We start from the raw sequence: 56,915 nt of genomic DNA on the forward strand, positions 1-56,915 counted from the left end.
AGGCGCCCGGCGTGGTGCTGGACGTGATCGCCTACGACGAGCAGGTGCTGGTCAAGGGCAGGCTGGGCGAGGACTCCACCCTGTCCTTCCCGCGCCCGGCCCAGGATTTCTACGTGCTGTTCGATGCCGGCCCCGGCCACACGGTCGAGATCGAGCACAGCGCCATCAAATAGGGTTCTCCACCCCATGCATCACCAGATCGTCCGCCGTGCCGGCGCCGAGCGCGAGACCCTGTGGGTCCTGCTCGCCGCCGGCCTGATCCTCGCCACCGCCACGGTGGCGGTCGGGCTGCGGCCGGCACCGGACGCGGAGGCCGCCCTGGCCCCCCACCGGATCGATTCCCGCACCGCCCTGACCGCCGCCGAACAGGGGCTGCACGCCGACCTCAGGATGGCGGCCGCCGAGATCGCTGCCGAGATCGCCGCCCTGCGCAAGACCGACGGCACCTCCAATGGCCGGGCGCCGTCCCCGGCCGAACTGGCCGCCCAGGCCCTGCCGCCCTTCGCCGCCGACGCCAGCGCCGCGGCCCGCGGCGGCCATGCCTGGACCCTGGCGGAAGCCGGCGGGACGGTCGCCTATGCCGGCCTGTCCGCCGATCCCGGAACAGCGGGGTCACTGGTCCTGCTGCTGGACGGCGACGGCCATGGGGACGGCCACGGCCCCGCGATCTGGCTGAAGCGCGCCGCAGAAGCACCGCCCGCCCGCCTCGACGAGGCGTCGCTGGCCGCCGCCGGCTGGAAGCGGATCACCTCCACCTTCACCGCCGGCGTGACCCGATGAGTGTGCCCTTATGAGCCTTTCCCTGAACCGCCGCCGCTTCCTCGCCGCCACCCTGGCGACCGGCGTTCTTCCCGCCGGCGCTGCCGGTGCCGCCAACCGCAAGCGCTTCGGCATCACCCTGCACCCCTATTATTCCTACGTCGCCAACATCGTCGGCGACCGGGCCGAGGTGGTGCCGATCATCCCCGCCGGTTTCAACCCGCATGCCTACGAGCCGCGGCCGGAGGACATCCAGCGCATCGGCAGCCTCGACGCCATCGTGCTGAACGGCATCGGCCACGACGATTTCGCCGGACGGATGATCGCCGCCTCGTCCAAGCCCAAGCTGCCGGTGGTCGAGGCCAACGCCGACGTGCCGCTGCTGCCCGCTGCCGGATCGGCGACGCGGGCATCGGGCAAGGTGGTCAACCCGCACAGCTTCCTGTCGATCACCGGCTCGGTTCTTCAGGTCGCCACCATCGCCCGCGAACTGGGGCGGCTCGACCCGGCCAACGCCGAGGCCTACACCGCCAACGCCCGGACCTACTCCCGCCGGCTGCGCCAGCTGCGGGCCGACGCGCTGGGCAAGCTGGCGAGCGCCGGCGACACCCGCCTCAGGGTCGCCACCATCCACGGCGCCTACGATTACCTGCTGCGCGAGTTCGGGCTGGAGGTCTCCGCCGTCGTCGAGCCGGCCCACGGCATCGAGCCCAGCCCGGCCCAGCTTGCCGAGACCATCGCGACGATGCGCAGGCTCGACGTGCAGGTGATCTTCTCGGAGCTGAACTTCCCCAGCGCCTATGTCGAGACGATCCGCCGCGAGACCGGCATCCGGCTCTACAGCTTCTCCCACATCTCGCACGGCGACTACACCGCCGACCGGTTCGAGCGCGAGATGACCCGCAACATGGACACGCTGGTCCAGGCGATGCTGGAGGCCAAGCCGTGAGCGGCATGAGAAGAAACGGCCCCGCCATCCTGTTCGACCGCGTCGACCTGACGCTCGGCCGCACCGCCATCCTCGAACAGGTCTCGCTCGCCGTGGCTCCCGGCGCCGTCCATGCGGTGGTCGGCCCCAACGGCGGCGGCAAGTCGTCGCTGATCCGCGCCCTGCTGGGACAGGCGCCGCACCGCGGCACCATCCGGCTCGACTGGCCCGGCGATACGCCCGGCACCGTCGCCTACGTGCCGCAGGCGGTCGAGTTCGACCGCGGCCTGCCGCTGACGGTGGAGGATTTCCTGGCCGTGCTGTGCCAGCGCCGCCCCGCCTTCCTCGGACCGGACCGCCGGCTCGGCTACGGCGAGGCGCTGGCCCGCGTCGGCATGGCCGGTAAGGGCCGCCGCCGCTTCGGCGCCCTGTCGGGCGGCGAGCGCCAGCGCGTGCTGCTTGCCCAGGCGCTGATCCCGGCGCCCGACCTGATCGTCCTCGACGAGCCGATGACCGCGCTCGACGAGGCCGGCGTCGCCATCTTCGAAGCCCTGCTGGCCGAGCTGACCGCCGCCGGCACCACCATCCTGTGGGTCGAGCACGACCTCGCCCAGGTGCGGCGGCTGGCGACGCGGGTGTCGGGGCTGAACCGGCGCGTGCTGTTCGACGGCCCGCCGCCGGAGATGCTGTCGCCCGACCGGGTGCTCGGCCTGTTCTCCGCCGTCCCCCGCAGCATGGCCGGGACACCGGCGTCATGAGCTTCGAAACACTCCGCGCCCTGATCCAGGGCTGGGCCGCGGCCGGGTGGCTGCCCGCCGGCCTGACCCACGGCTTCCTCGTCAACGCGCTGCTCTCCGGTCTGGTCATCGGCCCGGTGCTGGGCGGGCTCGGCACGCTGGTGGTGACCAAGCGGCTGGCCTTCTTCTCCGAAGCGGTCGGCCACGCCGCGCTGACCGGGGTCGCCATCGGCATTCTGGTGGGGGAGCCCTACACCGGCCCCTATGCCAGCCTGTTCGGCTACTGCCTGCTGTTCGCCCTGCTGGTCAACTACACCCGCAACCGCAGCAACCTGACCTCCGACACGCTGATCGGCGTCTTCCTGTCGGTGTCGCTGGCGCTCGGCGCCAGCCTGCTGCTGGTCCTGGCCAGCCGGGTCAACATCCACATTCTGGAAAACGTGCTGTTCGGCTCGGTGCTGACGGTGGACGACCGCGACCTGACGGTGCTGCTGGCGGTGGCGCTCGGCGTCGCCCTGCCGATGCTGGCGCTGTTCAACCGGCTGCTGCTGGCCAGCTTCAACCCGGCGCTGGCGCGGGTGCGCGGCGTGCCGGTGAAGGGGCTCGACTATCTGTTCATCGTGCTGGTGACGGTGGTCACCGTCGCCTCGGTCAAGATCATCGGCGCCATTCTGGTCGGCGCCCTGCTGGTGATCCCGGCCGCCGCCGCCCGCGTCGTCGCCACGTCGCTGCGCGGCTTCTTCCTGCTGTCGGTCGCCTTCGCCAGCATCGCGGCGGTGGCCGGCATCCTGCTGCCGGTGCAGTTCGCCCTGCCGGTTCCGTCGGGCGGCGCCATCATCCTGGCAGCCGGGCTGCTGTTCCTCGGCGCGCTGCTGGCGCGTCTGGTCATGAGAGGGGACGAGGGATGAGACATGTCACGCTCGCGGCGCTCCTGCTGCTGGCGACCGCCCCGGTCGCGCAGACCGCCGGCGCCGAAACCGTGCTGGCCGGGCATCCGGTCACCGCCGGGCTGGCCCGGGCGCTGACCCGCGGCACGGCGGTGGAGGTCGAGGCGGCGGTGCCGCCCGCCATCCCGATGGGCCGCCAGCAGTCCTTCCTCAGCGGGCGCAGCGAGGCCAAATTCGCCGAGGCGGCGCGCAAGGCCGACGCGGTGCTGACCCTGCGCTCGGTCTGGGCGGAGGACCCGCTCTATCCGCTGGCGCGGCGCGCCAACATCCGGCTGGTCGAGATCGACGCCGCCCGGCCGGTGGACGGCGCCCTGCCCGGCATCGCGCTGCGCGACGGCGCCGCCTTCCCCTGGCTGGGCGTCGCCAACGCCGGACGGATGGCCGACATCCTGGCCGCCGATTTGCGGCGCCTCTACCCGGCCTCGGCAGCCGCCATCGACGCCAACCTCGCCACGGTGAAGCGCAGCCTGCTGGCGCTGTCCTCACGGACGGCGCAGAGCTTCGCCGCACTGCCCGACCCGTCGGTGGCGGCGCTGTCCGACCGCTTCGCCATGCTCGCCGCCGATTTCGGCCTCGACCTGCGCAAGGTCTGGACCCGCGACGACCGCGACTGGACGCCGGAGCGTCTGGCCGAACTGACCGCCTACCTCCGGGCCGAACGCATCCCGGCGGTGCTTCACCACCGCCGGCCCGCCCCGGAGATCGCCCAGGCCGTCGCCGACGGCGGCGCCCGCCTGATCGTGCTGGACAGCCTGGAAAGCGGCCCCCCCGCCGCCATCGACACCGCCCTGGCGAAGATCGCCGAACAGCTGGAGGCGGGGCTGCGCTGAACTGAACGCCCCCGCCCTGCCCTCTCCCCCGCCCTACTCGCTCGACAGCGCCGCCACCGGGTCGAGGCGGGCGGCGCGGCGGGCGGGGATCAGGCCGAAGACCAGCCCGGTCACCACCGCCGAAGTCACCGCCCCGGCGATGGCGGTCGCCGTGAACAGCACCGGCATCACGAACAGCCCGACCAGCGCCCCGCTCGCCAGCCCCAGCGCCACCCCGACCAGACCGCCCAGCCCGGCGACCAGCGCCGCCTCCATCAGGAACTGCCGCTCGATGTCGGCGGCCCGCGCCCCGGCGGCCATGCGGATGCCGATCTCGCGGGTCCGCTCGGTCACGCTGACCAGCATGATGTTCATCACTCCGATGCCGCCAACCAGCAGGGTCACCACCGCGGCGCTGCCGAGCAGCAGCGTCATGGTGTCCTGCGTCTCGGTCGCCGTCCTGATGCGCGCGGTCACGTCGCGGATCTGGAAATCCTCCTGCCCATGGCGTTTGGTCATCAGGGCCTTGATGGCGTCGCGGGTCTCGGCGATGCGCCCGACAGTGTGGACCGACACCAGAATCAGCTGGAGGTCGGGCTTGCCGACCAGCCGCTGCACCCCGGTGGACAGCGGCACGAACACCCAGTCGTCGGTGTCCTGGCTGCCGGTGAGGTCGCCCTTCTGCCCCATCACGCCGGTGACCTGAAAGGGGATGTTGTTGACCTGCACATGGCGGCCGAGCGGCGACTCCCCGTTCGGGAACAGCCGCTTGGCGACATTGTGGCCGAGCACGGCGACCGCCGCCCCGGCCCGCTCGTCGGCGGCGGTGAAGAAGGAGCCGAGCGCCACCGGCCAGCGGTGGGTCAGCGGCAGCGAGGCCGAGGTCGCCAGCCCGCTGGTGCGGTGATCGATGTTGCGGTAGCGCACCATCACCGGCATGTCGAGATAGGGCATGACGCTCTCGACGTTGGGAAGCCGCAGGATGGCCTCGCCGTCCGCCTCGGTCAGCGGCGTGGTCGGCAGGCGGGGATCGCCGCTGCCGGCCAGCACATAGACCAGGTTAACCCCCAGCGCGCCGACCCGCGCCATCACCGCCCGCTTGGCGCCCTCGCCGATGGCGAGCAGTGCTATCACCGACGCCACGCCGATGACGATGCCGAGCAGAGTGAGCGCCGTGCGGAAACCGTTCGCCCCCAGCGAGCGCAGCGCCGCCGTGAACGCCTCCCCGGCGCTGGTCCAGACGGAGGCCGGGGTATGGCGCTCCGCCGGGGCCGGAGCGGGAGCGGCGGTACTGGCCCGCCTGCCGCTATCAGAGACGATGCGGCCGTCCCGCATCTCCACCACCCGGTCGGCGGCTTCGGCCACCTTGCGGTCGTGGGTGATCAGGACGATGGTGCGGCCCTCGGCGGCCAGTTCGCGCAGCAGGGCCACCACCTCGGCGCCGCTGGCGCTGTCGAGCGCGCCGGTCGGCTCGTCGGCCAGGATCACCGGCGCGCCGTTCATCAGCGCCCGTGCGATCGACACGCGCTGCTGCTGGCCGCCCGACAGCTGGTTGGGCCGGTGGTGGCGGCGCTCCGCCAGCCCGAGCCGGCCGAGCAGTGCCGCGGCGCGGCTTTCCCGCACAGCGGCGGGCAGGCCGGCATAGCGGCCCGGCATCTCGACATTCTCCAGCGCCGAGGTGCCGGGGATCAGGTGATAGTGCTGGAAGACGAAGCCGAAGCCGTCGCGCCGCAGCGCCGCCCGCTCGTCGCCCTCCAGCTCCGACACGTCGCGCCCGTTGACCCGGTAGCTGCCGGAGGTCGGGCGGTCGAGCCCGCCGAGGATGTTCATCAGCGTCGATTTGCCCGAGCCGGAGCTGCCGACGATGGCGACGAACTCCCCCGCCCCGACGGTCAGCGAGACGCCGCGCAGCACCTCCACCGCGACGCCGCCGCCGGTGGCGTAGGTCTTGCGGATGTCCTCCAGGACGAGGAGGGGGGCGCTCACAGCCGGAACCCGATGCGGGGCGGCCGGCCGTCGTCGGTCCGCCAGCCCACCACGATCCGCTCGCCCTCGGCCAGTCCTTGCAGGATCTGGGCGTTGAAGCGGTCGCGCACGCCGATGCGCACCTCGCGCGTCACGACGGCGCCGCCCTCCCCGATCATCGCGACGCTGTGCCGCCCCGACTCCTCGTCCGTCGCGGTGAGCGCCGCGACCGGGACGGTCAGCGCGTCCTTCGCCTCGGCGGCGACGAAGAAGACCTGGGCGGTCATCTCGGGGCGCAGATCGCCGCGCTCGTTGGCGACCTCGAACAGGGCGGTGTAGAGCACCACGGTGCTGGCCCCCGTCCCGCCGCCCGAGGACGCGGCGCCGTTGGCGGAGCCGCTCGTCACCGGCTTCGGCGGCGCCGGCAGGATCTGCTGCAAGCGCGCCGTCCAGCGCCGGCCGGGATGGCCGAGCGTGGTGAAGTAGAGCGGCATGCCGTCGGTCAGGCGGGTGATGTCGGCCTCGGACACCTGGGTCCAGACGGTCATGGCCGACAGGTCGGCGATCCGCATCAGGACCGGCGCCTCGTAGGTCGAGTTGATGGTCTGGCCCTGGCGGGCGTCCACCGCGATCAGCGTGCCGCTCATCGGCGCATAGATGCGGGTGTAGCCGAGCTGCGCCTCGTCGGCCTGGAGGGTCGAGTCCGTCTGGCGGATCTGGGCGAGCGTGGCGTCGACCTGGGCGGCGGCGGTGCGCGCCTCCATCCGTGCCTGATCGTAGGACTCGCCGCGCCCGGCCTCGACCCGCCGCAGCGCGGTCTGGCGGGCAAGCTGGGCCTGGGCGAAGTCGGCGCGCGCCCGCAGCTCGTCCAGCAGGGCGGTCAGGCGGGCGCGCTCGGCGCGGCCGGCCTCGACCTTGGCCTGTTGCAGGGCGGGGTCGATCTCGGCCAGCAGGTCGCCCTCGCGCACCATCTGCCCGACCTTGACGTGCAACCGCATCAGCTGCCCCGACACCTGGGCGCCGACATCGACATAGGCGCGCGGCTGGATCTTGCCGAGTGCGGTCACCGTGTCCTCGACCGTACCGCGCCCGATGACCGCCAGTTCGGCGGAGGCGGCCGGGTCGCCGGGTCGCAGCAGGGCGGCGGTGGCGAAGCCGGCGACGACCACCCCGACGGCGAGAACGGCCCTGTACCGGCGGCGGGCGGGCGGGGGTGATCTGGTCATGGCGGCGGTCGCTGTCCCTGATGGAGATGAAATGCGCGAATGCGTGTCGTTCTCAACCATAGACGTTTACGGGCCCCTCGATCCTCACCCCTGAAGCGACGCCATCCACCGGACGGAAACGGGCGCACAGACCGCCTCTACGTCATGACGACCGCCGCCGCTCACCCCCTCACCCCCGTTTCGCAAAGTTTTTTGCAAAGGCCGATGTATTGATTGCGAATGATTCTCATTCATGGTTAGGACTGGATTTCCGATGGATCGCTGGAACGGGTGTCGCCGAGGTCATGGCTGAAAGAGACCGGTCTTCCCTGTTGGGTCTGCTGATCGTCCATTACGAGGAGATGACCGGCCATCTGGCCCGGCGCCTCGGATCGCTCTGCCTTGCCGAAGACGTCGTGCAGGACACCTACCTGCGCCTGCGCAGTCTGGCCGCCCTGCCGGAGATCGACAACCCGCGCTCCTACCTGTTCCGCATGGCCGACAACATCGCGCTCGACCGGCTGCGGGCGGAGACCCGGCGCGGACGCCGCTTCGCCCCGGCCGAGCTGGGGATGGAGCGCCCGCTGGAGGAGCCCGACGCGGAAACCGCCCTGGAGCACAAGCAGCGGCTGGAACGGCTGAGCCACGCGCTGGCCGAACTGCCACCGCGCTGCCGGGAGGTGTTTCTGCTTCACAAATTCGACGGATTGAGCCATGCCGACATCGCCGCGCGCCTGGGCATTTCGCGCAGCATGGTGGAGAAGCATGTGATGAAGGCCTTGGCCCATTGCCGCGACCGGCTGGCTCTGTGACCGGCCGCGACGGCAGACCGCCGGAGCCGTCCGGCGACCCGCGCGAGGCGGCGCTGGCATGGTTCGTCCGGCTGGAGTCCGGCGATGCCGACGCCGCCGACCGGGCGGCCTTCGCCGACTGGCTGGCGCGGGATCCGGCGCATCGGCAGGAGTTCGACCGGCTGTCCGGCGTCTGGGGCGATCTCGGCCGCCTGCCGGACCCGCGCCACGCCGTCCGCGCGCTGCCGACCCGGCGCCGGCTGCTGGCATTCGGGGTGGGCGGGGCCGCGGCCTGCGCCGCCGGGCTCGGGGGCACGGTGGTCCTGACCGGCTGGCCGGGCGAGATCCGCACCAGCACCGGCGAGCGCCGCGCTCTGGCGCTTGCGGACGGCTCGTCGGTCGAACTTGACGCCGGCAGCGCGCTCGCCGTGGAGTTTTCCGCCGCGGAGCGCCGGGTCCGCCTGATCGACGGCCGGGCGCGCTTCGTCGCCGCGCCCGATCCGGGGCGTCCCTTCGCGGTGGCCTGCGCCGACGGCAGCGTCACCATGGTTGACGCCACCGTCACCGTCCACCGCCGGCCGGACGATGTGGTGGTCGCGGTCGAAAAGGGCACGGCCACGCTGGCGGCGGGGAACCGGCCGCCGGTCCATCTCGCCGCCGGCCATTGCCGCAGCTACGGTCCCGACGGCCCCGGCCCCCTGCTGCGCGACGGGGTGGCGGCGGAGACCGCGTGGCGGCAGGGCCGGCTGGTCTTCCAGGCGCAGCCGCTCGATGCGGTGGTCGCCGACCTCAACCGCTACCATCCCGCCCGCATCCTGCTGTGGGACCGCCCGCTCGCCGCTCTGCGGGTCGATGGCAGCGTCGACATCGCCCGCCCGGACGCAGCGCTCAACGCCATCGTCCGCACCTTGCCCGTGCGCACGATGCGGCCTTTTCCCGGACTGGTCATCATCCGTTCCGTCTAGCCGGATCCGGAGAGTTTTTTTTGCGAAGGGGGGTGAGGGACCGCCCTTCGGCCAGCGTCCTGACTCACCGAATGGCAAATGCAACTCATTCGCATTTTTGGGGGTCGTAGCGATGGTTGGTACTGGGGCGCGCCCGACAGGACGGGCGGTCGGCAAACGGGCGGCCGGGAAACAGGTGGTCGGGGAACAGGCGGTCATGGAACGGGCAACTGGCCGGATCGGCTGGAAGCCGGTCCTGATGGGGATGCTGCTGGCGTCGACCGCGCTGCATGGCGCGCAGGCGGCGTCCACCGCCGCAACCGTTCCGCAGGTGGCGCAGCAGACCGGCACGCGCGCCTTCGCCATCGCCGGCGGCCCCCTGCCGGGCGTGCTCGCCGCCTACGGTCAGGCCGCCGGGCTTCAGATCCTCTACCCGACCGACATCGCGCAGGGCCTCTCCTCCCCCGGCGTGACCGGAACCATGGCCCCGCGCGAGGCGCTGGTGCGTCTGCTGGCGGGGACCGGACTGACCGCGCGCTTCGTCGATGCCGACACGGTGACGCTGGAAAAGCCGGTCAGCGGCAGCGACGGCGCAACGATGCTCGATACGATGACGGTGCAGGGCGTCGCCGCCAGCGACCGCGGCCGCAGCGAGGGCAGCGGCTCCTACGCCGCCGCCGGCCCGTCGACCAGCGCCACCAAGCTCGACCTGACCCTGCGCGAGACGCCGCAGTCGGTCAGCGTCATGACCCGCCAGCGCATGGACGACCAGGGGCTGAACGAGATCCGCGACGTTCTCAACCAGACCGTCGGCGTGACGCGGCAGCAGTCCGCGGCACTCGGCGCCGACGGCTCCGAGATTTATGCCCGCGGCTTCGCCGTCAGCAACTATCAGGTCGACGGCATCCCGCGCTCGACGGTGTACGGCTTCGGCGACAGCATCTCCGACATGGCGCTGTTCGACCGTGTCGAGGTGGTGCGCGGGGCGGCCGGCCTGCTGAACGGCGTCGGCGATCCCTCCGCGGCGGTCAATCTGGTCCGCAAGCGCCCGACCCCCACCGTCCAGGGCTATGTCCAGGGGCAGGGCGGTTCCTGGAACCGCTACCGCGGCGAAGCGGACCTGTCCGGCCCGCTGGTCGAGAATGGCCGCCTGCGCGGGCGCGTCGTCGGCGCCTATCAGGACGGCGACAGCTTCATCGACCGGCTGCACGAACGCAAGAAGGTGCTCTACGGCGTTCTGGAGGCCGACATCAGCGACGACACGCTGTGGACCGCCGGGATCGAATACCAGAAGCACAGGTCGGACGACGCCTCGCGCGCCGGCTTCCCGCTGTTCTTCGCCGACGGCGGCAGGACGGACTTTTCGCGCTCCTTCAACAGCGGCGCCGACTGGGCCTATTTCACGCACGACAACCTGACCGTCTTCAGCGACGTGAAGCACCGCTTCGGCAATGGCTGGACGGCGACGCTGAATGTCGAGCACAGCACGCGCGAATATGACGGCCTGCTCGGCTACGGCGTGCGCGGCACCCTCGACCACGACGGCACCGGCATGGGGATCTGGCCCGGCCGCTGGAATTCGACCCTGCAACAGACCTCCATCAACGCCGACGTGACCGGCCCCTTCGAGCTGTTCGGGCGGACCCACGACCTGATGGCCGGCGTCGGCGGCTATTACGCCAAGCGCAGCGGACTCGACTATCCGCTCTGGTACATCGACGGCTACGACACCTCGATTTCCAACTACTACACATGGAACGGCCGCATCGCCCAGCCGACGCTGAACCCGACAGGCTGGTCGCAGACCAACGAACGGCAGATGGCGGCCTATCTCGCCACGCGGCTGCGGCCGACCGACGCCCTGTCCGTCATCCTCGGCAGCCGCATCAGCCGCTGGGAGCAGAGCGAGGAGAGCCACCCGAACGACGCAGCCGGCACCGCGGACAAGCGGTCGGAGAACGGCGTGCTCACCCCTTATGCCGGCATCGTCTTCGACGTGACCGACATCTGGTCGGTCTATGGCAGCTACACCAGCATCTTCAAGCCGCAGGACTACAAGGACGTCGCCGGCAAGAGCCTCGACCCGATCGACGGCGACGCCTATGAGGCCGGCGTGAAGGCCGAGTTCTTCGGCGGCCGCCTGAACGCCAGCGCCGCCGTGTTCCTGATCCAGCAGGACAATCTGGCCGTCGCCGACAGCGGCCGCTTCACCCCCGACGGCGGGCAGGCCTACAAGGCGGCCAAGGGTGCCAAAAGCAAGGGCTTCGAGCTGGAGCTGACCGGCGAGATGCTGCCCGGCTGGCAGGTCGGCGGCGGCTTCGCCCACACCACCGTGAAGGACGCCAGCGGCCAGCGTCTGCTGACCTATGTGCCGCGCGACACGCTGAAGATGTTCACCACCTACCAGCTGCCGGGCTCCTGGGACCGCCTGACCGTCGGCGGCAATGTGAAATGGCAGGGCGACATCTACAACGGCACCGGCAGCCGGCGCGCCGAGCAGAGCAGCTACGCGGTGGTGGACCTGATGACCCGCTACCGGATCACCGAGAAGGTTTCGGCGACGCTGAACGTCAACAACCTGTTCGACAAGAAATACATGACCAGCATCCAGAGCTACGGCTATTACGGCGAGCCGCGCAACGCGATGCTGTCGCTGCGGGCGACCTGGTAAGCGGCGGGCGGACCCGCAACTCTCCGCATGGCTTCGCCGCCCCGCCGAAGCCGGACCGAAGCCCGATCATGACTCCGCCGGCCGGCCGAGCAGTTCCGTCAGTTTCAGGAACTGGCCGGCCAGCGGACTTGTCCGGCGCCAGACCATGCCGACGGTCCGGGAGGGCTGGGGATCCTTGAAACGGACGACGGAGACCGCACCCGAACCGGTCTCCACCCCCACGGCCATCTCCGGGATCAGCGTCACCCCCATGCCGGCCCTGACCATCTGGACCAGCGTGGAGAAGGAGTTCGCCTCCAGCGCCTTGCGCGGCGAGGTGGACGGCATGTTGCAGAAGGACAGGGCCTGATTGCGGAAGCAGTGCCCCTCCTCCAGCAGCAGCAGCCGCATCTCCCGCAGCATTTCCCCGGTGGGCACCGGTTTCCCCGCATCGCCGGCCGGACGGACCAGCAGGAAATCCTCGGTGAACAGCACGACCTCGGTCAGCGACGGCTCGAACACCGGCAGGGCGACGATCGCGGTGTCGAGCCGGCCGTCCGCAAGCTCTTCGATCAGTTTCGAGGTCATCGCCTCGCGCACCTCGATCTCGACATGCGGGTGCTCCCGCGTGATCGCGCCGATCACGGCCGGCAGCAGATAGGGGGCGATGGTGGGGATCATGCCGATGCGCAGCCGGCCGCTGATCCGGTTGCGCGAGACCTGGGCAAGCTCCCCCAGCTGATCGACCGACCGCAGGATGTCGCGGACGCGCAAGGCCGCCTCCTGCCCGAAGGCGGTCAGGCGGATGTTCCGGCCGCCCCGCTCGACCAGTGCCGCCCCCAGCGCCTCCTCCAGCTCCTTGATCTGCATCGACAGGGCGGGCTGCGAAACGGCGCAGGCCGCCGCCGCGCGTCCGAAATGGGCGTGCTGCGCCAGCGCATCGAAATAGCGAAGCTGCCGGAGGGTGACGGACCCGGGAATCATAAGCTTGCCTTATCGCAGCAATCACCAAAGACCATTTTACCTGATCGTGCGTTAACCATACAGTTTTATCTACGGATTATTCAGTGCCGCCACGCGAATCCGTAAGCGAAGCAGGAGGAACCGATGGACGCGAAGACCGACGAGAGCGCAGGCAAATGCCCGTTCAGCGGGGGAGGCGGGGGAAGCGCAGGTGATGGTGGCGGCGGGGGCCGGGGCCGCCGGAACCGCGACTGGTGGCCGAACGCGCTCGATCTCGAAATGCTGCACCGGAATTCGGCCCTGTCCGATCCGATGGGCAAGGATTTCGATTACGCCAGGGAGTTCCAGTCGCTCGACCTCGACGCGGTCATCAAGGATCTGCATGCCGTGATGACGGACTCGCAGGACTGGTGGCCTGCCGATTTCGGTCATTACGGCGGCCTGATGATCCGCATGGCATGGCACAGCGCCGGCACCTACCGCATCACCGACGGCCGCGGCGGCGCCGGCACCGGCCAGCAACGGTTCGCGCCGCTCAATTCCTGGCCGGACAACGCCAACCTCGACAAGGCGCGCCGCCTCCTGTGGCCGGTCAAGCAGAAATACGGCCGCAAGCTGTCCTGGGCCGACCTGATGGTTCTGGCCGGCAACGTCGCCCTGGAATCGATGGGCTTCAAGACCTTCGGCTTTGCCGGCGGCCGCGTGGACGCCTGGGAGCCGGAGGAGCTTTTCTGGGGGCCGGAGGGCAGCTGGCTCGGCGACGAGCGCTACAGCGGCGAACGCCAGCTCGCCGATCCGCTGGGCGCGGTGCAGATGGGCCTCATCTACGTCAATCCGGAGGGGCCGAACGGCAATCCCGACCCGGTGGCGGCGGCCCACGACATCCGCGAGACCTTCCGCCGCATGGCGATGAACGACGAGGAAACCGTCGCGCTGATCGCCGGCGGCCACACCTTCGGCAAGACGCATGGCGCAGGCGATCCGTCCTTCCTCGGCCCGGAACCCGAAGCCGGGGCGCTGGAGGACCAGGGTGTGGGCTGGAAGAGCAAGCACGGCACCGGGTTCGGCGCCGACGCCATCACCGGCGGCCCGGAAGTGATCTGGTCCCAGACCCCGACGAGGTGGAGCAACCACTTCTTCGACAACCTGTTCAAATTCGAATGGGAGCTGACCAAGAGCCCGGCCGGTGCCTGGCAATGGCAGGCGAAGGACGCCGAGCCGTCGATCCCCGGCCCGGCCGCGGACTCCGCGAAGCGCCTGCCCACCATGCTGACGACCGACCTGTCGCTGCGCTTCGACCCGGCCTATGAGAAAATCTCGCGGCGCTTCCACGAGAATCCGGACCAGTTCGCCGACGCCTTCGCCCGCGCGTGGTTCAAGCTGACCCACCGCGACATGGGGCCGGTCGTCCGCTATCTCGGCCCGCTCGTCCCGAAGGAGACGCTGATCTGGCAGGACCCGGTCCCGCCGCTCGATCATCCGCTGGTGGAGGAGGCCGACGTCGCCGCCCTCAAGACCCGCATTCTCTCGTCCGGCCTCTCCGTCCCGCAGCTGGTGTCGGCGGCCTGGGCGTCGGCGTCCACCTTCCGCGGCTCCGACAAGCGCGGCGGCGCCAACGGCGCGCGCATCCGCCTCGCCCCGCAGAAGGATTGGGAGGTCAACGAGCCGGCGCAGTTGCAGGCCGTGCTGCAAACGCTGGAAGCCATTCAAAAGGACTTCAACGCGGCGGCCGGCGGCGGCAGGAAAATCTCGCTCGCCGACCTGATCGTGCTTGCCGGCGGTGCGGCCATCGAAAAGGCGGCCCAGGATGCCGGCCTGACCGTGCAGGTGCCGTTCTCGCCCGGCCGCACGGACGCCTCGCAGGAAGAGACCGACGTCGACTCCTTCGCCCCGCTCGAACCGCGCGCCGACGGCTTCCGCAACTATGTCAGCGGCAGCAGGCAGCAGTTCATGATCCCGGAAGAGGCGCTGGTGGACCGGGCGGCATTGCTGCGGCTGACCGGCCCGGAGATGACGGTTCTCGTCGGGGGCCTGCGCGTTCTCGGCGCCAATGCCGGCGGCGCCGGACATGGCGTCTTCACCGACCGGCCGGGAACGCTGACCAACGACTTCTTCGTCAACCTGCTCGACATGGGCACGGAGTGGCAGCCGCCGAATGCGGACGGCATCTACGAAGGGCGGGACCGCAGGACGGGGCAGCCGAAATGGACGGCGACCCGCATCGACCTGATCTTCGGGGCGCATTCGCAGCTCCGTGCGGTCGCGGAGGTCTATGCCTGCCGTGACGCGCACGAGAAGTTCGCAAAGGACTTCGTCGCCGCCTGGACCAAGATCATGAACGCGGACCGCTTCGATCTGGCCAGACCGTCCCACTGACGCGGACGGACGTCACCGGGAGGCGCCCTGGCGGGGCGCCTCCACAGGTCAACTCCATGGGCGGACCGATGAGGGACATAGGAGGCTCGATCATGAGCGACCGCCAGACACAGACCGACCGCGAGTGGCTGATCTTCATCGAGAGGGACATCGATGCTCTCGACCGGCAGATCTACCACGCGCGATGGACGATCACCCAGTCGAAGACGGCCCTCGAACGGCTGTGCGCCGCCCGCGACTCCCTGTTCACCCAGGCGCAGGAGATCCTGGACCGCCTCGACGGCAAGCCATCTCCATAGCCGGCAGCGGCACTCCGCCACCGGCCCCGTGACAACGCCCGGTCCGGACAGGCAGGACAGCGTCCGATAATAAGAATGGTTCGCATTCTAAGCTCGCTGCGGCTATACCGATGCGACCGGCGTTCCGGGCGATGGCCCCAGGACTGCCGGCTCCCCTGCACCCGGCAATCCGCGCATCCGTGACCGACACCCTCCGCCCTCCCCTCCCCGCCGACACCCAGCCCCGGCGCGCCCGATGACAGGCACCGTCGGTACCTGGGCGCGCAAGATCGCGGAGCTGTTCGATGCGCATCGGCTGAGGGTGGAGCGTGCCATCGCGCGGCGGACCGGCGATCCGCAGACGGCGGGCGATCTGGCGCAGGATGCCTTCCTGCGGCTGGCCCGCCTGCCCGACGGCGAGGCGGTCCAGAATCCGGCGGGCCTGCTCTACGTGGTGGCCGACCGCATCGCGCTCGACCATTGCCGGGCCGCCCGGCGCCAGCGCCTGCGCGAGGCCGGGCCGCCCGACGACGATCTGCCGGCCGCAGGTCCCGCCGCCGACGCGCTGGTGGAGCGGACCCAGACCATGGTCCGGCTGCGCGGCGCCATCGATGCCCTGCCCCCCAAAACCCGCGAGGTGTTCCTGCTCTACCATGTCGAAGGGCTGCCCTACCGCGCCATCGGCGAGCGGCTGGGCATCTCGCCGCGCACGGTGGAGTACCATCTGCGCACGGCGCTGGAACAGTGCCGCGCCCACATGAGGCGGCGGCCGCTGCGCTGACCGGCGGGGTTCGCATCCCGGCGGGTCATTTTCTTTGAGGGATCGGCCTCCACGGGTCGTCTTCCACTACACGAGGCAAACAGGAGCTTGCGGCAAGACGTGACGGATCATCGGGACGACCAGCGCAGGGGACCGGCAGACAGGGAAACGGCGGATACCGGTTCCGACGGCATCGGTTCCGATGGGGACCGGCTGTTCTCCGAAGCCAATGCGTGGTTCTTCCGCCTGCAATCCGACGACCACACCCCGGCGGAGCGTGCCGCCTTCGCCGAATGGCTGGCCCGCAGCCCGGCCCATGCCGATGCCTGGACCGGCCTGCAGACCCTGTTGCACGACCTGAAGGAACCGGCCCGTGCCGCTTATGCCGGGTCCCGCAGCGCACCGTCCCGCCGCCCGGCAGTGGCCGGTGTCCGGCGCTTCGCCGCGGCGATGGCGGTCCTGCTGGTTGTCGGCGGGCTCGGCGTCTGGCGCGGACCGACGCTCTACCAGAATGCCGTCGCCGATCAGGTGACCCCGGCCGGACAGCGCCGGACCTTGACCCTGCCGGATGGCTCCACCGCCGAGATGAACGGCGGCACCGCGCTCGCTCTCGATTTCCGGGACGGCGAGAGGCGCGTCCGCATCCTGCGCGGCGAGGCGTGGTTCCACGTCACCCGCGACCCCGACCGTCCCTTCGTCGTCGATGGCGGGGCCGGCGCCGCCCGCGTGCTCGGCACCCAGTTCAGCGTCCGGCGCGAGGACGGGCGCACGACCGTCACCGTCGGCGAAGGGCTGGTGGAGGTCGCCGCCCATCCCGGCACCGACAGCCACGCCCCCTGGCCCGACAGCGTCCGCCTGCACGCGGGCGAAAGCGCCGAGGCCGGTCCGCTCGGCCTGAGCGGGCCGCGGGCGGCCGATCCCGCCGTCGCCTTCGCATGGCGCCAGGGGCAGATCGTCTTCCGCCAGCAGTCGCTGGCCTCCGTCATCGCCGCGCTGAACGGGCAATGGCCGGGCCGGGTGGTCCTGCTGAACGACGAGGCGGCGGAGCGCGTGGTCTCCGGCGTCTTCGCGCTCGACCGGCCGGATGCCGTGTTCGATGCGCTGGAACGCGGCCTCGGCGTCCACGCCACCCGCATCACCCCCTACCTGACCCTGCTCCGCTAGAAAATTCGGCAAGCCTGAAAAAAATCGGAAGGCCTGAAAAAACCTCCCAGGGATCTCCGCCATCCCATCGTCATGTCCGGGAAAGAAGAGAATGAGACGCAGTCGCAGAACGCGGCGCGGTCTCTCACCGGATATCAGAGGCGAGCGATGGCATTGGCGAAGTTTGGCGTGAAGGGTGAATGTCGGGGCAGCGTCCGCACCGGTTTGTTCGGGCGGCTGTTCCTTGGGCGGCTGCTGGCGACGACGGTGCTGATCGCACCGGGGCTGCTGCTGCCCGGCATTCCCGCAGCGATGGCGCAGACCAGCCCGGCCGCCGTCAGCTTCGCCATCGCGCCGCAGTCGGTCGACGGGGCGCTCGCCGCCTTCTCCGCCGCCACCCGCATCCAGGTGCTGACCCCCGGCGCCGTGACCCAGGGCGTCGCCTCCCCCGGCGTCAGCGGGGCGATGACCGCGCGCGAGGGGCTGAACCGCCTGCTGTCCGGCACCGGGCTGGTCGCCCGCTTCCTCAACACCGAAACCGTCACCGTCGAGCGCGTGGCCGCCGGCGGCGCCGTCCAGCTCGATCCGGTGCAGATCGAAGGCAACCGGACCGCCACCGGTCCCGGCGCCCTGCCCCCGGCCTTTGCCGGCGGACAGGTGGCGCGCGGCGGGCGGATCGGCGCGCTCGGCAACCAGGACGCGATGGACGTTCCGTTCTCCGTCACCGGTTACACCGCCGAGACCATCCGCAACCAGCAGGCGGAAACGATCGCCGACGTGCTGGCCAACGACCCGGCGGTGCGCAGCAGCCTCGGCTACGGCAATTTCGCGGAGAGCTTCGTCATCCGCGGCTTCCAGCTGGCGGGCGAGGATCTGTCGGTCGACGGCCTCTATGGCACGGCGCCGCGCCAGATCGTCGCCACCAACATGTTCGAGCGGGTGGAGGTCCTGAAGGGCGCCAACGCCTTCCTGAACGGGGCGGCCCCCAGCGGCTCCGGCATCGGCGGCGGCGTGAACCTCGTGCCCAAGCGGGCGGAGGACGAGCCGCTGACCCGCCTGACCGCCAGCTATGCGATGGACAGCCGGCTCGGCCTGTCCGCCGATGTCGGCCGCCGCTTCGGCGACGCCAACCAGTTCGGCGTGCGCGTCAACGCCGCGGTCCGCGGCGGCGACACCGCCGTCGACGACGAGAAGCGGACGCTGAAGCTCGGCTCCCTGGCGCTGGACTACCGCGGCGAGCGCGCCCGCGTGACGCTCGACGTCGGCACCCAGACCCAGCGGGTGGAGCAGGGCCGCCCGGTGGTCTATTTCGGCAGCTTCGTGCCCACCGTGCCGTCGGCCTCGCAGAACTACGCGCAGCCCTGGACCTATTCGCAGATGCGCGACACCTTCGGACAGGTCCGCGCCGAATACGACATCCTGCCCAACCTGACCGCCTACGGCGCCTTCGGCCTGCGCAGCATGCGCGAGGACGGCGACTACGGCTCCCCCACCGTCACGCGGCCCGACGGCACCGGCACGGTCAGGCGCCTGACCGTCCCGCGTGAGGATTTCACCAGCACCGGCCAGGCCGGCGTCCGGGCCGACCTGCACACCGGCCCGGTCCGCCACCAGTTGAACGCCGGCGCCTCCGCCCTGCGGACCACCAACAACAACGGCTTCGAATTCGGCACCACCACCGCCATCAACCTCTACCGCATGGTCGGGATGCCGCGCTCGGCCACGACCTCGGCCAGCGGCATGACGGGCGACCTGCCGAAGGTCAGCGAGTCGGTGCTGCGCAGCCTCTACGCCTCCGACACGCTGTCGATCCTGGACGACCGGGTGATGCTCACCGCCGGCCTGCGCCAGCAGAACATCCAGGTCCGCGGCTACAACCGGGCCAACGGCGCCCGCACCTCCGATTACGACCAGTCGGCGCTGACGCCGGTGGTCGGGCTGGTGGTGAAGCCGCTGAAGGAACTGTCGCTCTACGCCAACCGGATCGAGGGGCTGGCGCAGGGTCCGACCGCCCCGTCCACCGCGGCCAATGCCGGAGAGATCTTCGAGCCCTACCGCTCCGTCCAGTACGAGGTCGGCGGCAAGCTCGATTTCGGCAGCTTCGGCGGCTCGCTGTCGCTGTTCCAGACCACCCAGCCCAGCGGCGTCACCGACGCCTTCACCCGCCTCTACAGCGTGTCCGGCGAGCAGCGCAACCGCGGCATCGAGCTGATGCTGTATGGCGAGCCGGTGCAGGGCCTGCGCCTGCTGGGCGGCGCCACCGTCATCGATCCGGAACTGACGGACACCGGCAACGCCGCGACCGAAGGCAAGGACGCCGTCGGCGTGCCGCGCCACCAGTTCAACGCCAACGTCGAATGGGACCTGCCCTTCCTTCCCGCCTCCTTCCCCACCGTGACGCTGACCGGCCGCGTGATCCACACCGGGTCGCAGTATCTCAACACCGCCAACACGCTGAAGATCCCGAGCTGGACCCGCTTCGACGTCGGCGCGCGGATGATCGCCGACGTGCAGAACCGTCCGGTCACCATCCGCGCGGCGGTGGAGAACGTGACCGACAAGGCCTATTGGGCGTCGGCCTATGGCGGCTACCTGAGCCAGGGCGCCCCGCTGACGGCCAAGCTGTCCGTCTCGGTCGATTTCTGACCGGGGCCGATACAGTCCTGACGGCGGCATTCCCAGCGGCGGCATGAGGAGCTTGCGATGACCAACCGAACCATCCGGGTCTGGACGCTGATCCACAAATGGACCAGCCTGATCTGCACGGTCTTCATGCTGCTGCTGTGCCTGACCGGCCTGCCGCTGATCTTCCATGACGAGATCGAGGCGCTGACGGCGGAACACACCCTGCCGCCGATGCCGGCCGAAACGCCGCTGAAGTCACTGGACGAGGCGGTGGCCACGGCACTGGCGACCTACCCCGGCGAGCGTCCGCTGTTCCTCAGCTTCGACGAGGACCGACCGGTGGTGAACGTCACCACCGGTCCGGGGGCCCGCCCGCCGGTGTCGCAGATGCACATCTCCGCCATCGACCTGCGCAGCACGCGGATCCTGGCCGACCTGAACGACGACAAGGGCTTCATGCATGTGATGCTGCGCCTGCATGTCGACATGTTCGCCGGCCTGCCCGGCGAGCTTTTCCTGGGATTCATGGGCTTCCTGCTGTTCGTCGCCACTGTGTCGGGGGTGGTGGTCTACGCCCCCTTCATGCGCAAGCTGTCCTTCGGCACCGTGCGGGCCGGGCGCAGCAGGCGGCTGAAATGGCTCGACCTGCACAACATGCTGGGCATCGTCACGCTGATGTGGGTGGCGGTGGTCGGGCTGACCGGCGTCATCAACACCCTGTCGGTGCCGCTGGTCGCCTATTGGCGCTCCAATGAGTTGGCGGCGATGATCGCCCCCTACGCCGGCAAGCCGGTCCCGGAGCGCTTCGCCTCCGTCGATGCCGCCGTCCGCACCGCGATGGCGGCGGCCCCCGGCATGCGTCCGCAATTCATCGCCTTCCCCGGCGTGCGCTTTTCCAGCAACCACCATTACGCGGTCTGGCTGAAGGGTGCCACGCCGGCCACCAACCGCATCCTGACCCCCGCCCTGATCGATGCCGAGACAGGGGCCTTCACCGACATGCGCTCGATGCCCTGGTACATGCTGGCGCTGCGGCTGTCGCAGCCGCTGCATTTCGGCGATTATGGCGGGCTGCCGATGAAGATCCTGTGGGCGGTGCTGGACGTGCTGACCATCGTCATCCTCGGCAGCGGCCTCTATCTCTGGGTCGCCCGCCGCCGCACCGCACCGGACCACGCCGCCGCTCCCGCCCTGCGCAGCGCCGTCGGGGAGGCCGCGGAATGAAGCCGCGCGCCCCCCTCCCCCTGCCGGCGATCTTCGGCGTTCCCGCCGCAATCGCGCTCGTCACCGCCGCCGGGCTGGTCACCGCCTTGCTGGACGACGGGCTGGTGGACGCCCTGTCCTGGGCGGCGCTGTCGGTGCCCGTGCTGGCCGCCGCCCGGTCCTGGCGGAACCGCGAGCGCTGACGGCTCCTCCCGGCTTCGCCAGCATGCGGGGGCCTTGTCTTGCAAGGCCCCCGCACCCCGTTACGCCGGAACGGACTGTTGTACCTCCAGCCCCGCCCGCCGCTCCACATCCGCCAGCAGGGCGGCGAGGCGGTCGGCTTCGGCCTGGACCGCCGCCGCGTCGTACCAGTCGGGCAGATTGTCTTGGTCGGTGCGCGCCGTCGGAGCCTGCCCGGTCACCTGCACGAGGTTGGTTTCCTCGTTCGGATCCCGGTTCAGGTCGTACATCTCCCATTCCAGCAGGAGCGGGTTCGCCGGGTCGAAGTAGCGGGCCAGCTTGGCGCTGTCGGTGCGCACGCAGCGGATGTGGTTGGGCTGGCGCACCGGGCCGGGGGACAGCTCCGGCACCGGCGTGACCTTGAAGTCGCCGGCGCGCACCGCCTCGACGGTCCGGCAATACACCTCGTAGGCGCCATAATAGTCGGGCTCGGTGATCCGGCCGCCCTCGACCGGCTGGGTCACCTCGTCATCGGTCATGAACAGCACGCCTTCGCGCGGCTGGCCGTTGGGGTAGGTCACCGGCGTGCCGGGGGCCTTCAGCACCGGGGTCAGGTCGACGCCCGGCAGCGGCGCCATGGTGTGGCGCTTGGCCAGCTCGTCCGCCGCCTTGTCCAGGGCCTTGCGGCCGACGCCGGTCAGGCCCAGCACGGTGGGCACGAGGTCGGCATGGCTGGTCACGGCGTCCACATGCCGCAGCGAGGTCCCGTCGCCGCCCATCGAGGCTGGGAAGCGCACCACCATCGGCACATGCACGGCCTCCTCATAGGCGACGTGCCATTTCTCCAGCATCATGTTGTGGGCGGCCCCCAGCTCGCCATGGTCGGCCACGAAGATCACGATGGTGTTGTCGGCCTGGCCTGAATCCTCCAGCGCCTGGAGCACGCGGTTGATCTGCGGATCGACCTGGGAATGCAGCCAGGCATAGAATTGCAGCAGCTGGATGCTGTACCCCTCCGGATCCTCGGAGAGCTGGAACGGGATGGTGAATTTCAGCGCCAGCGCCGCCGCGGCTTCCCAGTCAGCGGACCCCGCCACGTCCCCGGCGGCGCTGACGGCGCCATGGCTCGCCTTGGCGGACAAGGCGAGGCCGATCTTGTAGGCGGCGTCGAACTGGCAGGACGGCTTGGTCGACAGATCCTCGTTCCAGGTCGGAATCCGACCAGCGCAATCCTGCGGGAAGCCCTGCGGGTTGAGCGGCATCGCCATGGTGCCCTCGGTCGGCGGGTACGACGACTGCCCCTGGAGGGGCACGTCGAGCGGGCCGAACACCGGCTGGGTCTTCGCCGTGCTTCCATCGGTCGGCGGCAGGGCCTGCGAAATCACCGTGGGATATGTCGCGATGTCGTGGGGGTTGGTGAAGGACACCACCGCGAACCACGGGCGCTCTGCCGCATCGGTGGCCGGGGTGTTGGAACCGGGCCGCGCCTCGTCCGCCGAAACCCCATAATTGTAGGGCAGCGCCAGCCCGCGGCGGCGCAGGAACAGGCAGGCGTTGTCGGCGAAGCCGGCATCGCGGTAGAGGCCCAGGTTGTTGATCGCCGCCCCATGGGGCTCGGGATAGGACAACTCCCAGTCGGAGAAGCCGTAACGGGTCAGCGAATGGCCGGCCGGGTTGCTGACATGCCATTTGCCGAAATAATGCGAGGAATAGCCGATGGCCTGCATCCAATGGCCCATGGTGGGATGGCCGTCGGCCTCCAGCCACGGGAAGCGCGCCGCGTTGCCGTCCTTGAACATGCCGTCGGTCTGGGTCACGCCGGTGCGGTTGCCGTACTGGCCGGTGAACATCACCGCACGGCTGGGGGTGCAGGCGCTCGACGCGATGGTGTGGTTGTGCAGCGCCACCGCGTTCCTGCGCAGCCGGGTCAGGCCGGGAAAGAAGCGCGCATATTCGTTCTCGCTCACGTCCGCCTCGCCCCGGAAGCCCAGGATCCGCTTCAGCGGTTCCGCCAGCCCGCCCTTGGGGCCATAGGAGAAGCGCGGGTAGCGGTACTGATCGACGGAGATCAGCAGGATGTTGGGCTGCGCGCCGTCGCGCTGCGGCCGGTTGGCGTTCTCGGTCATGGCATCATTATCCTTTGCGATCCATATCGGGGAAAAGCAACGTCAATGGGTAATCGGCCTTCGGAAAAGGAATGAATTTCCGTTGCGGAAGCTGGCCAGAGTCCAGTCTTATCCGTTTACCACTTAAGGGTAGTTTGATAATATTCAGGGCGTCAAACGGTATCGGTAGCAAACTTCACTTAAGCGCCGTAAATTTTATTCATACCGATGCATGCAATTTCCTTAAAGATCATCTCCTATCTTTTGACATCACTGCTGCAATGCAGGAAATCGGCTTTGCCATGGCACACCGCGCCCCTGTGGCGGCAGGCCTGCTCCCGGCAGGCCGCAGCGCCCCGTGGCAGCGTTCCTGCTGCATGGCCGTGGTTGCCGCGAAAGCCCGACAGGTATAGGGTTATCGTTATATCTTTCCGAATATAGCTGTATGAGGCTGCCGAGGCATGCTCCCACTCTCCCGCAGGATCGCCGCGCTGCTGCTCGGTTCCATTCTCATGTTCGGCTCCGGAGCGGGCTGGGCGGTGGAGGACCGGGTGGTCGTGATGACCAGCTACCCGGACGAACTGGTCCAACGCTACGAGCAGGCGTTCGAGCGCGCCAATCCCGGCACCGACCTGCAAGTGGTCTGGAAACCGTCGCGCGACGCCGCGGTGGAACTGGCCAAGCCCGACCAGGGCGGCGTCGATGTCTACTGGACGCCCTCGCTCAGCAGCTTTCCGCGGCTGCGCGACGCAGGGGCCTTCCGGTCGCTGGCGGTGGACCGCGCCGTCCTGCCGGGCGTGGTCGACGGGCAGTTCGTCTCCGACCGCCGGGGCTTCTTCGAGGCGTTCGAGGTCGCCGGCTACGGGCTGATCGTCAACCCGGCGGCTCTCGCCCGCGACCGCCTGCCGCAGCCGGCGACATGGCGCGATCTGGCGGCGACGCGCTGGACGGGACAGCTGGCCCTGCCCATCGCCGGGCAGGTCGGCTTCTCCGGAGCGCTCTACGACATCCTGTTGCAGGCGGAGGGCTGGGAGGCCGGCTGGGCCCTGCTCGGCGAGGCGGCGGCCGACGCGACGCTGGTCGGCAGCGGCGGGCAGGTCAGCGAAAGCGTGGTCAACGGCGAGGCCGACGTCGCCGTGACGGTGGATTTCTTCGCCCGCAGCGCCATCGCCAACGGTCATCCGGTGGCGCTGGTCTACCCGCCGCGCACCGCCTTCCTGCCGGCCCAGGTGGCGATCACCAGGGCCGCGCCGCACCCGGACGCGGCGCGCGCCTTCGTCGATTTCGTGCTGTCGGCGCCGGGGCAGGCGCTGCTGTTCCACCCCGACATCCGCCGCTATCCGGTGCGCCCCGACGTCTATGCCCAGGCGCCGGCCGGCACCGTCAATCCCTTTCAGAGGGTCGGGGCCGAACCCTACGCCTACGACATGGAGACGGGGCTGAACCGCCACGGCCTGATCGCGGCGCTGTTCGACACCCTGATCGCCGGGCGGCAGGACCGGCTGAAGACCCTGTGGGGCGCCATCCACGCCGCCGAAGCCGCCCTGCCCAATAATGCCGAGCCAACCAACAAGCCCGACCCGGAGCGCGCCGCCCTGGTGAGCAGGGCGCGCACGCTGGCCGGCTTCGTTCCGGTTGCCGGCGCCGACGCCGACCGCCTCGCGCCAATCTTCCAGGACCGCCGGTCCAATCGCAATCCGGAGGAGCAGGCGGCCGTACGGAAAGACTGGTCCGCCCGCATCGACGCCGCCCATGCCGAGGCGCTGGACCTCGCCCGCCGGGCGCTGCCGACGCCATGAGACGGGTTCTCCCTCTCGCCGCCGCCCTGCTGGTCGCCGCGACGCCCTTGCGGGCCGACGAGGCGGTGACGGTGCCCGTGCAGGGCCGCGACGCCTTCTCCAGGCCGCTGCCGGCTCTCGACCCCGCTCACCGTGCCGCCTTCCATGCTGGCCGCTCGCTGTTCCAGCAGGTGTGGACCGTCGGCCCGTCGGAGGTGCGGCCCGATCTCGACGGGCTCGGCCCGCTGTTCAACCGGCAATCCTGCATCGCCTGCCACGCCAAGAACGGCCGCGGCGAACCGCCGGAGGGCGAGAACGACAGCATGCGCTCCACCCTGGTCCGGCTGTCGGTGCCCGGCGGCAGGGCGGGCGCCGCGCCGCAGCCGCATCCGGTCTATGGCGACCAGTTCAACCCCGACGGCATCCCCGGCGTGCCGGGCGAGGGCCGGGCGACGCTGGTCTGGTCGGAGCGCATCGACCGTCTGGCCGACGGCACCCCGGTCGCCCTGCGGCGGCCGGACCTGCGGCTGGGCAATCTCGGCTACGGGCCGTTGGGGCCGGAGGTGATGATTTCGGTGCGGATGGCGCCGCCGATCGTCGGGCTCGGCCTGCTGGAGGCGGTGCCGGAGGCCGACCTGCTGGCGCTCGCCGATCCGGACGACCGCGACGGCGACGGGGTGCGCGGGCGGGTCAATCTGGTGTGGGATGCGGCGCGCGGCGCCTTCGCAATCGGCCGCTTCGGGTTGAAGGCCAACCAGCCGAGCCTGCGCCAGCAGAATGCCGGCGCCTTCGACGGCGACCTCGGCCTGACCTCCACGCTGTTTCCGCAGCATGGCTGCACGGCGGCGCAGACCGCCTGCCGCGCGGCAGCGGGAGAGGATACGGGGAATGTCGGACCGGAGCTGAGCGACGAACAGCTCGATCTGGTGACGCTCTACACCCGCGCACTCGCGGTGCCGGCACGGCGCAACGCCGACGATCCCCTGGTGCGGGTGGGAGAAGACCTGTTCGCCGCCATCGGCTGCGCCGCCTGCCACACCCCGACCCTGCGCACCGGCGCGTCGCCGGCCCTGCCGGAACTCGCCGGCCGGACCATCCACCCCTTTACCGACCTGCTGCTGCACGACCTGGGCGAGGGGCTGGCGGACGGGCGGCCGGATTTCCAGGCGACCGGCCGGCAGTGGCGAACGCCGCCGCTGTGGGGGCTCGGCCTGACCGCGGCGGTCACCGACCGCCCGACCTACCTGCATGACGGCCGTGCCCGCACCCCGCTGGAGGCCATTCTCTGGCACGGCGGCGAGGCTGAACCGGCGCGCGAGGCGGTCCGCCGCATGCCTTCGCTGAACCGCAAGGCACTGCTCGCCTTCCTCGACTCCCTGTAACGCCACATCCCACAGCGCTTCTATATTCTTCCGAATATAGCGAAACCGCCAGCGGGCGCTTGAAGGGTCCGGTTTAAGCGCCCGGCCGGGATCAGAAGCTGTAGCGCGCGGTGACGAACATCGTCCGGCCCGGCTCCGGGAAACCGTCGGCCAGCGAATAGTTGGCGTCGAACAGGTTGCGCACCCCGGCCGACAGTTGGGCGTTGGCGGTCAGGTCGTAGCTGGCCTGGAGATTGGCCAGGACATAACCGCCGTTGCCGAGGAACACGGTGCCCGCGGTGCTCTGGCTGTAGCGGCCGCTCGCCGCCTCGACGCTCGGGACGATGCCGAGCTGTTCGGTCGGCCGCCAGTCGGCATGCAGGAACAGCTTGTGGTTCGGCGTGCCGACCGCCTTCAGGTTGGGGATGTTGGGGTCGGACAGCGTCCGGATGGTCAGCGTGTAGTTGCCGCCGACCTCCAGCGTCGGGGTCAGTCTGGTGGTGACGGCGACCTCGAAACCGCGATAGAGGCCGGAGGCCATGTTGCGGCTCTGCGTCGTCGACTGGCCGTTGATGACGATTGGCGCGTTGGCGATCACGTCGCGCAGGCGGCTGAGGAAGACGGCGCCCTCGACACGGGTGGACCCGAAGCGCTCCGACGCGCCAATCTCGTAGTTGATCGCCTTTTCCGGCTTCAGGTCGGGATTGGAGGCGGCGCCGTTGAACCGGGTGCTGAAGCGCTCGAAGATGCTGGGGAAGCGGCTGCGGGCGGAGATGCTGGCATGCGCCTCGCCGGTCCTGGAGAAGCGGTAGACCACGGCGCCCTGGGCATTGGTGGCGTCGCTGTCGGCGCGCTTGTAGTCGATCATCGAGCCGGTGGCGGTGCCGTTCCAGTCCTGCGCCTCATGCAGGCGGCGCCAGTCGTGGCTGGCGCCGATCACGATGTCCAGCGCGTCCGTGGCGTGGAAACTGTTCTCCAGCGCGACCGACCAGGTGTCCTCCAGATCCCGCTGCTTGGGCTCCAGGAAATTGCCGGGGTAGAGGCGCTGCCATTCCTTGTGGTCGTCGCGGCGGAAATGCAGGGCGCCCTTCAGCGTGTTCATCGGGATCAGGTCGGTGCCCAGTTCGGCGCTGCCGCCATAGGCCTTGTCGTCATAATAGCTGCGGAAGGAACGTGACGTCGCCTGCCGCGTCAGGCCGGCATCGTCGAAGGAGTAAAGCCCGTTCTGGAAGGTGTTGTAGTAGAGCTTGGTCTTTGCGTAGGACGCGCTGCCGATCCTGGTGTTCGACAGCCAATAGACGCTCTGCAAATCCCAGTAGGGCCAGCTCCAGTAGCGCTGGTTGGCGACGGTGTCGTTCACGTTCAGCGGAGCACCCTTCCTGCCCGACTGCTTCTGGACATTGATCGAGTATTCGTCGGTGTCGTTGGGCGTGAAGCCGGCCTTCAGGTTGACCGACCAGTCCCTGGTCTGCGACTGGTTGCGGTTGCCGCCATTCTCCGACGCCACCGGCTTGAAGCTCTCCGGCAGGCGGCTGTGGGTGGTCTCGGTTTTGGTGCCGCTGGCTTGCAGGTAGAAGCGTTCCTGCCGGGTGCCGGCCATGCCGTAGGTGGTGTAGCCGCCCAGGGCCGCCCGGTTGTCGAAGGACAGCCCCTGGCGCAGCTCCGCTTCGAAGGCGCGGGTCGGCTTGCGGGTGACGAGGTTGATGGCGCCGCCCATGGCGCCCGGTCCGTCCAGCACCGAGGCGTAGCCCTTCGACACCTGGATTTCCGACAGGTCGGGGGTCAGCAGGCGGCCGAAATCGAGCCGGTTGTCGGCGGGAAGATAGATCCGCACGCCATCCATCATCACCGGAATCTGGTAGCGGTCGAAGCCGCGGATATAGACCAGCCGTTCGTTGCGCTGCCCGCCGGTCGTCGACGAGGTGACGCCGGGAATGATGTCCATCGCCTGATCGAGCGACTGCTTGTTGAAGGTCTGCATCTCGTCCGCCGACAGGCTGGACCCGCCGATCGGCTGCCCGGCCGCCTGGGCCGACACGTTGATCTGGCCGAGCGTGAAGACGCCGGCCCCGGCATTGGCGGCCGGATCGCTGGCGGCATCGGCCGCGACCGCCCCACCGGCGCCCAGCACCCCAATCGTAAACGTAATATACAGACAGGAATTACGCATCTCGCCCCCAATGGTAAGCCGTTTCCCTCTCACCGATGCGGAAGCCCCCTGCGGACCCCACCTGCTCGCCGCAATCGATGTATCTGTACGGATATATCGATTGCGGCCACTCTGTCAAAAGGCTCTCTGCCTTGGGAGCAGGACGATGCGTCACTCAAGGCATGGCGTGCGGCCTCGCCGGGACGATGTCGCCATAGCAGTCGGAGTGATGGGCGCAGGCATCACAGACGGTGGGCCGGTCGGCGGGCCGGCCTTCGGCGAGGAGCCGCTCGTAGAAGAAGCGTTTCCAGCGCAGCTTGCGGGTGTTGGCGGACGCCAGCGGATGGAAATGGCGCCGCAGCAGGTCCGCCAGGGAGTTGCGCCCCGCCAGCCCGAGGGAGCGCCAGAGATGGTCGTTTTCGACGCAAGCGCGCGCGATGATGACGGCGAAGGCCGCGGCAACCGGCTGGTCCGTGCTGCGGTTGCGCAGCAGCAGGCCGAGGAAGTCCTCCTCCTCGCGCTTCAACCGAATGATCTCCGGCCGGACGATCTCCGGCGCGGCGATGTCCAGGGAGACGGGACAGCCGTGGCGATGCTCCGCTTCCGCGTCGGCCAGACGATGGACGTGCCGGGAAAAGCAGTGCCCCGGCGTCCAGCCGGCGGCGGCCTCCGGGAAGACGGCCCCGACCAGGGCGGCCAGCCTGTCCGGGGGCAGCCCCAACGCGCATGGGTAGGGTGCCGCCGCATCGCTGCAACGGCGCAGCAGCATGCGCCCGAGATCCTGCGTATCGGCAAGGCCGCCGGATGCCGAGTACGCCATCAGGCGATGGTAAGCCGCCGAGTCCGTCACGCCCGCCTCTCATCGATCATGGTCATCCGTATCTGATGTTTAGTACGGCAACGGGAAACGCGCCACGAGCTGGCGCACGCGGCCATTGGTCTCAGGGCCGCAGGCGTTGAGCGTTCCGCTACGGACGGCCTTAAGCGTATCGAGCATGAACCCGGCGATCCCGCGATGGTCGTCGACGCGGAAACCACGCGACGTACCGGCGGCGCTTCTACGGTTTGACCACCGCCAGAAAGGCGTTCGCCAGCTTCTTGACGGCATTCTCGATCTCGGCCGGCGTGTAAGCGGCAAAGCCCATCAGGAAACCGCCCTTGGCGTCGCTCGTTGCGTAAAGTGCCGTCAATCCCAGAAGCTCGACCCCGACACGCCGCCCGGCGTCGATCGCCATACGCTCCGACAGATCGCCAATGAGCAGACACGGCATTTGCAGTCCGCCGATTGGAACGCGCGGCTCGACGAAATCGGACAGATGCTTTTGAACGAGGTCGACGAGCACATCGAGACGTTCGGCATAGATGGCGCGCATGGTGCGCACATAGGCGCCGAAATGCCCTCCCTCCATGAAACGGGCAAGCGTCAGTTGCGGCATCGGAGCCGAATGCCCATCAAGCAGGGTGCGCGCCACCGTCATCGGCTTTACGAGCTGGGGCGGCAGCACGACGTAGCCGATCCGCAAACCCGGAAACAGCGACTTGGTGAAGGTGCCGATGTAGATGGTCCGGTCATGGACATCGAGCCCCTGCAAACAGGCGGTCGGCTTGCCCGCATAGTGGAACTCGCTGTCGTAATCGTCCTCAATGATCCAGGCCTGATGCCGCGAGGCCCATTCGATGAGCGCAAGGCGGCGATCCAGCGCCAGTGTGGCTCCGGTTGGAAACTGGTGGGAAGGCGTCAGGGAAACGGCTTTCGCCTTGCGGGGCTCGGCAATTATCTGATCGACGACGATGCCCTGCCGATCCACACGAACCGGCACGCATTCCAACCCCGCCGCATCGAATGCTTTGCGTGCGCCGTAATAGGCGGGATCTTCGATGAAGATGCGGTCGCCGGGATCGAGCAGCATGTTGGCGCAAAGCGACATGGCCTGCTGCGAACTGGTGAGGATGAGCACCCGGTCGGCCGTGGCGCGGGCTCCCCGTTCAAGATTCACATAGTCGGCGATGGCGCGGCGCAGCGGTTCGGTCCCCTGCGGATCGCCATGAAACAGCGTCTGCCCGCTGGCCTCTTTGCGCACCTGTCGCTCCAGCCTTTCCCAGAGCCGAAGCGGAAAAGTACGGGTTTCCGGCACGCCATGCGCGAAGGGTCGCGGAATCATCATCTCGCGCACCCCGCCGCTGCGGGACATTGCGGCCCCGCGTCTGCTGAGGTTCGGGGCCTGATTGCGCGCGAGCGCGTCACGCCGGGATAGCCGGAGCCCCGGCGTGAACTCCGTCATCTCGGCGACGAAGCTGCCGCTGCCGACCCGGCGGTCGATGAAGCCCTCGGCATGAAGCTGGGCGTAGGCGGCTTCAACCGTGTCGCGCGACACACCGAGCGATTTGGCGAGCGGGCGTGAGGCTGGCAACGGCTTCCCACGCCCGAGCGCGCCATCGACGATCAGCTGCCGGATTGCCCGTTGAATCCGCGCATGGAGCGGCATCGCGGAATGGGCGGGATGGGCAATCCATGCCTTCACGGATTCCAGTTGGGAATGCTTGAACAAATGGTCTGAATCTCTCGAACGAAGTGGATGGGCAATTCAGGCCATTGGCCGGCTATTTGTCAATGCAGCGGTTTTGGCCTGTGCGCCCCGAACTTCAGGAGACCCATCAGGATCATGTCCTTACATGCTTCACCTTCGTCGATCCGCTTGAACGACCTGACCCATCCCATCGTGGCGGGGCTGATCTCCGTGATCGTCAACTATGGCGGCACCTTCATCCTGGTGTTTCAGGCGGCGAAGGTCGCTGGGTTAAGCCCCGAACTCACGGCCTCATGGGTCTGGTCGGTTTCCGTAGGCGTCGGACTGACGGGACTGTTCCTGAGCTGGCGCTTTCGCGAGCCGATCATCACCGCCTGGTCCACGCCGGCGGCGGCGTTTCTCGTCACCGCGCTGGCGACGACACCCTATGCGGAAGCGGTCGGCGCTTACATGATCTCGGCAGTGGCCTTCGTCGCGCTCGGTCTTTCGGGCTATTTCGAGAAGGTCATCCGGCTGATCCCGCCGGGGATCGCCTCCGGGCTGCTGGCCGGCATCCTGCTGCAATTCGGCGTCGGTGCCTTCGGTGGTGCGAGCGTCGATCCACTGCTCGTCGGACTGCTGATTGTCGCCTATGTCGTGCTGAAGCGCTTTTCCGCCCGTTATGCCGTGGTCGGCATCCTCGTTCTCGGGCTGGTGTTCCTGCTGACGCAGAGCCGGGTGGATCTGTCGGGGCTGAAGCTTGAATTCGCCGCGCCCGTCTTCACGATACCGGCGTTTTCGCTGAATGCGCTGCTGTCTGTCGCGTTGCCGCTGTTTCTCATCACGCTGACCGGCCAGTACATGCCGGGGATGCTGGTGCTGCGGAACGACGGCTTCAAGACCAGCGCCAATCCCATCGTCACTGTGACCGGCCTTGGCTCGCTCATCATGGCCCCATTCGGCTCGCACGCCTTCAACATCGCGGCTATCACGGCGGCGATCGCCACCGGCAGGGAAGCGCATGAAGACCCGCGAAAGCGCTGGATCGCAGGCATCGCGGCCGGCTGCTTCTATGTGCTGGTCGGCGTGTTCGGGGTGACGCTCGCCGCCGTCTTCATGGCCTTCCCGGCCACCTTCATCACCACGCTTGCCGGTCTGGCATTGCTTGGCACCATCGGCGGCAGCCTTGCCGGAGCGATGGCCGATCCGACATCGCGTGAAGCGGCGCTCATCACCTTCCTGGCATCCGCGGCGAACATCAAGCTGCTCGGCGTCGGCGGGGCCTTCTGGGGGTTGGTGATCGGTCTTGTCGCCTACCTCGTCCTGAACGGCCGCCTGCCGCGCCGCGAGCAGGCCGGCCTCACCATGACCGAAAGGACCGCGAAGTGACAACGATGACCATTTCCGTCATCTCGATCCAGACCCAGGTCGCGCATGTGCTGAATGTTGCGGCGGTTCTGATGACCTTGCTGTCTGACGAAGATGGTGTGGCGGGGATCGCGGCTACTTGTCGCGCTCGCACGCCGTCGGAGGACGTCCGCCCGGCGGTGCCCGCCACAGCGACACCCACCAGCGGTCCAGCGCGGCACGGTCGCAGGGCAGCCTGACGGTCAGCCCGTCGGCAAGGTCGAGCCAGTGGGGGAAGAGCGCCTCGGGCACCGCGATGACCGCCGGCACCTCGCGCAGCATCGCGAGATGCAGGACATCGAGCAGGCCGGAGCCGTTGAGTTCCTGCCAGCCGAAGCGGTTCAGCACGACGATGTCAGGCCGCCCTTCGACCAGAACGGCCAGCCTCCGTCCAATCCCGGCGAGGCTTTCGCCGCCGGGATCCTCATCGGGAGAGGGGCTGCCCTGGCCGGAAAGCAGGCGGAAGCCATGCGCCGCCCGCCCCTCCACCGGTGCCTCCCGGCGGACCTGCACGATCCCCACCGCGTCGAAACCCTGCGTCTGGAGGTCGAGCAGGAAACCGGAGAGCAGCCTGTCGGGGTCGTCCGTGCCGCCATAGACGACCGCCGCGACGTCCGAGCGGTCGTCGAACGGGGGTCGGACCGGCGGCATGCGGGCGAGGGACGGATGTTCGGGGCGGGGGCGGGGCACGGTCAGCGCTCCCCGCCCGACGGCAGGCCGACCGGGTCGAAACCGAAGCGCGCCAGCGTCGCCTGCCCCTCCGGCGACAGGATCGCCAGCATCAGCCCGACGGCGGCCGGCTTCTGGAGACTGGCGATCGCCAGGCCATATTCGGGACCGGTGGCGTAGGGCGGCGGAACCGGCACCACCTGGAGATCGGGCGTGGCCTGGCGCCGCTGCTCGGCGCCGCTGCAATAGGCGATCATGACGGTGATGTCGCCGCGCGCGAAGGCCGACGCGATCGGGTCGGGATCGGACGGATCGGCGGCGGTGCTGCCGCCGACGATCTTCTTCGCCTTGGCGTCGAGCGCGGCGAAGGCGCCGGGATGCTGCTGCCCGATCCGCTGGAACATCTCCCAGGTGTAGTCGCCGCCGGGGTCGGCCTTGGGCGTCGAGGTGCCGACCCGCACCGACGGGTCGAGCAGCCGCTCGGCGAAGGACGCCGGCTCCAGCTTTGCCTCGGGTTTGGCGAAGGCGCACAGCCGGTTGCGGGTGAACATCGCCACGGCGGCGGCCCGCCCGTCCTTGCGCAGGGTCAGCGCATGTCCCATGTCGGCCGAGGTGAAGAGATCGACCGCCTCGCCCGCCTCGATCCGGTCGCGCATCAGGCCGGACGGTCCGAAGACGGTGCGCACGCTGTTGCCGGTCGCCTTGGCATAATCGGCGGCGATGGCGGTCATCGCGGCGCGCAGGCTGCCCGCCCCATAGAGGACCAGCTCCTCGGCGCGCGCCGTGGACACGGGCATGGCGGACAAGGAGACGGCGGCGGTGGCGGCCAGCAGCGTCAGGGTGGCAAGACGGCGGAACGGTATCATGGAACCTCGACCTCGATCGGTGGGGCGGCGATGGCCGCGATGAAGGTGGCGATGCTGGCGCTGCGCAGCGGGATGAAGGGTTTGCCGGCCTGACGGCACAGCGTCTTGATGCGCCCGGCGGCGGCATGGCTGACGCAGTCCACCGGGAAGAAGGCGATGTCGGCCTGGCTGATCAGGCCGGGCAGCAGGGCCGTGCTGTCCTCGATCCCGCCGTCGTGGGCGAGCATCGTGCCGCCCCGCCGCGCGGTCACCGTCCGCAGGGCGCCGATCAGGCCGGGCCGTCCGCCGACATAGAGCAACCGCCGGCCGGCGAGATCGCCTGGATTGGCATCCTCGCCGCATCCCCGTCCGCAGGCGCCGTCATCCGCCAGCTCCGCTTCGAAGGCGGCAAGTTCGGCCTGGAGCGTCTTCTCCCGTGCTTCCAGGGCGGCGATGCAGTGTCCCGCGCTCCGCAGCGCCTCCTCCGCCTCCGCCAGACGCGCGGCCAGGACGCCAGCGTGCGCTTTCTCGTCGTTCAGCTTGCGCCGCAGCGTGTCGGCGTCTTCGGCCGGGAACGGGGCCGGGAGCGGCGCCATGGACCGTTCACGTCTCGCCCGCGCGGCCAGACCTTCCAGGGTCTCCAGCCGGCGCAACAGTGCGTCCCGCTCCTCGGCCGCCCTCTTCAGCCGCGCCTGCTGGCGGGAAATGGTGTCGTCGCGCTCGGCCAGACCCTGTTCCGCCCGGCGCAGCCGCGCGATGTCGAGCCGGTTGGAGGAGCCGACCATGTGCGACAGCATGTGGACCTCGCCGAACACCTCCTGTGCCAGCACGACATCGGTGGCTGGATGGGTCAGCACGGCCCAATAGGCGCCGGGGATGTCGCCCTGCTCGAAGGACTGGAGCCAGAGCCGGCGGACCTCCCCAGCCGTACCGGCCTTGGCGAAGCGGCGGACCGCCGTATCGTGGCGCCGATCCAGCGTCTTGTGCAGCAGCTTGCCGGTCGTGCCGCGTTGTCCGGCCAACTGGACAGCACGGCCATGAAGGAGGTGATCGCTCGCGGTGCGGGCGTCGGCGTCACCCAGCTTGACGAAGAACTGGCGCAGTTCGCCGGTGCTCAGACAGGTGCCGATGACGGAGCAATGCAGGTTCGGCGCGATGTCCCAGATGCGGGCTCGGCGCGTGCCGGCGGGCGTCGGAGCCGGATCGGGAAAGGCGGCGGCCCATTCGTCATGAAGCAGCGCGCCGACCGCGCCGGCGGCGGACCTGCGAAGAACCGGGAGATGGACCATCGGGATGCCCGCACCTCTATATTCGACTGAATATAACGTAGCAGGCCCGGCGAGGATCGGGCAATCATCCTGTTGCGCGACTGTGGACGCGGAAGCCGGGTTGGGCGATGCGCGGCCATATGGCATGCCTTTCCTTGACCATTGTAGCGTCTACCCCTACCCTCCGGCCCGGTTCATGCTGGGGAGGGGATGGTGAAGGGCGACGAGTTGCGGACCCATCGGGAAACGAAAGGGCTGTCGCAGTCCGAGTTCGCCGTCTGGCTGAACGAACGGCTGCAGCGCCGCTACGACAAGCAGAAGATCAGCCGCTGGGAAAATGACGCGGAGCGCATCCCGGCGGCAGTCGATGCACTGATGACGCGCGAAATCAACGGGCCGGAGCCGGAAAGGCTGGGCGGCCCGGCGCTGGTCGTCGTCGTGGCGAACCAGAAGGGCGGCTGCGCCAAAACGGTGTCGGCGGTGAACATCGCCTCGGCGCTGGCGATCAAGGGCTACGCCACCATGCTGATCGACTGCGATCCGCAGGCCAACGCCACCCAGCATCTCGGCATCGACTCCTACACCATGGAGACGGAGGGCAAGACCCTCTACTACGTCATGCATGGCGATCTGGAGCTGGACGACATCCTGGTCACCGTGCCGGAAAGCGGCCTGCGCGTCGCCCCCTCCTCCATCCGCCTCGCCGAGACCGAGGTGGAGCTGGGCAAGGAGGCCGGCGGCGACTTCATCATGAAGGAGAAGATCGCCGCGGCGAAGCGCAGCTTCGACTTCATCGTCATCGACACGCCCCCCAACATCGGCGAGCTGACCAAGAACGCCATGGTCGCCGCCCACACCGCGGTCATCCCCTGCCAGACCGAGAAGTTCAGCCTGCTCGGCATGGCCTTCCTGCTGGAAAACGTCACCAAGATCCGCCGCCGGATGAACACCGGCCTGTCGGTGCTCGGCATCGTGCCGACCATCTTCAAGCAGCGCGAACGCAACGACCGCGAGGTTCTGGAACAGATCCACGAGGAATACGGCCCGCATCTGCGGGTTTTCGATCCGGTGCCGAAGGCGTCGGTCTATGCCCAGGCGACCTCGGTCGGCCGTGCGGCGGTGGAAGCGATGCCGGACGTGGCCGGCGCCGCCGTCTACCGCGATGTCGCATCCGCCCTGGCCGAGGAACGCACCGCCCGCATCAAGGAGGTCGACCGTGTCGCGTAGTCTTCTCGGCAAGGCAACCAAGCCGGCGCAGAGCGCCACCGCAGCCGCCCGGATGAAGGACGCGCTGTTCGGCCTCAGCCGCCATGCGCCGCATCTGGTGGAGGTGTCGGTCGACCGCATCGCCCCCAACCCGAACCAGCCGCGCCGCGAGTTCGACGAGGAGGAATTGCGCGGCCTCGCGTCCTCCATCGAGCGCCACGGGCTGCAACAGCCCATCGGCGTGCGCCAGACCGCCGACGACCGGTGGCAGCTGGTCTATGGCGAGCGGCGGCTGCGGGCGATGCGGATGCTGGGGCGGGAGACCATCTTCGGCATCCTGTTCACCGGCGACGACGACGAGGAGATCGCCATCGTCGAGAACCTTCAGCGCAGCGACCTGAACCCGCTGGAGGAATCCGACGCGCTGGCCCGGCTGGCCGAGCGGCACGGCTACTCCCACCGCCAGCTCGCCGAAGCGCTTGGCCGCAAGAAGACCTACGTCACCATGATGCTGTCCTTCCAGCGTCTGGCCCCGGCGATCCGCGAGGACTATCCCCTGCTGCGCCCGACCAAGGCGAAGCTGGAGGCGCTCGCCGCCATCGACGACCGGGACGAGCAGCTCCGCGCCTGGGAGAAGCTGAAGCGCGCCGAGATGGGCTCCCTGCCCTCCTCCCCGGCGGCACCCGCCGCCGCTCCGTCCAGGCGCGAGCCGGTCAGCGCGCCTGCCGGCATCGCCTCCAGCGCCCTGCCCGCCCGGACCGCCAAGCCGGTGTTCCAGGCCCGTGACGTGCTGCGGGAACTCCAGGCCAAGCCGCAGTCGCTGTCCGACACCGACCGTCAGGCGCTGGCCGACATGCGCAACGCCATCGACGCGATCCTGGCCGCGGCCGGACAGTAAGCCCGGTCGGAATCCGACCACCCGTCTTGCCGTGGTCGGATTCCGACCGGGTTCCTGAACTCTCCAAAAATTGCCCTCTCCCGCCCCGGGAGAGGGAGGGGACCCACGAAGTGGGGAGGGTGAGGGGTGATCCAAGAATCCCGAACCGCATGGCTTCCTGCCTGCCCCCTCACCCTTCCCACCGCTTCGCGGCGGGCCCCTTCCCTCTCCCGGGACGGGAGAGGGAATCTCACCGCCCCTCCCCTCTCCCATCCGCCAGCCAATGCCCGATGGGCGTCCGCGGGGTGTCGGACACCTCGCTCCAGCCCGGTGGGACGCCATGCATATCGGGCAGGCGGTGGGCGATGCCCTTGTGGCAGTCGATGCAGGTGCGCTCCCCGGTGAACAGATACTGTTCGTGGATGCGCGCCGCCCGCGACCCCTGCTTGGTGATGTCCATCGAGTCCGCGCTGTGGCAGTTGCGGCATTCCAGCGAGTTGTTGGCCTTCAGCCGCGCCCATTCATGCTCGGCCAGTTCGCGGCGTTTCGCGACGAACTTGTCGCGGGTGTCGATGGTGCCGAAGATCTTGCCCCACACCTCCTTCGACGCCTGCATCTTGCGGGCGATCTTGTCGGTCCACTGGTGCGGCACATGGCAGTCGGGACAGGTCGCCCGCACGCCGGACCGGTTGGTGAAGTGGATGGTCTGCTTCAGCTCCTCATAGGGGTTGGCCTGCATCTCGTGGCAGCCGATGCAGAAGGCCTCCCGGTTGGTCGCCTCCAGCGCGGTGTTGAAGCCGCCCCAGAACACCACGCCGGCGATGAAGCCGCCCAGCGTCAGGAAGCCCAGGCTGAAGGTCCGGCTGGGGCTGGAGAAGGTCCGCCACGCCGTCTTCAGCGACACCGGGATGCGCGGCTTCATGGACGGTCCCCCCGGTCGGACGGCCGGCTGACCAGGGTGTCCAGATCCTTGAAGCTGTTGGGAACGATGGGCTGCGCCGTGGTCTGCGGCACATGGCACTGCATGCAGAAATACCGCCGCGGCGACACCGCGCCCAGCGTCTGGCCCTCGCGGTCGACGTAATGGGTGATGCTGACCATCGGCGCCTGCACCGCCTCGGTGAAGCGGCGGCTGTGGCAGGTCAGGCACTGGTTGTTGTTCAGCGTGATCTGATAGTCGCGGACATTGTGCGGGATGACCGGCGGCTGTTCGGGATAGTTGCGGGCGACGCGGCGGTCATCGGTGACGTCCGGCGGGATCGGCGGGGCAGGGTTCTGCTCGACGAAATTCACCGGCGGGCGGAAGGGCGAGTCCAGACGGCGCGGTTCCGTATTCTGTGCCGAGAGCACCGCCGGCACGAGGAAGGGCAGGGCCGCCAGCGCGGCAAGGTGATGGGGACGCATGGCTCAACTCCTCCCTCACACGGCCACGATCTTGGCGGCGCATTTCTTGAAGTCGGTCTGCTTGCTGATCGGGTCGGTGGCGTCCAGCGTGCATTTGTTGATCAGACGGGCGGAGTCGAACCAGGGCACGAACACCACCCCGCGCGGCGGCTTGTTGCGCCCGCGCGTCTCGACCCGCGTGATCATCTCGCCGCGGCGGGAGACCACCTTCACCTCCGATCCGCGGCGCAGGCCCCGCGCCTTGGCGTCGTCGGGGTGCATGAAGACCAGCGCCATCGGCATCGCCTTGTACAGCTCCGGCACCCGCATGGTCATCGACCCGCTGTGCCAGTGTTCCAGCACGCGCCCCGTCACCAGCCACAGGTCGAACTCCCGGTCGGGCACCTCGGCCGGCGGCTCGTAGGGGAAGGCGAAGACATTCGCCTTGCCGTCGGGGTTGCCGTAGAAGCGCACCTGCTCTCCCGCCTTCACGAACGGGTCGTGACCCTCGCGGTAGCGCCAGCGCGTCTCCTTGCCGTCCACCACCGGCCAGCGCAGGCCGCGCACCTGATGATAGCGGTCGAAGGGCGCCAGATCGTGGCCGTGCCCACGGCCGAAATCAGCATATTCCTCGAACAGCCCCTTCTGGACGTAGAAGCCGAAAGCGCGGGATTCGTCGTTGGCATAGTCGGGGTCGATCTCCGACACCGGGAAGCGGTCCACCGTCCCGTTGCGATACAGCACGTCGAACAGCGTCTTGCCGCGGTAGGACGGGTTGGCGTCCAGCACCGCGGCCGGCCACACCTCGTCGACGGTGAAGCGCTTAGAGAACTCCATCAGCTGCCACAGATCCGACCGCGCCTCCCCCGGCGCGGTGACCAGCTGGTGCCAGAAATGGGTGCGGCGTTCGGCATTGCCGTAGGCGCCCTCCTTCTCCACCCACATCGCCGCCGGCAGGATCAGGTCGGCGGCCGACGCGGTGACGGTGGGGTAGGCGTCCGACACCACGATGAAATTGTCGGGGTTGCGGTAACCGGGATAGGTCTCGTTGCCGCTGTTGGGCGCCGCCTGGAGGTTGTTGTTCACCATGATCCAGTAGGCGTTGAGCTTGCCGTCCTTCAGCATGCGGTCCTGCTGGACGGCGTGATAGCCGATCTTGGCCGGCAGCAGATCCTTGGGCAGCTTCCACGCCGCCTCGGTGTGGGCGCGGTGGGTCGGGTTGGTCACCTGCATGTCAGCGGGCAGCCGGTGGGCGAAGGTGCCGACCTCGCGCGCCGTGCCGCAGGCCGACGGCTGCCCGGTCAGCGAGAAGGGGCCATTCCCCGGCTCGGAGATTTTTCCGGTCAGCAAATGGATGTTGTAGACCATGTGGTTGGCCCAGACGCCGCGGACATGCTGGTTGAACCCCATGGTCCACAGCGACATCACCTTCACCTTCGGGTCGGCATACAGCTCCGCCAGGGCGGTCAGCCGTTCCTTCGGCACGCCGGTCAGCTCCGCCGTGTAGTCCAGCGTGTAGGTGCTGACGAATTTGGCGAAGGCGTCGAAGTCGATGGGCTTGGAATCGGTCGGGTCCTTGGCGTTGGCCGCCCGCACCTCCAGCACGCTTTCCGGCCGCAGCCCATAGCCGATGTCGGTCTGGCCGAGCCGGAAGTTGCAGTGCTTCTCGACGAACTCCCGGTTCACCCGGTTGGTCTGGATGATGTGGTTGGCGATGTAATTCAGGATCGCCAGATCGGTGCCCGGCGTGAAGATCATCGGGATGTCGGCCAGCTCGAAGCTGCGGTGCTCGAAGGTCGACAGCACCGCCACCTTCACATGGTTGTGGGCCAGCCGGCGGTCGGTGATGCGGGTCCACAGGATGGGGTGCATCTCCGCCATGTTGGAGCCCCACAGCACGAAGGCGTCGGCATTCTCGAAATCGTCGTAGCAGCCCATCGGCTCGTCCATGCCGAAGGTGCGGATGAAGGCGACGGCGGCCGACGCCATGCAGTGGCGGGCATTCGGATCGAGGTTGTTGGTGCGGAAGCCGCCGCGCATCAGCTTGGAGGCCGCATAGCCCTCCCAGATCGTCCATTGGCCGGAGCCGAACATGCCGACGGCGTCCGGCCCCTTCTCCTTGATGACCCGCTTCCACTGGCGCGCCATCTCGTCGAAGGCGCGGTCCCAGGACACCGGCTGGAACTCGCCCTCCTTGTGGTACTGCCCGTCGCGCATGCGCAGCAGCGGCTGGGTCAGCCGGTCCTGCCCATAGAGGATCTTGGACAGGAAATAGCCCTTCACGCAGTTCAGCCCGCGGTTCACCTCGGCCTGCATGTCGCCATGGGTGGCGACGACGCGGTTGTCCTTGGTGGCGACCATCACGCCGCAGCCGGTGCCGCAGAAGCGGCAGGGCGCCTTCGACCATTTCAGCGTGGCGTCCTCCCCCGCCACCAGGGAGCTTTGTGCTGCGGCCGGCAGGCTGAGGCCCCCGGCAGCGGCGGCGGCGGCCACCGCCTGTGCCTTGATGAAGTCGCGACGGTCCAACATGGGCGTCCCCCTCTTCTTCTGATGTCCGGAGTCGGCTGGCGGGGCGGGGCAGGGCGGTGTCAGGTCTCGACGGCCCTCGCCCGGTCGATGTGATGAAAGACCATGACGGCGGAGAACACGCCCTCCAGCAAATGCAGCGCGGTCATCCGGTCGGCGATCCAGCCCTCATGCGGCCCTTCGACGGTGACCACCATCTTGCCGGGCTGCTCGATGTGAAGCTCGGTGCCGGGCATGGTCGCGATGACGGCGCGCACCGCCGCCTGCCGCTCCGGCCACACATGCAGCAGCAGCGAGGCGAGATGCCGTTCGCCCGCCGTCCCCGCTCCGGTGATGTCATCTCCGGTTATGTCAGCGTGCGGCATGGGCGGGGCTCCCAATCTTTTGAGGGGTGCTCTGGTGGGTGAGGGTGACGGCCCCGGACGGGCAGGCGGCGACGCAGGCGCCGCAGCCGGTGCAGGCCGCTTCGTCGATCCGGGCATGGGCGGCCCCGCCCGGCGCCGGCTGGAAGCGGATCGCCCCTTCCGGGCAGGCATCCTGGCAGCTCCGGCACACCACCCGCTGCACCGCAAGGCAGGAGGGCGCGATGGCGGGGCGCAAAACCCAGGGCGTCATCGTCCGGTCGAAGATGGGTTCGGTGCAGGCCTCGGCGCAGGCGCCGCAGAAGCTGCACTCGCCGCGGGCGAAATCGACCTCGGGATAGCCGCCGTCGCCCGCCCGCAGGATCGCCTCGGGACAGGCCCCGGCACAGGCGCCGCAGCGGGTGCAGAGCGCGGTGAAATAGTCGGGGCGGGACCAGGGGGGATGGATGGGCGGCGGCCCGGCCGCCGGCCGCCCGCGCAGAAGGCTCCGCCTGTCCCGGTTTACGGCCTCCCTGCTTAAGCCATCCTCGGCCATCGGACAGCTCTCCTCAGACCGGCGGCGGACCGGGCGGGCCCAGGATCAGCTGCGACATCCAGACGACGAAGCCATAGCCGCCGACCACCGCGACCGACAGAACCGGCCAGATGAACACCGCCAGCAGCAGGAACATGGCGAGTTCGCGCCGACGGGTTCCGCGATCCATTGGCGGGCGCGGGCCGGCGGGGCTGGAGGCATCGAAACTGCGGACTGCACTGGATTGTCGGGCTGCGCTCATGGAATGCGGCCTTCTGCGTGATCTCAGGCTGACAGGTCCAACCACGAATTGCCGGGATTGTTGCGCAGAAACACCCGCGCCTGAGGAGTTATGCCATCGGAGGAATGGCGCCGGGACACTGCATGCCTTCCCCCAAAAGTTGTTGATCTGGCGCAATTCGCACAGCGATTCGCCGAATTCTTGACCACGGTCAAGAACTCCCCTGCCGCCAAGCGCTTTCATGCCCTCCGAGACACCAATGCCAAAGGGCAAAAGCCGGAGGGTGGCCGTCGTGAGGTTCAGGCGCGTACAACGTTGGGTGGGATCGGCGCTCGTCGCCCTCCTGCTGCTGCTGACCGGGATCGGCCCAGACATCGCCACGGCTGAGGCCGCCGACAGCGGCCGGCTGCTGCCCTATCTGGCGAAGCTGCAGCCCTCCGACCTCGTCCCCGGCGCCGACCGCTTCGGCCAGCCCACCCCGAACACCCCCACCGTCCCCGTCTACAAGGGCGATGCGGTGGTGGGCCACGCCTATCTGACCTCCGACTTCGTCAACACCACCGGCTATTCCGGCCGCCCCATCGACGTGGTCGTCGGGCTGACGGCGGACGGCACGGTGACCGGCGCCCGGCTGATGGATCATCACGAGCCCATCGTGCTGATCGGCATCCCGCCAGCCCGCATCAATGGCTTCATCAACGGCTATGTCGGCAAGAACGTTCTGACGCTCGCCACCCAGAGCGCCGCCAGCCCGCCGGTCGACATCGTGTCGGGCGCCACGGTGACGGTGATGGTGATCGGCGATTCGATCATCCGCTCCGGCAAAAAGGTGATGCAGAGCCTGGGGAAGGCCGGGCCGGACAGCGCGCCGACCATCGTCAAGTCGGTCGACCTGTCGAAGACGGCGGTGGAGGACTGGACGACCCTGATCGGCGACGGTTCGGTCCGTCGCCTGACCCTGACGGTGGGGGAGGTGAACGCCGCCTTCGAGAAGACCGGCCGGGCCGAGGCCATCGCCCGCGCCGAGGCCGGCAGCCCCGACGAGACCTTCATCGACCTCTATGCCGCCCTGGTGTCGATCCCGTCCATCGGCCGCTCGCTGCTGGGCGATGCCGAGTACGAGACTCTGACCAAGCGGCTGAAGCCCGGCCAGCAGGCGGTGTGGGTGGCCGGGCAGGGGCGCTATTCCTTCAAGGGCTCGGGCTATGTCCGCGGCGGCATCTTCGACCGGGTCGAGATGATCCAGCATGAGGGCTCGATCCGCTTCCGCGACAAGATGCACAAGCGCCTGGGCAGCGTCGCCGCCGCCGGTGCCCCCGATTTCCCGGAAATCGGCCTGTTCGTCCTGCCGGAAGGCACCGAGTTCAACCCGGCCGACCCCTGGCGCCTCCAGCTTCTGGTCCAGCGCGCCATCGCCGCGCTCGACAAGGTGTTCGTCACCTTCGACCTCGGCTACCAGCCGCCCGACAAATACCTGAAGACCGAGCAGCCGGCCCCCACAGTCGCCGCATCTCCCGACCAATCCGCCAGCCACAGCGCCGCCATCCAGGCCGCCGGTGCCGAGGCCGCGGAGGAGGCCGCCGAAGTCCCGCTGTGGCAGCGCATCTGGCAGAACCGGCAGCTCGACATCACCGTGCTGGCCTCCGCCATCCTGCTGCTGACCGGCATCTTCTTCTTCCAGGACCAGCTGACCAAACGCCCGAAGCTGTACGAGCACGTGCGCACCGCCTATCTGGTCTTCACCCTGGTCTGGCTCGGCTGGTACGCCACGGCCCAGCTGTCGGTGGTCAATATCCTGACCTTCGCCAACGCGCTGCGCACCGACTTCCGCTGGGACTATTTCATGATGGACCCGCTGGTGTTCATCCTGTGGTTCTCGGTGGCGGCGTCGCTGCTGTTCTGGGGCCGCGGCGCCTTCTGCGGCTGGCTCTGCCCGTTCGGCGCGCTCCAGGAGCTGGCGTCGAAGGCGGCCAAAAGGATCGGCATCCGCCAGATCACCGTCCCCTTCGCCCTGCACCAGCGCCTGTGGCCGATCAAGTACATCGTCTTCCTGCTGCTGTTCGGCGTGTCGCTGCAATCGCTGGGCACGGCGGAGAAGGCGGCGGAGATCGAACCGTTCAAGACCGCCATCATCCTGCATTTCATCCGCGACTGGTGGTTCGTCGCCTTCGCCGTGGCGCTGCTGGCGGCCGGGCTGGTGATCGAACGCTTCTTCTGCCGCTATCTCTGCCCGCTGGGCGCGGCGCTGGCGATCCCCGGCCGGCTGCGGATGTTCGACTGGCTGCGCCGCTACAAGGAATGCGGCAGCCCGTGCCAGCGCTGCGGCAACGAATGCCCGGTGCAGGCCATCCACCCCGACGGCTCGATCAACCCCAACGAATGCATCCAGTGCCTGCACTGCCAGATGCTCTACCACCACGACCACAAATGCCCGGTCATGATCCAGAAGCGGCAGAAGCGCGAGAAGTGGCAGGCCGCCGAGGCCAAGCTGGCCGCCGAAAAAGAGGCCGCCGCCCGCAGCACGGTGGCGACCGCCGACCCGGCCACCGGCCGGCTGACGATCCGGCCGCACGGATCCTGACCCACACACCCTCACCCCGATAACGGGACCCGGTCGCAACGGGCCCCATGACACCCCGCAAGGCGGGGGCAGCGAAGGAGCAGACCATGTCGAGCGAGACCAACAACAGCGCAGGCGTCAACCGCCGCGCGCTACTGGGCGGAACGGCGAAGGCGGCGGCCCTTGCCGGCCTCGGCGGTGCCGTGGGCGGAGCGACCGCCGGCGGCATCGCGGGCAGCGCCCTGTTCGGCGCCGGCGAGGCCCTGGCGGCGAACGCCCAGGCCGGCCACCTCAACGCCGAAGTGAAGCCGGGCGACCTCGACGAATATTACGCCTTCCATTCCGGCGGGCATTCCGGCGAAGTCCGCATCCTCGGCCTGCCGTCGATGCGCGAGCTGATGCGGATTCCGGTCTTCAACCGCTGCTCCGCCACCGGCTGGGGCATGACCAACGAGAGCCGGAAGATCCTGACCGAGCATATGCTGCCGGAAACCAAGAAGTTTCTGGAGACGCGCGGCGGCATCTATCTGAACGGCGACGCCCACCACCCGCACATGTCCTTCACCGACGGCACCTATGACGGCCGTTACATCTTCATCAACGACAAGGCCAACACCCGTGTCGCGCGCATCCGCTGCGACATCATGAAGACCGACACCATCATCGAGATCCCCAACGCCGCCGCCATCCACGGTCTGCGCCCGCAGCGCTACCCTCGCACCGGCTACGTCTTCGCCAACGGCGAACAGCGCGTGCCGACCCCGAACGACGGCCGCGACCTGACCGCGACCAAGGCCTACAAGTCGCACTTCACCGCCATCGACGGCGACACGATGAAGATCGCGTGGCAGGTCTGGGTCGACGGCAACCTCGACAACACCGACGCCGACTATCAGGGCAAATACGCCTTCTCCACCTGCTACGATTCCGAAGAGGGCGTCACCGCGGCTGAGATGACCAGCGGCGAGCAGGACTGGGTCGTCGTCTTCAACCTGAAGCGCATCGACGAGGCGGTGAAGGCCGGCAAGATCCAGGCGGTGAACGGCGTGCCGGTGGTCGACGGCCGCCACGGCAGCCCCTACACCCGCTACATCCCGGTGCCGGCCAACCCGCACGGCATCAATGCGGCTCCCGACGGCATCCATGTCACCGTCAACGGCAAGCTGTCGCCGACCGTCACCGTCTTCGACGTGCGCCTGCTCGACGATTTGTTCGACGACAAGATCAAGCCGCGCGACGTCGTCGTCGCCGAGCCGCAGCTCGGCCTCGGGCCTCTCCACACCGCCTATGACGGCCGCGGCAACGCCTACACCACCCTGTTCCTCGACAGCCAGGTGGTGAAGTGGAACATCGACAAGGCCCGTCGCGCCTTCAAGGGCGAGAAGGTCGATCCGATCGTCCAGAAGCTGGACGTCCAGTACCAGCCCGGCCACAACCACACCTCGATGGGCGAGACCAAGGAGGCCGACGGCAAGTGGCTGGTGTCGCTGAACAAGTTCTCCAAGGACCGCTTCCTCAACGTCGGCCCGCTGAAGCCGGAGAACGACCAGCTGATCGACATCTCCGGCGACGAGATGAAGCTGGTGCATGACGGCCCCACCTTCGCCGAGCCGCACGACACGCTGATCGTCCACCGCTCCAAGGTGAACCCGCGCTCGGTCTACGACCGCAACGACCCGCTGTGGGAAGAGGCGCGCCAGCAGGCCAAGAAGGACGGCGTGGTGCTGGAGGATGACGCCAAGGTCATCCGCGACGGCAAGAAGGTCCGCGTCTACATGTGGCAGCGCGCCCCGGCCTTCGGGCTGGAGGACTTCACGGTCAAGCAGGGCGACGAGGTCACCGTCTATGTCACCAACATGGACGACATCGACGACCTGACCCACGGCTTCAGCATCACCAACTACGGCGTCTGCATGGAGGTCGGCCCGCAGGCGACATCCTCGGTGACCTTCACCGCCGACCGGGCTGGCGTCTACTGGTACTACTGCCAGTGGTTCTGCCACGCCCTGCACATGGAGATGGCCGGCCGCATGATCGTCGAGCCGTCCTCGACCTGATCGACCGCTCTCTCCCCCTGCGTAAATCCCCCTCTCCCCCCCGGGGAGAGGGTCGGGGTGAGGGGGATGCAAAGCGTGAATTTCCCAAAGGCCCCGCCATGTTCCTCCGCACCGCGACACTCCTCGCCGCCGCCCTGGCCCTGCCGGCCGCGGCGCTCGCCGCCACGGCGACGGTCGCCCCCGGCGGCCTGGAGGCGGCGCTGGCGTCCGCGGCGCCCGGAGACACGCTGGTGCTGTCCGCCGGCGTCCATCCCGGCCCGCTGACCGTCCGCACCCCGGTCACCCTGACCGGAGAGCCGGGGGCAATCATCGACGGGCAGGGCAGCGGCAGCACGCTCACCATCCTCGCCCCCAACGTCACGCTGCGGCACCTGGAGATCCGCAATTCCGGCCTCAGCCTGATCGACCAGAATGCCGGCGTCTTCCTCGGCAAGGAGGCCCGCGGCGCGGTGGTCGAGGACAACCGCCTGCGCGACAATCTGATCGGCGTCTATATCTGGGGCGCCGCCGACAGCCTGGTCCGCCGCAACGACATCGTCGGCCGCACCGACCTGCGGGTGTCGGAACGCGGCAACGGCATCCAGCTGTGGAACGCGCCGGGCACCCGCGTGCTCGACAACAGCGTGCGCGAGGGGCGCGACGGGCTGTTCACCACCTCGTCCCGCAAGAACGTCTTCTCCGGCAACCGGTTCGAGCATGTCCGGTTCGCCGTCCACTACATGTACACCAACGATTCCGAACTGACCGACAACGTCTCCGTCGCCAACAATGTCGGCTATGCGGTGATGTTCTCCAACAACCTGCTGATCCGCAACAACCGCTCCAGGGCGGACCGCGAACACGGGCTGATGCTGAACAACGCCAACAGCTCGCGCATCGAGGGCAACGTGATCGAAGGCCGCTTCGCCGGCGCGCTGTCCGACAGCGGCGAGGCGCTGCCCGACAGCGACATCCCGCGCGACAGCGAGGCGATGAGCGACCGGCTGCGCAGCGGCACCTGGAAATGCGTCTTCATCTACAACGCCAACAAGAACCGCTTCACCGGCAACCGCTTCGACGGCTGCGAGATCGGCGTCCACTTCACCGCCGGGTCGGAACGCAACAGCCTGACCGGCAACGCCTTCATCGGCAACCGCACCCAGGTGAAGTATGTCGGCACCCGCTATCTCGACTGGTCGGAGAATGGGCGCGGCAACTACTGGTCGGACAATGCCGCCTTCGACCTGAACGGCGACGGCATCTCCGACGAGCCCTATCGCCCCAACGACGTGGTCGACCGGGTGATGTGGGAATATCCGGCGGCCAAGCTGCTGATGAACAGCCCCGGCGTCCAGGTGATCCGCTGGGCGCAGAAGCAGTTCCCGGCCCTGCACCCCGGCGGCGTGATCGACAGCGCGCCCCTGATGACGCCGCCCCCAATGCCCACACTCGTCCAATCCGCCCAAAGCCTGAATGCCGAAAGGAAACAGCCATGACCGACTTCACCGCGGAGGTGCAGGGCGTCACCAAGCGCTACGGCGAGACCGAGGCGGTGCGCGGCGTGGACCTGACGCTGGCGCCCGGCGAATGCGTGGCGATGGTCGGCCACAACGGTGCCGGCAAGAGCTCGCTGATCAAGCTGATGCTCGGCCTGACCACCCCGACGGAGGGCCGCATCCGCGTGCTGGGCGGCGACCCGGCCAGCGCCGCCTGCTCCCCCATCCGCCGCCGGATCGGCTTCCTGCCGGAGAATGTCGCCTTCCACCCCAGCATGACCGGGCGGGAGACGCTGGACTTCTACGCCCGGCTGAAGGGCGCGCCCTGCCGCGACAACGACGCGCTGTTCGAAAAGGTCGGCCTTGAACCGGCCGCCATCAGGCGCCGCGTCTCGACATACTCCAAGGGCATGCGCCAGCGCCTGGCCCTGGCCCAGGCCCTGCTCGGCGGCCCGAAGCTGCTGTTCCTCGACGAGCCGACCACCGGCCTCGACCCGGCGCTGCGCCAGAGCTTCTACGCCATCGTCGCCGAGTTGCGCGACCGCGGCACCACCATCCTGCTGTGCAGCCACGCCCTGACCGAGCTGGAGGGGCAGGCCGACCGCGTCGTGGTGATGAACCGCGGCCGCAAGGTCGCCGACGGCTCGCTCGCCACCCTGCGCAGCCTCGCCCAGCTGCCGGTCCGCATCCGCCTGACCCTGCCGACCGGCGAGATCGACACACTGGCAGCCAGAGTGGGGGAGGGCGCCGCCCTGACCCGGCTGGCCGGCGGCGTGGTGGAGCTGGCCTGCGCCAACGACGACAAGGTCGCTCTGGTCCGCCGCATCTCTTGCAACGGGCTTGCCGTCGATGACATCGAGATCGTCCAGCCCAGCCTGGACGAGATGTACGCCCATTTCCTGCGCCGGGAGGCCGCCGAATGAACACGCTCCTGATCATCGCCGGCAAGGAACTGCGCGAGGCGACGCGCAACCGCTGGGTCGTCGCCACTACCCTGCTGATGGCGGCGCTGGCCCTGACGCTCAGCTTCCTCGGCTCCGTTCCCACCGGCACGGTCGGCGTCGGCCCGGTCGAGGTCACCATCGTCAGCCTGTCGAGCCTGACCATCTTCCTGCTGCCGCTGATAGCATTGCTGCTGTCCTTCGACGCGGTGGTGGGGGAGATCGACCGCGGCACCATGACGCTGCTGCTGTCCTATCCGGTGGCGCGCTGGCAGCTCCTGCTCGGCAAGTTCCTCGGCCATGCCGCGGTGATCGCGCTGGCGACGGTGGTCGGCTACGGCGCCGCCGGGGTGGCGCTCGCCATGGGCGGCACCGCCATCGGCACCGACAGCTGGCGCGCCTTTGCCGCGATGATCGGGTCCAGCGTGATGCTGGGCGCCGCCTTCACCGCGCTCGGCTATCTCGCCTCCACCATCGTCCGCGACCGCGGCACGGCGGCCGGCATCGCGGTGGCGGTGTGGCTCTGCTTCGTCCTGCTCTACGACATGGCCCTGCTCGGCATCCTCGCCAGCGGCAGCGGCCTGGGGGTGGAGACGCTGAACTGGCTGCTGCTCGCCAACCCGGCCGACGCCTACCGCCTGTTCAACCTGACCGGCTTCAAGGGCGTCAGCGCCTTCGCCGGCACCGCCGGCCTCGCCGCCCATGTCCAGCTCTCGGTCCCGCTGCTGCTGGCGGTGATGGCCGGCTGGATCGCCGCCCCGCTGGCGCTGGCCGCCGCCCTCTTTTCGAGGAAGCAGATCTGATGCGCACCCTCCCCATCCTGCGAACCGCACTTCTCGCCACCGCCCTGCTGCTGCCGCTCGCGGCCTGCAAGCAGGAAAAGGCGGAGGTCGCCCCGCCGCCGCCCGCCATCCTGACCGCCGACGCCATCGGCCACTACTGCGGCATGAACCTCGCCGACCATTCCGGCCCCAAGGGCCAGATCCTGGTGAAGGGGCAGGAGCGGCCGATCTGGCTGTCCTCCGTCCGCGACACCTTCGCCTTCACCATGCTGCCGGAAGAGCCGAAGGAGATCGGCGCCATCTACGTCACCGACGTGGCCAAGGCCAAGGATCCCGCCGCCCCCGACATGACGGCCTGGGTGGAGGCGCGCAAGGCGTGGTACGTGCTGGGCAGCAAGTTGCGCGGCGGCATGGGCGAGGCGGAACCCTATCCCTTCTCCGACAAGGCCGCCGCCGAGCGTTTCGCCGCCGCCAACGGCGGCACGGTCCTGCGCTTCGCCGACGTGCATGAGGACCAGATCCTCACCCCGCCCGCCGCCACCATGGCCGAGGGAGAGCACTGATGGAAACCGCTCTCACCCGCCCCCTGGCCAGACGCCGCTTCCTCGCCATCGGCGCCGTCGCCGCCGGCCTGTCGCTCCTGCCGCACCGCCTGCTGCGGGCGGAAGGGGTTCCCGTCCGGGTCTGGCGCGGCGTCGCGCTCGGCGCCGACGCCAGCCTGTCCATCGCCCACCCCGATCCCGCGGAAGCGGACCGCCTGATCGCGCTCAGCCTGGAGGAGGTGGAGCGGCTGGAACGGGTCTTCAGCCTCTACCGCCCCGACTCCGCGCTGCGCCGCCTGAATCGCGACGGCCGGCTGGACGATCCGCCCGCCGACCTCGTCCGCCTGCTGTCGGAGGCCGCCGCCTTCGGCCGGGCCACCGGCGGCGCCTTCGATCCCACGGTGCAGCCCTTGTGGCAGCTCTATGCCGGCCATTTCGAACGCGCGAACGCCGACCCCGCCGGCCCGCCGGAGAGTGCAATCCGCGCCGCCCGCGCGCTGGTCGATGTCCGCGCCCTGCGGGTGGAGCCCGACCGCATCGCCTTCGCCGCCGGGGGCATGGCGGTGACGCTGAACGGCATCGCCCAGGGCTACGTCACCGACCGCGTGACCGAGCGCCTGAAAACCGAAGGCATCGGCAACGTCCTCGTCGACATGGGCGAACTGCGGGCGCTCGGCCATCACCCCTCGGGCCGTCCCTGGACCGTCGGCCTCGCCGATCCCAAGGATGCGGACCGCAGCACGGAGACCGTCGAACTCACCGACGGCGCGATGGCGACCTCGGGCGGCTACGGCACGCAGTTCGACGCCGCCGGACGCTTCACCCACCTGTTCGACCCGGCGAGCGGGGCCTGCGCCGCCCGATGGCTGGCGGTCACCGTGCAGGCGCCGGACGCCACGACGGCCGACGCCCTGTCGACCGCCCTGTCGGTGGTGCCGGCGGAGCGCGTTCCGGCCATCCTGGCCGCATATCCCGGCGTCACCGCCCGCTTCACCCACCCCGACGGCCGCATCCTGCGGCTGCCGGCCTGAAGGATCGGATCATCGTCATGGGAAGCTTCAGCCTGTTCCATTGGGCCATCGTCCTGCTGGTCGTCCTGCTGCTGTTCGGCGCCGGCAAGCTGCCGTCCGTCATGGGCGACTTCGCCAAGGGCATCAGGAGCTTCAAGGCCGGCCTGAAGGACGGGGACGACGAGGAGCGCAAGCCGATCGCGTGATGAGCGGAGGGGATGCGGCGGATACCCCCGCCGCATCCCCTCCGGCGGCCTCACGCCACCCGCAGAGCCCCCGCGGTGTCGTGGTAGAAGCCGTTGACCAGCGGCGCGTCGATCAGCCCGCCCAGTTCGGCGGCGACCTCCGCCCCGTCGCGCCGCCCGTCCAGCACCGCCCGGAAGGCCTCGGCGACCCGCACCATGTCCATCGCCTGCGGCGACAGGCGGAAGCGGTCCACCCCCATCGCCACCAGCGCCGGCATCTCCGCCGCCAGGCACAGGCAGCCGTGCGACATCGTCTGCGTGCCGTTGACGGTCAGGAAGGGCTGGCCGTCCATCGTCGTCACCGGCATGCCGTCCGGGTCGTTGCCGCAGACGAACTGGCAGCCGTCCTTGTGCAGCCCGTGGGCGCGCGCGTGATAGCAGCGGGCCGAGATGGCGAGCGGCGCCCGCCCCCAGACCTGCACCTCGGTCTCGATCCCCAGCTCCCGCCCGGCCTTCGCCAGCACGGCGACGGTGGCCGCCGGCAATTCCGCCGGCAGCGACACCGCCACCGCCCCGCGCCCGGCCATCCAGCCCAGCGTCGCCTCGTTGTAGACGTTGATCGTCGGCCCGACCGCATGGGGCCGCCCGGCCAGCAGGGCCAGCGCCCCCATGTCGTTCGCCTCGACCAAACCACCATCTGGCAACCCGGCATCCGATCCCACCAGATCGCGCATCGCCGACCGCTCGCGCTCGCTGCCGACCAGGATCGGGCTGGCGAGCCACACCGTCTTGCCGGCGGCGCTCAGCCGCTCGATCACCTCGCCCATCGCCTCGGCGAAGAAGGGCGCCCGCTTGAAGCAGACGATCTCGCCGACGATCACCGTGTCCACCGGCGCCTCGTCGGCGATGCGGGCGTAGAAGTCGCGCCAGCGGTCGACCGGCCAGTTGAACAGCACCGGCCCCAAAGTGAGTGACGCAGTCATTTCCTGAATCTCCTCGGCGCCCAAAGGCTTATCGCCAGGCGCGCGTATAGGCTCCGGTGGTCTGGGTCCCGCCCTCGACCATCGCCTGCAAATCGATGTGCGGCACCGGCCGTCCGGCGGCGAATGTTTCCAGCGCCTCGCGATAGGCGCGGACCACCGCGGCGATATAGGCCTTGCCGCGCTGCCGCCCCTCGATCTTCAGCGCCCGCACGCCGGCCGCCTTCAACTCCGGCAGCAAATCCATGGCATTCAGGCTGGTCGGCTCCTCGAACAGGTAGGCCGGCCCGTCCCCGGCGACAAAGCGGCCCTTGCACAGCGTCGGATAGCCGGCCTGCTCGCCCTCGCCGAACACATTGATGGTGAAGCCGCCCAGCGTCGAGGCGAGCGACCCGCCCCGCTGCTCGTAGCGGACATGGTTGGCCGGCGAACAGACGCCCTGCTTGTTGGGCGACAGGCCGGTGGCGTAGGAGGACAGCGAACAGCGCCCCTCCGCCATCGGGCAGAGGCCGCCGAAGACGAACACCTCGGTCTCGATGTCGATCTCGGCGTTCAGCCTGGCGATTTCCGGCACCGTCAGCACGCGCGGCAGCACGACCCGGCGCACGCCGAAGGCCTCGCGGTACAGCCGGATCGCCTCGACATTGGCGGCCGACGCCTGGACCGACAGATGCAGGCGCAGGTCGGGATGGCGCTTCGCGGCATAGGCCAGCAGCCCCGGATCGGCCATGATGACGGCATCGACCCTCAGCCGCGCCGCATCGTCCACCGCCTTCTGCCAGGGGCCGAGATTGCCCGCCTGCGGATAGGTGTTGATGGCGACATAGACCTCGACGCGGCGCGCATGGGCGTAATCCACCGCGTCGGCCACATCCTGCCGGGTGAAGTTCAGGCCCGGAAAATTGCGGGCGTTGGTCTCGTCGCGGAAGCCGAGATAGACGGCATCGGCCCCGGCATCGACGGCGGCCCGCAAGGCGGCCGGCGTCCCCGCCGGGCAGATCAGCTCGAAATTGTCCATGGTCCCCTACGCCCCCGTTCCCGGCAAGGTCCTGGGCAGAGTGCCGGGCGGAGTGCCGGGCAGCGTCCCCGCCGTCCCGCCGAGCCGTGCCTCCAGCCGCTCGATCCCGCGGCGCAGCGGCGGCGGCAGCAGCCGGCGCGCCGCGTCGATCCGGTCCAGCACCGGCCCGGCATTGCGCCGCAGCACCGGCAGGGCGCGGGCCAGCGGCCCGGCGATGGAGGCGGCATCGGCCACCAGATCCATCTCGTCCTCGCCGTCCAGCGTGTTGCGCAGCGCCAGGATCAGCGCGGTGTCGCCGGAAATGCTCAACTCGCGCCGGAAGAACAGCGCATCGCCGTCGATCCGCCCCTCCAGCAGGTCGAGCAGCTTGTCATAAGGCCCGCGCACCACCGCGTCGGCCCCCGCCTCGCCCACACCGTCGGCGCCGCGCGGCAGGGCATGCAGCGACAGATCCGGCCCGACGCGCATCAGCAGGGCGACCGGCGCGTCCACCGGCTCGATCAGCACGCGGGCGTCCGGCATCTCGCGCAGGGCCTCGAAGGCGCGCGGATGACGGTCGGCCAGCAGCCGCAGCAGCCGGGCGAGCAGCGCATCGCTGGCCCGCCGCCCCAGCCTGGGCACCAGCCCCAGCCCGGCCCGGCTCAATCCGGTCTCGAACCGGCGGGCACGCTCGCCGGCGGGGGAATTGGAAACGGAAACAGTCTGTGCGGCATCGGGATCGCGCATGGGCGGCTTCCCTCCTCATCGGTCATTCCGCCGCCCATGAAAGCCGGTAACCGCCTGACGTCATTGACCTCGGTCAAGTTCAAGCTTGAAAAAGCCCTTGGCGTCAGGCCGCGCTCGCCGGCCCGCAGCGGCCGCCCAAGGTCGTACAGCCGGCGATCCTCCCGGCCGATGCGGTGTTTCAGCGCAGCGACCCGAAGGACCGCCGGGGCCTGCCGGGGGATCGCGCGCCGGGATCGCGCCTGGGGGATCGCGCCTGGGGGATCGCGCCAAGCGGCCGGTTTTCCGGCCGAGGCATCCGCCATGTCGTCCATGGCCGTATGAATCTCAAGGGTGCATTGCATGCATGTATGTTGACATTGTAGGCCTCAGCGGAGCATACAGTGACATATTGTATGGATGAATTGCTTGGATTTCCTCCTGGGGGACCATGTGATGTCATCCGAACAGCCGTCTGTCTTCCGCCCGCAGACAAGGACCCGCGCCCGACCCGACTGCCGTCGGTTTCCCCTGACGAATGACGGCGTCGTATCCTGGAGACGTTCAAAATGTACGACTGGTTCCCTTTGGTCTTTTTCCCGTTCAAGATCATCGTGTTGGGCACGGGAATGTTCTTCGCCATCAAGTGGCATCACGACAAGGCGAAGGAGGAACGGGCAAAGAAGGACAGCGAAGCCGGCAGGCCGTAAGCGCCCACCGAAGCTGCCGGGCGCCGCTCGCTCCGCGCTTCGAAACAGGCCGGGCTGTGGCCCCCCTCACAGCAGCGGAAGCCGGATGCGTCCAGGATCGCCCCATCGCCGCCGACCGTCCCCGGTCGATTGAACGGCACCGAGATGTCAGCCCTTTCGGACGGAGCGATCCCATGACCATCCTCTGCATCAGCGCCGCCACGTCGATCCTGAGCCTCGGCCTGCTGGCCGGCTTCGACCTCTGCATCGCTCCGCCGCCGAAAGCCGCCGGGGCAAGGGCCGCCGCATCCGCCCGCCGGCGGTCCGGCGAGGACATGATGGGGTGAAAGGGGCAGGCGCCGAAGACGACGGGACGCTGTCCCTATTCGTTTCTGATCACCCTGTTGACGGCCTTGGTTATATCGGGACTGCTCTTGCTCCTGACCCAGTTTCCGGCCTCGGTACAATCGTACCTGATGGCCTTCGCGCGGACCTGGATGGCATGAGGGGCTTTGACATCCACATCCTTGGTTCTTCCCGTCTTTTTGTCCAGGACGGGCATCGTCATTTTTGTATTGCTGACGATCACCTTCATCTCTATCGCATGCACATACAGCTTCGCCAGTTCCACCCGTTTATCCTTCTCCGTGACGGCCCGCGAAATGGCCTTCTCGACCTCGGATTTGTCGATATTGAAGAACTGGTTGGAAATAATCAGAAGCTCTTTCACCTTCAACTCTACCGCACTGTGCCGCTTGTTCGTCGTTGCGGTAAGGGGCGTCAGGTTTTCGCTCACCCCCGGTCCACCCATGTTGTCGTTCAACAGATGGCCGGCGATCCACTTGACCTTCGGATGGTCTCTTCTCAAAGCGGTGATGCAGCGCGGGGCGTTTCTCTGCGGCTTGCTGCCGTAGTTGGAAGACGCAATGGCGCCGGGCCCCATGATCACATGCACGGATGTGCCGCCACCGCCGCCCGCCAGCTCCCTGCCCCATTTCGGGGCCATGAAATATATTGGAACGGATGGAATCTGTACTCTGGCCATCGGAGACCCTCATTCTCGTGACTGACGGGTGAGCGCCCAGGCGGCGTCGCGTCGATTGACGAGGGCAATTCTAATCACACTTGCTTTATGAATTTAATACTCGCGTCAAAGTTATCGAAAACAACCAATGCGTTTGCCGGCGCGGTCGGTCTCGGCATTTCATCCGGGACGGGTCTGCGAACCATCTCCAACCCGTCTTTGCGAAAATAACATCCTCACAAGAATAATTTCCTATAATCTTTCCGCGAATGTCCCTTCAGTCGCGGAGCCACGCCATGCCTCTCGATCCCCGCAGCTTCACCGACGACAATTTCCCCCGCTGGGCCGAAGAGCCGCCGACCCCGTCGGACGGCGTGCTGGTCCCCGGTTCGCAGTTCCATGAGGAGCAGTGGATCATGGCCGCCGGCATGCTGGCGCGCGGCAACAGCTTCCTTCAGGTCTCGCGCGCCATGGGGTGCAGCCGGACGA

General features: G+C 68.9%; 51 protein-coding genes and 1 pseudogene (2 of these 52 cut by a window edge). 32 read left to right on the forward strand and 20 right to left on the reverse strand.

Annotated elements, in window-relative coordinates:
• The 6 genes in view from VH569_RS23050 to VH569_RS23075 are tightly spaced (at most 13 nt apart) and all read left to right on the forward strand, a layout consistent with a single transcriptional unit that may run on beyond the window.
• Window positions 1-173: the 3' portion of a hypothetical protein gene (locus tag VH569_RS23050; RefSeq protein WP_098736745.1), read on the forward strand. 151 nt of this gene lie to the left of the window's left edge; only the last 173 of its 324 coding nucleotides appear in the window; its start codon lies off the left edge, out of view; the stop codon is at window positions 171-173.
• A gap of 13 nt (window positions 174-186) precedes the next feature.
• Complete coding sequence (locus VH569_RS23055) at window positions 187-780, forward strand: DUF6162 family protein (RefSeq protein WP_423318240.1); 594 nt, start codon at window positions 187-189, stop codon at window positions 778-780.
• A 10-nt stretch (window positions 781-790) separates the two neighbouring features.
• Window positions 791-1,708 carry a metal ABC transporter solute-binding protein, Zn/Mn family gene (locus VH569_RS23060; RefSeq protein ID WP_423318241.1) on the forward strand — a complete coding sequence of 306 codons (918 nt, stop codon included), beginning with the start codon at window positions 791-793 and terminating at the stop codon, window positions 1,706-1,708.
• Between the two features lie 5 nt (window positions 1,709-1,713).
• Entirely contained in the window at window positions 1,714-2,445 is a 732-nt protein-coding gene (locus VH569_RS23065) for a metal ABC transporter ATP-binding protein (RefSeq protein ID WP_423318378.1), read from the forward strand.
• Window positions 2,442-3,332 (forward strand): metal ABC transporter permease, encoded by an 891-nt coding sequence (locus VH569_RS23070; RefSeq protein WP_109451087.1) that lies wholly within the window; start codon window positions 2,442-2,444, stop codon window positions 3,330-3,332. Before VH569_RS23065 ends, VH569_RS23070 begins: the two co-directional genes overlap by 4 nt.
• Window positions 3,329-4,201, forward strand: coding sequence for a metal ABC transporter substrate-binding protein (locus VH569_RS23075; RefSeq protein WP_423318244.1), 873 nt, complete (start codon window positions 3,329-3,331; stop codon window positions 4,199-4,201). The genes VH569_RS23070 and VH569_RS23075 overlap by 4 nt, the downstream gene beginning before the upstream one ends.
• A gap of 33 nt (window positions 4,202-4,234) precedes the next feature.
• Here VH569_RS23075 and VH569_RS23080 read toward each other — a convergent pair whose 3' ends face one another.
• Window positions 4,235-6,166, reverse strand: coding sequence for a MacB family efflux pump subunit (locus VH569_RS23080; protein ID WP_423318246.1), 1,932 nt, complete (start codon window positions 6,164-6,166; stop codon window positions 4,235-4,237).
• Window positions 6,163-7,371, reverse strand: a complete 1,209-nt coding sequence (locus tag VH569_RS23085; RefSeq protein WP_423318247.1) for an efflux RND transporter periplasmic adaptor subunit — start codon at window positions 7,369-7,371, stop codon at window positions 6,163-6,165. Before VH569_RS23085 ends, VH569_RS23080 begins: the two co-directional genes overlap by 4 nt.
• Window positions 7,372-7,655: 284 nt before the next feature.
• Between VH569_RS23085 and VH569_RS23090 the strand changes: the two genes are divergently transcribed.
• From VH569_RS23090 to VH569_RS23100, 3 genes are all read left to right on the forward strand, one after another.
• The gene (locus VH569_RS23090) at window positions 7,656-8,162 is read left to right on the forward strand and encodes a sigma-70 family RNA polymerase sigma factor (RefSeq protein WP_109451093.1); all 507 of its coding nucleotides are present in this window, start codon (window positions 7,656-7,658) and stop codon (window positions 8,160-8,162) included.
• Window positions 8,159-9,106: a FecR family protein gene (locus tag VH569_RS23095; protein WP_423318250.1), complete on the forward strand. Its 948-nt coding sequence runs from the start codon at window positions 8,159-8,161 to the stop codon at window positions 9,104-9,106. The genes VH569_RS23090 and VH569_RS23095 overlap by 4 nt, the downstream gene beginning before the upstream one ends.
• 196 nt (window positions 9,107-9,302) lie before the next feature.
• Window positions 9,303-11,756 (forward strand): TonB-dependent siderophore receptor, encoded by a 2,454-nt coding sequence (locus tag VH569_RS23100; protein WP_423318252.1) that lies wholly within the window; start codon window positions 9,303-9,305, stop codon window positions 11,754-11,756.
• 66 nt (window positions 11,757-11,822) lie between these two features.
• On the opposite strand, the gene VH569_RS23105 is transcribed toward VH569_RS23100, so the two are convergent.
• Window positions 11,823-12,719: a LysR substrate-binding domain-containing protein gene (locus VH569_RS23105; RefSeq protein ID WP_423318253.1), complete on the reverse strand. Its 897-nt coding sequence runs from the start codon at window positions 12,717-12,719 to the stop codon at window positions 11,823-11,825.
• Between the two features lie 123 nt (window positions 12,720-12,842).
• On the opposite strand from VH569_RS23105, the gene katG reads away from it, so the two are divergent.
• From katG to VH569_RS23140, 7 genes are all read left to right on the forward strand, one after another.
• Complete coding sequence (gene katG, locus VH569_RS23110) at window positions 12,843-15,074, forward strand: catalase/peroxidase HPI (protein WP_423318254.1); 2,232 nt, start codon at window positions 12,843-12,845, stop codon at window positions 15,072-15,074.
• Window positions 15,075-15,166: 92 nt separating this feature from the next.
• On the forward strand, window positions 15,167-15,373 hold the full coding sequence (locus tag VH569_RS23115; RefSeq protein ID WP_423318256.1) for a hypothetical protein: 207 nt from the start codon (window positions 15,167-15,169) through the stop codon (window positions 15,371-15,373).
• Between the two features lie 235 nt (window positions 15,374-15,608).
• Window positions 15,609-16,133, forward strand: a complete 525-nt coding sequence (locus VH569_RS23120) for an RNA polymerase sigma factor (RefSeq protein ID WP_377805685.1) — start codon at window positions 15,609-15,611, stop codon at window positions 16,131-16,133.
• A 99-nt stretch (window positions 16,134-16,232) separates the two neighbouring features.
• Entirely contained in the window at window positions 16,233-17,276 is a 1,044-nt protein-coding gene (locus VH569_RS23125; protein ID WP_423318259.1) for a FecR family protein, read from the forward strand.
• Between the two features lie 168 nt (window positions 17,277-17,444).
• Window positions 17,445-19,901 (forward strand): TonB-dependent siderophore receptor, encoded by a 2,457-nt coding sequence (locus tag VH569_RS23130; RefSeq protein WP_423318261.1) that lies wholly within the window; start codon window positions 17,445-17,447, stop codon window positions 19,899-19,901.
• A gap of 57 nt (window positions 19,902-19,958) precedes the next feature.
• On the forward strand, window positions 19,959-21,104 hold the full coding sequence (locus tag VH569_RS23135; protein ID WP_423318263.1) for a PepSY-associated TM helix domain-containing protein: 1,146 nt from the start codon (window positions 19,959-19,961) through the stop codon (window positions 21,102-21,104).
• Window positions 21,101-21,286 (forward strand): hypothetical protein, encoded by a 186-nt coding sequence (locus VH569_RS23140; protein ID WP_423318265.1) that lies wholly within the window; start codon window positions 21,101-21,103, stop codon window positions 21,284-21,286. Before VH569_RS23135 ends, VH569_RS23140 begins: the two co-directional genes overlap by 4 nt.
• 60 nt (window positions 21,287-21,346) lie before the next feature.
• Here VH569_RS23140 and VH569_RS23145 read toward each other — a convergent pair whose 3' ends face one another.
• Complete coding sequence (locus VH569_RS23145; RefSeq protein ID WP_423318267.1) at window positions 21,347-23,389, reverse strand: sulfatase-like hydrolase/transferase; 2,043 nt, start codon at window positions 23,387-23,389, stop codon at window positions 21,347-21,349.
• Between the two features lie 440 nt (window positions 23,390-23,829).
• Here VH569_RS23145 and VH569_RS23150 point away from each other — a divergent pair, with 440 nt between their 5' ends.
• A complete protein-coding gene (locus VH569_RS23150; protein ID WP_423318269.1) occupies window positions 23,830-25,167 on the forward strand; it encodes an ABC transporter substrate-binding protein in 1,338 nt (445 codons plus the stop codon).
• Entirely contained in the window at window positions 25,164-26,528 is a 1,365-nt protein-coding gene (locus VH569_RS23155; RefSeq protein ID WP_423318271.1) for a di-heme oxidoredictase family protein, read from the forward strand. The genes VH569_RS23150 and VH569_RS23155 overlap by 4 nt, the downstream gene beginning before the upstream one ends.
• A 91-nt stretch (window positions 26,529-26,619) precedes the next feature.
• On the opposite strand, the gene VH569_RS23160 is transcribed toward VH569_RS23155, so the two are convergent.
• The 3 genes from VH569_RS23160 to VH569_RS23170 form a co-directional block, all read right to left on the reverse strand.
• Window positions 26,620-28,638 carry a TonB-dependent receptor plug domain-containing protein gene (locus VH569_RS23160; RefSeq protein ID WP_423318273.1) on the reverse strand — a complete coding sequence of 673 codons (2,019 nt, stop codon included), beginning with the start codon at window positions 28,636-28,638 and terminating at the stop codon, window positions 26,620-26,622.
• A gap of 193 nt (window positions 28,639-28,831) precedes the next feature.
• Entirely contained in the window at window positions 28,832-29,506 is a 675-nt protein-coding gene (locus VH569_RS23165; RefSeq protein WP_423318275.1) for a nitrogen fixation protein NifQ, read from the reverse strand.
• 208 nt (window positions 29,507-29,714) lie between these two features.
• Window positions 29,715-31,205, reverse strand: coding sequence for a PLP-dependent aminotransferase family protein (locus tag VH569_RS23170; protein WP_423318277.1), 1,491 nt, complete (start codon window positions 31,203-31,205; stop codon window positions 29,715-29,717).
• Between the two features lie 114 nt (window positions 31,206-31,319).
• Between VH569_RS23170 and VH569_RS23175 the strand changes: the two genes are divergently transcribed.
• Window positions 31,320-32,552, forward strand: a complete 1,233-nt coding sequence (locus tag VH569_RS23175) for a benzoate/H(+) symporter BenE family transporter (protein WP_423318279.1) — start codon at window positions 31,320-31,322, stop codon at window positions 32,550-32,552.
• A gap of 114 nt (window positions 32,553-32,666) precedes the next feature.
• Here the strand turns inward: VH569_RS23175 and VH569_RS23180 are convergent, their stop codons facing one another.
• From VH569_RS23180 to VH569_RS23190, 3 genes are read right to left on the reverse strand one after another with little or no spacing between them, the layout of a single operon-like run.
• The gene (locus VH569_RS23180; protein ID WP_423318281.1) at window positions 32,667-33,260 is read right to left on the reverse strand and encodes a DUF2478 domain-containing protein; all 594 of its coding nucleotides are present in this window, start codon (window positions 33,258-33,260) and stop codon (window positions 32,667-32,669) included.
• Between the two features lie 2 nt (window positions 33,261-33,262).
• Entirely contained in the window at window positions 33,263-34,105 is an 843-nt protein-coding gene (locus tag VH569_RS23185; RefSeq protein ID WP_423318283.1) for a substrate-binding domain-containing protein, read from the reverse strand.
• Window positions 34,102-35,373 (reverse strand): DUF2325 domain-containing protein, encoded by a 1,272-nt coding sequence (locus VH569_RS23190; RefSeq protein WP_423318284.1) that lies wholly within the window; start codon window positions 35,371-35,373, stop codon window positions 34,102-34,104. Before VH569_RS23190 ends, VH569_RS23185 begins: the two co-directional genes overlap by 4 nt.
• 189 nt (window positions 35,374-35,562) lie before the next feature.
• Here VH569_RS23190 and VH569_RS23195 point away from each other — a divergent pair, with 189 nt between their 5' ends.
• Both VH569_RS23195 and VH569_RS23200 read left to right on the forward strand, forming a co-directional pair.
• The gene (locus VH569_RS23195) at window positions 35,563-36,579 is read left to right on the forward strand and encodes an AAA family ATPase (RefSeq protein ID WP_376963976.1); all 1,017 of its coding nucleotides are present in this window, start codon (window positions 35,563-35,565) and stop codon (window positions 36,577-36,579) included.
• Window positions 36,569-37,456, forward strand: a complete 888-nt coding sequence (locus VH569_RS23200; RefSeq protein ID WP_423318286.1) for a ParB/RepB/Spo0J family partition protein — start codon at window positions 36,569-36,571, stop codon at window positions 37,454-37,456. The genes VH569_RS23195 and VH569_RS23200 overlap by 11 nt, the downstream gene beginning before the upstream one ends.
• A 229-nt stretch (window positions 37,457-37,685) precedes the next feature.
• Here VH569_RS23200 and VH569_RS23205 read toward each other — a convergent pair whose 3' ends face one another.
• The 6 genes from VH569_RS23205 to napE are packed head-to-tail and all read right to left on the reverse strand — an operon-like array spanning window position 37,686 to window position 42,482.
• Window positions 37,686-38,357, reverse strand: a complete 672-nt coding sequence (locus VH569_RS23205; protein WP_423318288.1) for a cytochrome c3 family protein — start codon at window positions 38,355-38,357, stop codon at window positions 37,686-37,688.
• On the reverse strand, window positions 38,354-38,839 hold the full coding sequence (locus VH569_RS23210; protein ID WP_423318290.1) for a nitrate reductase cytochrome c-type subunit: 486 nt from the start codon (window positions 38,837-38,839) through the stop codon (window positions 38,354-38,356). The genes VH569_RS23205 and VH569_RS23210 overlap by 4 nt, the downstream gene beginning before the upstream one ends.
• A 15-nt stretch (window positions 38,840-38,854) precedes the next feature.
• Complete coding sequence (gene napA / locus VH569_RS23215; RefSeq protein WP_423318292.1) at window positions 38,855-41,347, reverse strand: periplasmic nitrate reductase subunit alpha; 2,493 nt, start codon at window positions 41,345-41,347, stop codon at window positions 38,855-38,857.
• Window positions 41,348-41,406: 59 nt separating this feature from the next.
• Window positions 41,407-41,709 carry a chaperone NapD gene (locus VH569_RS23220; RefSeq protein ID WP_423318294.1) on the reverse strand — a complete coding sequence of 101 codons (303 nt, stop codon included), beginning with the start codon at window positions 41,707-41,709 and terminating at the stop codon, window positions 41,407-41,409.
• Entirely contained in the window at window positions 41,696-42,241 is a 546-nt protein-coding gene (gene napF / locus VH569_RS23225; protein ID WP_423318296.1) for a ferredoxin-type protein NapF, read from the reverse strand. The genes VH569_RS23220 and napF overlap by 14 nt, the downstream gene beginning before the upstream one ends.
• A 13-nt stretch (window positions 42,242-42,254) precedes the next feature.
• On the reverse strand, window positions 42,255-42,482 hold the full coding sequence (gene napE, locus VH569_RS23230; protein WP_423318298.1) for a periplasmic nitrate reductase, NapE protein: 228 nt from the start codon (window positions 42,480-42,482) through the stop codon (window positions 42,255-42,257).
• 271 nt (window positions 42,483-42,753) lie between these two features.
• Between napE and VH569_RS23235 the strand changes: the two genes are divergently transcribed.
• The 8 genes and pseudogenes from VH569_RS23235 (at window position 42,754) to tatA (ending at window position 52,131) form a co-directional block, all read left to right on the forward strand.
• The gene (locus VH569_RS23235; RefSeq protein WP_423318299.1) at window positions 42,754-45,042 is read left to right on the forward strand and encodes a 4Fe-4S binding protein; all 2,289 of its coding nucleotides are present in this window, start codon (window positions 42,754-42,756) and stop codon (window positions 45,040-45,042) included.
• Window positions 45,043-45,128: 86 nt separating this feature from the next.
• On the forward strand, window positions 45,129-47,078 hold the full coding sequence (nosZ, locus tag VH569_RS23240; RefSeq protein WP_423318300.1) for a TAT-dependent nitrous-oxide reductase: 1,950 nt from the start codon (window positions 45,129-45,131) through the stop codon (window positions 47,076-47,078).
• 98 nt (window positions 47,079-47,176) lie between these two features.
• Window positions 47,177-48,553: a nitrous oxide reductase family maturation protein NosD gene (locus tag VH569_RS23245; RefSeq protein WP_423318302.1), complete on the forward strand. Its 1,377-nt coding sequence runs from the start codon at window positions 47,177-47,179 to the stop codon at window positions 48,551-48,553.
• The gene (locus VH569_RS23250; protein WP_423318304.1) at window positions 48,550-49,476 is read left to right on the forward strand and encodes an ABC transporter ATP-binding protein; all 927 of its coding nucleotides are present in this window, start codon (window positions 48,550-48,552) and stop codon (window positions 49,474-49,476) included. The genes VH569_RS23245 and VH569_RS23250 overlap by 4 nt, the downstream gene beginning before the upstream one ends.
• Window positions 49,473-50,297, forward strand: a complete 825-nt coding sequence (locus tag VH569_RS23255) for an ABC transporter permease (protein ID WP_423318305.1) — start codon at window positions 49,473-49,475, stop codon at window positions 50,295-50,297. Before VH569_RS23250 ends, VH569_RS23255 begins: the two co-directional genes overlap by 4 nt.
• Window positions 50,297-50,839 (forward strand): nitrous oxide reductase accessory protein NosL, encoded by a 543-nt coding sequence (locus VH569_RS23260; protein ID WP_423318307.1) that lies wholly within the window; start codon window positions 50,297-50,299, stop codon window positions 50,837-50,839. Before VH569_RS23255 ends, VH569_RS23260 begins: the two co-directional genes overlap by 1 nt.
• Window positions 50,839-51,849, forward strand: a complete 1,011-nt coding sequence (locus VH569_RS23265; protein WP_423318309.1) for an FAD:protein FMN transferase — start codon at window positions 50,839-50,841, stop codon at window positions 51,847-51,849. The genes VH569_RS23260 and VH569_RS23265 overlap by 1 nt, the downstream gene beginning before the upstream one ends.
• A 17-nt stretch (window positions 51,850-51,866) precedes the next feature.
• Window positions 51,867-52,131 (forward strand): annotated as a pseudogene (tatA, locus tag VH569_RS23270) (twin-arginine translocase TatA/TatE family subunit).
• Here the strand turns inward: tatA and ubiV are convergent.
• The 3 genes from ubiV to ubiT are packed head-to-tail and all read right to left on the reverse strand — an operon-like array spanning window position 52,085 to window position 54,737.
• Window positions 52,085-52,996 carry a ubiquinone anaerobic biosynthesis protein UbiV gene (ubiV, locus tag VH569_RS23275; protein ID WP_423318311.1) on the reverse strand — a complete coding sequence of 304 codons (912 nt, stop codon included), beginning with the start codon at window positions 52,994-52,996 and terminating at the stop codon, window positions 52,085-52,087. The pseudogene tatA and the gene ubiV sit on opposite strands and share 47 nt — an antisense overlap.
• A gap of 28 nt (window positions 52,997-53,024) precedes the next feature.
• Window positions 53,025-54,011 carry a ubiquinone anaerobic biosynthesis protein UbiU gene (gene ubiU, locus VH569_RS23280; protein ID WP_423318312.1) on the reverse strand — a complete coding sequence of 329 codons (987 nt, stop codon included), beginning with the start codon at window positions 54,009-54,011 and terminating at the stop codon, window positions 53,025-53,027.
• A gap of 6 nt (window positions 54,012-54,017) precedes the next feature.
• Window positions 54,018-54,737 (reverse strand): ubiquinone anaerobic biosynthesis accessory factor UbiT, encoded by a 720-nt coding sequence (gene ubiT / locus VH569_RS23285; RefSeq protein WP_423318314.1) that lies wholly within the window; start codon window positions 54,735-54,737, stop codon window positions 54,018-54,020.
• 545 nt (window positions 54,738-55,282) lie between these two features.
• On the opposite strand from ubiT, the gene VH569_RS23290 reads away from it, so the two are divergent.
• Together VH569_RS23290 and VH569_RS23295 are read left to right on the forward strand one after the other, a co-directional pair.
• The gene (locus VH569_RS23290; protein ID WP_423318316.1) at window positions 55,283-55,423 is read left to right on the forward strand and encodes a hypothetical protein; all 141 of its coding nucleotides are present in this window, start codon (window positions 55,283-55,285) and stop codon (window positions 55,421-55,423) included.
• Between the two features lie 173 nt (window positions 55,424-55,596).
• Window positions 55,597-55,749: a hypothetical protein gene (locus tag VH569_RS23295; protein ID WP_161958042.1), complete on the forward strand. Its 153-nt coding sequence runs from the start codon at window positions 55,597-55,599 to the stop codon at window positions 55,747-55,749.
• A gap of 35 nt (window positions 55,750-55,784) precedes the next feature.
• Here VH569_RS23295 and VH569_RS23300 read toward each other — a convergent pair whose 3' ends face one another.
• Entirely contained in the window at window positions 55,785-56,447 is a 663-nt protein-coding gene (locus tag VH569_RS23300; protein ID WP_423318318.1) for a hypothetical protein, read from the reverse strand.
• A 275-nt stretch (window positions 56,448-56,722) separates the two neighbouring features.
• Between VH569_RS23300 and VH569_RS23305 the strand changes: the two genes are divergently transcribed.
• Window positions 56,723-56,915, forward strand: the start of a protein-coding gene (locus tag VH569_RS23305; protein ID WP_423318320.1) for a hypothetical protein. 521 nt of this gene lie beyond the right edge of the window; the window shows 193 of its 714 coding nt (coding positions 1-193); the start codon lies at window positions 56,723-56,725; its stop codon lies beyond the right edge, outside the window.

This window comes from Azospirillum sp. 11R-A (assembly GCF_049472615.1).
Lineage (GTDB): Bacteria > Pseudomonadota > Alphaproteobacteria > Azospirillales > Azospirillaceae > Azospirillum > Azospirillum palustre.

Excerpts from the sequence above, each read along its gene's own strand:
- napE (WP_423318298.1), bottom strand. The coding sequence starts at position 42,482 with ATGAGCGCAGCCCGACAATCCAGTGCAGTCCGCAGTTTCGATGCCTCC.
- VH569_RS23055 (WP_423318240.1), top strand. The coding sequence starts at position 187 with ATGCATCACCAGATCGTCCGCCGTGCCGGCGCCGAGCGCGAGACCCTG.
- ubiV (WP_423318311.1), bottom strand. The coding sequence starts at position 52,996 with ATGACTGCGTCACTCACTTTGGGGCCGGTGCTGTTCAACTGGCCGGTC.
- VH569_RS23155 (WP_423318271.1), top strand. The coding sequence starts at position 25,164 with ATGAGACGGGTTCTCCCTCTCGCCGCCGCCCTGCTGGTCGCCGCGACG.
- VH569_RS23260 (WP_423318307.1), top strand. The coding sequence starts at position 50,297 with ATGCGCACCCTCCCCATCCTGCGAACCGCACTTCTCGCCACCGCCCTG.
- VH569_RS23175 (WP_423318279.1), top strand. The coding sequence starts at position 31,320 with ATGTCCTTACATGCTTCACCTTCGTCGATCCGCTTGAACGACCTGACC.
- VH569_RS23135 (WP_423318263.1), top strand. The coding sequence starts at position 19,959 with ATGACCAACCGAACCATCCGGGTCTGGACGCTGATCCACAAATGGACC.
- VH569_RS23140 (WP_423318265.1), top strand. The coding sequence starts at position 21,101 with ATGAAGCCGCGCGCCCCCCTCCCCCTGCCGGCGATCTTCGGCGTTCCC.
- ubiU (WP_423318312.1), bottom strand. The coding sequence starts at position 54,011 with ATGGACAATTTCGAGCTGATCTGCCCGGCGGGGACGCCGGCCGCCTTG.
- VH569_RS23185 (WP_423318283.1), bottom strand. The coding sequence starts at position 34,105 with ATGATACCGTTCCGCCGTCTTGCCACCCTGACGCTGCTGGCCGCCACC.
- napA (WP_423318292.1), bottom strand. The coding sequence starts at position 41,347 with ATGTTGGACCGTCGCGACTTCATCAAGGCACAGGCGGTGGCCGCCGCC.
- VH569_RS23220 (WP_423318294.1), bottom strand. The coding sequence starts at position 41,709 with ATGCCGCACGCTGACATAACCGGAGATGACATCACCGGAGCGGGGACG.
- VH569_RS23300 (WP_423318318.1), bottom strand. The coding sequence starts at position 56,447 with ATGGCCAGAGTACAGATTCCATCCGTTCCAATATATTTCATGGCCCCG.
- VH569_RS23070 (WP_109451087.1), top strand. The coding sequence starts at position 2,442 with ATGAGCTTCGAAACACTCCGCGCCCTGATCCAGGGCTGGGCCGCGGCC.
- VH569_RS23245 (WP_423318302.1), top strand. The coding sequence starts at position 47,177 with ATGTTCCTCCGCACCGCGACACTCCTCGCCGCCGCCCTGGCCCTGCCG.
- VH569_RS23150 (WP_423318269.1), top strand. The coding sequence starts at position 23,830 with ATGCTCCCACTCTCCCGCAGGATCGCCGCGCTGCTGCTCGGTTCCATT.
- VH569_RS23265 (WP_423318309.1), top strand. The coding sequence starts at position 50,839 with ATGGAAACCGCTCTCACCCGCCCCCTGGCCAGACGCCGCTTCCTCGCC.
- VH569_RS23290 (WP_423318316.1), top strand. The coding sequence starts at position 55,283 with ATGTACGACTGGTTCCCTTTGGTCTTTTTCCCGTTCAAGATCATCGTG.
- ubiT (WP_423318314.1), bottom strand. The coding sequence starts at position 54,737 with ATGCGCGATCCCGATGCCGCACAGACTGTTTCCGTTTCCAATTCCCCC.
- VH569_RS23250 (WP_423318304.1), top strand. The coding sequence starts at position 48,550 with ATGACCGACTTCACCGCGGAGGTGCAGGGCGTCACCAAGCGCTACGGC.
- VH569_RS23075 (WP_423318244.1), top strand. The coding sequence starts at position 3,329 with ATGAGACATGTCACGCTCGCGGCGCTCCTGCTGCTGGCGACCGCCCCG.
- napF (WP_423318296.1), bottom strand. The coding sequence starts at position 42,241 with ATGGCCGAGGATGGCTTAAGCAGGGAGGCCGTAAACCGGGACAGGCGG.
- katG (WP_423318254.1), top strand. The coding sequence starts at position 12,843 with ATGGACGCGAAGACCGACGAGAGCGCAGGCAAATGCCCGTTCAGCGGG.
- nosZ (WP_423318300.1), top strand. The coding sequence starts at position 45,129 with ATGTCGAGCGAGACCAACAACAGCGCAGGCGTCAACCGCCGCGCGCTA.
- VH569_RS23115 (WP_423318256.1), top strand. The coding sequence starts at position 15,167 with ATGAGCGACCGCCAGACACAGACCGACCGCGAGTGGCTGATCTTCATC.
- VH569_RS23195 (WP_376963976.1), top strand. The coding sequence starts at position 35,563 with ATGGTGAAGGGCGACGAGTTGCGGACCCATCGGGAAACGAAAGGGCTG.
- VH569_RS23190 (WP_423318284.1), bottom strand. The coding sequence starts at position 35,373 with ATGGTCCATCTCCCGGTTCTTCGCAGGTCCGCCGCCGGCGCGGTCGGC.
- VH569_RS23105 (WP_423318253.1), bottom strand. The coding sequence starts at position 12,719 with ATGATTCCCGGGTCCGTCACCCTCCGGCAGCTTCGCTATTTCGATGCG.
- VH569_RS23145 (WP_423318267.1), bottom strand. The coding sequence starts at position 23,389 with ATGACCGAGAACGCCAACCGGCCGCAGCGCGACGGCGCGCAGCCCAAC.
- VH569_RS23255 (WP_423318305.1), top strand. The coding sequence starts at position 49,473 with ATGAACACGCTCCTGATCATCGCCGGCAAGGAACTGCGCGAGGCGACG.
- VH569_RS23295 (WP_161958042.1), top strand. The coding sequence starts at position 55,597 with ATGACCATCCTCTGCATCAGCGCCGCCACGTCGATCCTGAGCCTCGGC.
- VH569_RS23210 (WP_423318290.1), bottom strand. The coding sequence starts at position 38,839 with ATGCGTCCCCATCACCTTGCCGCGCTGGCGGCCCTGCCCTTCCTCGTG.
- VH569_RS23085 (WP_423318247.1), bottom strand. The coding sequence starts at position 7,371 with ATGACCAGATCACCCCCGCCCGCCCGCCGCCGGTACAGGGCCGTTCTC.
- VH569_RS23120 (WP_377805685.1), top strand. The coding sequence starts at position 15,609 with ATGACAGGCACCGTCGGTACCTGGGCGCGCAAGATCGCGGAGCTGTTC.
- VH569_RS23090 (WP_109451093.1), top strand. The coding sequence starts at position 7,656 with ATGGCTGAAAGAGACCGGTCTTCCCTGTTGGGTCTGCTGATCGTCCAT.
- VH569_RS23205 (WP_423318288.1), bottom strand. The coding sequence starts at position 38,357 with ATGAAGCCGCGCATCCCGGTGTCGCTGAAGACGGCGTGGCGGACCTTC.
- VH569_RS23060 (WP_423318241.1), top strand. The coding sequence starts at position 791 with ATGAGCCTTTCCCTGAACCGCCGCCGCTTCCTCGCCGCCACCCTGGCG.
- VH569_RS23065 (WP_423318378.1), top strand. The coding sequence starts at position 1,714 with ATGAGAAGAAACGGCCCCGCCATCCTGTTCGACCGCGTCGACCTGACG.
- VH569_RS23100 (WP_423318252.1), top strand. The coding sequence starts at position 9,303 with ATGGAACGGGCAACTGGCCGGATCGGCTGGAAGCCGGTCCTGATGGGG.